The organism is Caenispirillum bisanense (genome assembly GCF_039523075.1).
In the GTDB taxonomy this organism is placed as follows: Bacteria; Pseudomonadota; Alphaproteobacteria; order Rhodospirillales; family Rhodospirillaceae; genus Caenispirillum; species Caenispirillum bisanense.
Genome location: NZ_BAAAEP010000020.1, coordinates 19,071 through 75,061, shown reverse-complemented (window position 1 = coordinate 75,061; position 55,991 = coordinate 19,071). Strand labels below are relative to the sequence as shown.

The window sequence follows — 55,991 nt, the reverse complement described above, 5'->3', positions numbered from 1 at the left end:
CGTTCGGCATCAAGGCCGGGATAGCCGACGTCCACCTGCATGAGGAAGCGGTCGAGCTGCGCTTCCGGCAGCGGATAGGTGCCTTCCTGCTCGATGGGGTTCTGGGTCGCCAGCACGTGGAAGGGACGCGGCAGCGGGTGGCTTTCGCCGGCCACCGTCACCTTCATCTCCTGCATGGCCTGCAGCAGGGCGGACTGGGTGCGCGGGCTGGCGCGGTTGATCTCGTCGGCCATCAACAGCTGGCAGAACACCGGCCCCTTCAGGAAGCGGAAGGCGCGGCGGCCGTTGTCGTCCTCCTCCAGCACCTCGCTGCCGAGGATGTCGCCCGGCATCAGGTCGGGGGTGAACTGCACCCGGCGGTCATCCAGCCCGAGCACGGTGCCGAGGGTGTGGACCAGCTTGGTCTTGGCCAGCCCCGGCACGCCGATCAGCAGCAGGTGGCCGCCGGCCAGCAGGGTGACGAGGCTGTTTTCAATCACGTCTTCCTGCCCGAAGATCACCGCGTTCATGGCGGTGCGGGCGGCGGCCAGACGCTCGGCCAGACGGTCGACGGCGGCGACCGCCTCGGGACCGGCTTCGAGGGCTGCTTCGTTGGAAGGGTTGGTCACGACGGTCTCTCCGCACTACATAGGACACGACAACCCATGGAGGAACGGATGCCCAGGACCAGCGACCAGACCCACGCGGCTGCTCCCGGACACGAGGCCCCCAAGGCCCGGCCTCGCCAGACCATTTGCGGCGACCTCGACATGCGTATCGACCGCAACGGTACCTGGTTCTATCACGGCTCGCCGATCGGCCGGAAGGAACTGGTACGGCTGTTCTCGACAGTGCTCAAGCGCGAGGACGACGGTTCCTATTGGCTTGAAACGCCTGTGGAGAAGGGGAGGATCATTGTCGAGGACGCTCCATTCCTTGCCGTCGAGATGGAGGCTGAGGGGGCCGGACGCAACCGCCGCATCCGATTCCGCACCAATGTCGACGATTGGGTGACCCTGGACGACGATCATCCGCTGCGCGTCGAGCACGATGGGGAAACCGGCGAACCGAGCCCATATGTGCTGGTGCGGCCGGGCCTTGAAGCGCGCATCAACCGTCCGGTGTTCTATGAACTGGTGGAGATGGGCGTCGAGGAAGACGCCGGCGACGAGAAAGGGGTACACTACGGCGTATGGAGCACGGGCACCTTCTTCCCCCTCGGCACCCTGACGGAGACCGACTGAGCCGCGACGCCATCGTGCGCCTGCTGGCGCGCGGTCGCCGGCATGACATGGGCGAGCGGTCCGACGTCGGCATCAACCGGCAGCTGGGCGGCGACCACGACTACGGCCCGGCCATCGATTCCGACCCGCGCGTCACCCGCCGCCCCCCCGGCGACGGCACGACGGTACCCCCCGGCGCCGCCATGGACAGCCGGCCGCAGACGCCGGCCGCCGTGCTGGTGCCGCTGGTGGCGCGGGCGGAGGGGCTGACGGTGCTGCTGACCCAGCGCACCGCCCACCTCAAGAACCACGCCGGCCAGATCAGTTTTCCCGGCGGCCGGTCGGAGGACCACGACGACGGCCCCATCGCCACCGCCCTGCGCGAAAGCCACGAGGAGATCGGGCTTGATCCCGCCCGCGTGGACGTGCTTGGCCGGCTGGACGATTACGTCACCGTCACCAATTTCCGGGTGACGCCGGTGGTCGGGCTGGTGGCGCCGCCGCTGACCCTGGCCCCCGATCCCTTCGAGGTGGCCGAGGTGTTCGAGGTGCCGCTCGGCTTCGTGCTCGACCCGGCCAACCACCAGCGGCACACCTATCAGGTCAAGGGGCGCACCCGCGCCTACTGGGCCATGCCCTACGGCGATCGCTACATCTGGGGTGCGACCGCCGGCATGCTCGTCAATCTGGCGGAGGTTCTTCGACCGTGATCATCCGGCTGCTCGTCCTGCTGCTGCTGCCGATCATCCTCTTCCTGATCTGGCGCCGGATCCGGCGCAGCGAGGACGAGACGGCGGGGCCGCTCGATTACGGCCTGCTCGGGCTGGCGGTGGTGATCCTCATCGGCCTGGGGGCGATGGCGCTGACCCAGGGCGGCGACCCCTCCGACGAATACGTGCCGCCGCGGGTGATCGACGGCCGGGTGGTGCCGGGGCACATCGCTCCCCGGCCGCAGCAGGAGGCGCAATGATCGTGCGCACGGTGGGCGGCGAGGCGACCGGGAAACGGGCCCCGGTCGGCCAGCTGTCGCCGCAGGCCTGGATGCTCGACGACCGCACCCATCGGGTGGTGGCGGCGCTGGCCGCCGGCGGCGCCGAGGTGCGCTTCGTCGGCGGCTGCGTGCGCGACGCCCTGCTGCACCGACCGGTGAAGGACATCGACATCGCCACCCCCGAGCCGCCGGAGGTGGTGATGCAGCGCCTGGCCGATGCCGGCCTGCGGGCGGTGCCGACCGGCATCGACCACGGCACCGTCACCGCCCTGGCCGACGGCATGGCGTTCGAGGTCACCACCCTGCGCCGCGACGTCGCCACCGACGGCCGACGCGCCCAGGTGGCCTTCACCGATTGCTTCCGCGAGGATGCCGGCCGCCGCGACTTCACCATGAACGCCCTGTCGGCCAGCCCCGACGGCGCCGTCTACGACTACTTCGACGGCCTTGCCGACCTGGCGGCGCGCAAGGTGCGCTTCATCGGCCGGGCGCAGCAGCGCATCGAGGAAGACTATCTGCGCATCCTGCGGTTCTTCCGCTTCCACGCCCATTACGGCGTCGGCGACCCCGACCACGATGCCCTGAAGGCCTGCAACGCCACCGCCGAGGGGCTGGTGCAGCTGTCGGGCGAGCGGGTGCGGGACGAGCTGCTGAAGATCCTGCTGGCGCCTTATCCCGCCGATGTCTTCGTCATCATGCGCGGCGAGCGGGTGCTCGACCAGGTGCTGCCGGAGGCCCACGACATCGGCCGCCTGCGGGTGCTGGCGTGGCTGGAAACCACCGGCCTGCGGCGTCCGTGGCTGGCGCCCGACCCGCTGCGGCGGCTGGCGGCGGTGCTGACGGTCAGCCGTCCGCAGGCGCAGGCGGTGGCGGAGCGGCTACGGCTGTCGAATGCCGACCGCGACCGCCTGCTCGACCTGTCCGGCCCCCGCGACGGCGAGCCCGAGCCCGATGCCGCCGCTCCGCCGGCGGTGCAGCGACAGGTGATCTACCGCCTCGGCCAGACCCGCGCCCGCGACCGCATCCTGCTGCTGTGGGCGGCGGAGCGCAGCGCCGAGGGCCACACCAACAGCGCCCGCACCGGCGCCTGGACCCGCCTGCTCGACCTCGCCGCCGAGTGGGTGCCGCCGTCGCTGCCGGTGCAGGGGCGCGATGCCGTGGCCGCCGGCATTCCCCCCGGCCCGGCGGTGGGCGAGGCGCTGCGGACGGCGGAAGCGGCCTGGCTGGCGAGCGACTTCGGCCTCGACCGCGACGCCCTGCTGACCCTGCTGCGGCAGGCGGCCGCGGACGGTGGCGATGGCGGTGGTGAGGGCGGCGATGGCGCGGGCGTGTAATTCCCACGTTGCATTGGCACCGCTGTCATTCGTGTGATAATCATCACTGTGTGGGGGACCGCTCACCGGCAAACTGGCATTCAGGTGGCGGAGTATGCGGGATAGAGACGAGTCATGGCACATCCGGCCAACAGGAACGACGCACGCAACGGCCTGCCGATGAAGAAGATCTGCTTCTTCGGCGACGGGCTGACCTTCGGCGTCGGCGACATCGAGCAGGGCGGCTGGCCCGCCCGCCTGTGCCGCCAGGAGGCCGAGCGGGTGCAGGACCTGCAGGTCTATAATCTCGCCGTCCCCACCCAGACTTCCGCCGACATCGCCGCCCGCTGGCGGGCCGAGGCGGAGCCGCGCCTGACCGGCGTCGTCCGCAGCGGCGTGGTGTTCGGCTTCGGCCTGTCCGACATGGCCGACAGCGACGACCAGGGCATCCGCGTGCCGCTGCCCGAAACCATGGCCTGGGCGGAACGCATCATCGCCGAGGCCAAGGTGTGGCGGCCGGTGCTGTGGATCGGTCCGGCGCCGGTGCTGCGCTCCGCCGAGGCGCGCGACGAGGGCGGCCACTGGGTCGCCTACAGCGCCGCCCGGCTTGCCGCCCTCAACGAAGCCTTCCGCACCCTCGCCGCCGAACTGGCGGTGCCCTACCTCGACCTCTGCGCCGCCCTCGGCGACAACAAGGCCTACCGCCGCGCCCTGGTGGCCGGCGACGGCGTCTACCCCACCCCCGCCGGCCATGCCCTGGTGGCGGAGGCGGTGGCGGCCTGGAGCGCCTGGCACGACTGGTTTCCCCGCCAGCGCACGACGGCTGCCGCCAAGCGCGACCCCAACGCCTTCCAGCCCATCGAATTCCGCCGGGTGGTGAACGAGGACAAGGTGCAGACGGCCATCCTGTGACGGCCGTCCTCCGTTTCCCTCACCCCTGATCCGGGCCTCTACGGCTGCGCCGGTTCCAGCGGCGGCAGGCCGCCCGTCTGGCGCAAGGCCTCGCCGGCGGCCATGGCGGCGGCGATGGCCACGTTCAGCGACCGCATGCCGCCCGCCAGCGGGATCGCCACCCGCAGGTCGGCGGCGGCGTGGACGTCGTCCGGCACGCCGACGCTCTCGCGCCCGAGCAGCAGGGTGTCATCCGGCCGCCACTGCATCTGCGTATGACCGACGGCCCCCCGCGTGGTGAGCAGGACCAGCCTGCCCGGCCCACCCGGACGGGTGGTTCGCGAGTCGAGGAAGCGCGCCCAGGAGGCGTGCCGTACCACCTCCACCCGGTCCAGGTAATCCATACCGGCGCGGCGCATGCGGCGGTCGTCGAACAGGAAGCCGCAGGGCTCGATGATGTCGCAGGCGAGGCCGAAACAGGCGCAGAAACGCAGGATGGTGCCGGTGTTCTGGGGGATGTCGGGCTGATAGAGGGCGATGCGCATGGCGATGAACGATTCGAAAGGTAAAGGTGGACAAGGCTGGGGAGGTGTTAGGCCCTTTTCAAGGGGCAGGTTTTCGATTATACCGCCCCGGTCGCCGGACCCCCCTTTTGCGCGGTCGGGGGCCTGTTAGCAGGGGCCGGCGCTAATCGCTAGAGGATGGCCGCGCAAAAACAACCACGGTCGGTCCGAAGTCCCCCGCGACGGGCCGTCAACGTCAAGGAAATGCGTGCCCCCCAGTGCGCAACGAGAGGGTAACTGAGCATGGCTGATACGGCACATACCGCTCATGGCTCCTCCGAGGGCGAAAGCCGCCGCGATTTTCTGCTGTATGCGACCACCGCGGTCGGCGTCGTCGGCGCCGGTCTTGCGGCGTGGCCGTTCATCCACAGCATGAATCCGGCCGCCGACGTTCTGGCGCTGTCGTCCACGGAAGTGGACCTGTCGCCCATCGAGGAGGGCCAGGCGATTACCGTCACCTGGCGCGGCAAGCCGGTGTTCGTGCGCTACCGCACGGCCGCGGAGATTGAAGAGGCCCGCAACGTCAACGCCGGCGAACTTCGTGACCCCGAGACGGACGAGCAGCGCGTCCAGAAGCCCGAATGGCTGATCGCCATCGGCATCTGCACGCACCTCGGCTGCGTCCCGCTGGGCCAGAAGCCGGGCGAGCCGCGCGGTGAGTACGGCGGTTACTTCTGCCCGTGCCACGGGTCGCACTACGACACCTCCGGTCGCATCCGCAAGGGTCCCGCTCCGCTGAACCTGCCGGTTCCGGAGTACGAGTTCATCGAGGACCTGCGGATCCGCATCGGCTAAGGGGCAGTTTCCATGAGCGAACTGAACACCAACAATCGCGCGCTGAAGTGGCTGGAGGCGCGCCTGCCGATCGTGTCGTTCGTCGACCATTCGCTCGGCACCAAGTACCCGGCTCCGAAGAACCTGTCCTACTGGTGGAACTTCGGCTCGCTGGCGGGCATCGTGCTGGTCATCATGATCCTGACCGGCCTGTTCCTGGCGATGAACTACACGGCGCACGTCGACTACGCCTTCAATTCCGTCGAGCGCATCATGCGCGACGTGAACTACGGCTGGCTGATCCGCTACATCCACATGAACGGCGCGTCGATGTTCTTCATCGTCGTGTACATCCACATCTTCCGCGGCCTCTACTACGGCTCCTACAAGCCGCCGCGCGAAGTGCTGTGGTGGCTCGGCCTCGTCATCCTGCTGCTGATGATGGCCACCGCCTTCATGGGCTACGTGCTGCCGTGGGGCCAGATGTCCTTCTGGGGCGCCACCGTGATCACCAACCTGTTCTCGGCCTTCCCGGTCGTCGGTGATTACATCGTGACCCTGCTGTGGGGCGGCTTCTCGGTCGATAACCCGACGCTGAACCGCTTCTTCGCGCTGCACTTCCTGCTGCCGTTCGTCATCGTCGGCGTGGTGATCCTGCACATCTGGGCGCTGCACCAGGCGAAGTCGAACAACCCGCTCGGCATCGACATGAAGGGCCCGAACGACGCGATCCCGTTCCACCCGTACTACACGATCAAGGATCTGTACGGCCTGGGCGTGTTCATGCTGTTCTTCATGTACTTCGTGTTCTATGCCCCGAACTACATGGGCCACCCGGACAACTACATTCCGGCCAACCCCATGGTGACCCCGCCGCACATCGTGCCGGAATGGTACTTCCTGCCGTTCTATGCCATCCTGCGTGCGGTGCCGGACAAGCTGGGCGGCGTGCTGCTCATGTTTGCGGCCATCCTGGTGCTGGCGGCCCTGCCGTGGCTTGACACCTCCAAGGTGCGTTCGGCGGCCTTCCGTCCGATCTACAAGTGGTTCTTCTGGCTGTTCGCGGTCGATGCCGTCGTGCTCGGCTACATCGGCGCCATGCCGGCCGAAGAGCCCTATGTGACCATCGGCCAGATCGCCACCGCCTACTACTTCCTGCACTGGATCGTGCTGCTGCCGCTGATCGGCTGGTTCGAGAAGCCGCGGCCGTTGCCGGAAAGCATCTCGGCCGCGGTCCGCAAGGGCACTCCGGTGAACGCCGGCGCGACGGAGAAGGTGTGATGCGCAAGATCCTGATCAACGCCGCCGCCGCCATCGGCCTGTCCGTGGTCACCGCCTCCGGTGCCATGGCGGCCGGGGGAGTGAAGGTTCCCAGCGAAAGCTGGACCTGGGACGGGCTGTTCGGCTACTACGACAAGGCGCAGCTGCAGCGCGGGTTCCAGATCTACAACGAGGTCTGTGCCAGCTGCCACTCGCTGAAGCTGGTGGCCTACCGCAACCTGATGGAAATCGGGCTGACCGAGGACCAGGTGAAGGCGATCGCCGCCGAGAAGGAGGTCGAGGACGGCCCCGACGACGAAGGCGAGATGTTCTTCCGCCCGGCCCTGCCGTCTGACCGCTTCGTGCCGCCGTTCCCGAACGAGAACGCGGCCCGCGCGGCCAACGGCGGCGCCCTGCCGCCGGACCTGTCGCTGATCACCAAGGCGCGCATGGGTGGCCCGAACTACATCTACCACCTGCTCCTCGGTTACCACGAGGAGCCGCCGGCGGGCTTCGAGCTTGGCGCGACCCAGTACTACAACGAGTACTTCCCGGGTCACGCCATCGGCATGCCGCCCCAGCTCATGGAAGGGCTGGTGGACTATGCCGACGGCACCGAAGCCTCGGAAGAGCAGCTTGCCCGCGACATCACCGCCTTCCTGAACTGGGCCGCCGAGCCCGAGCTGGAAGCGCGCAAGTCGCTCGGCATCAAGGTCATGCTCTTCCTGCTGGTGCTGACCGCCATGCTGTACGCGCTCAAGCGCAAGATCTGGGCGAACGTCGACCACTGACGCCCGGGTCGGTGATCCGCCCTCGGGCGGGCACTGGGGAAAACTTGATGGCCGCCGCTCCGCAAGGGGGGGGGGGCTTTCCCTTTTCAAGCGCGGCCGCCGCCGGTAAAACACCTGGGCGCGCAGCCCGCCGCCGCCATCGCCGCCGACCGCGACGGCAGCGGCGGCCGGCGGCGCGGCATTCCTCGGTCAGGCCCAACGGAGCTTCAGCATGGCGGACGGTCACACCAAGCCGGTTCTCGGCATCATCGGCGGCAGCGGCGTCTACGACATCGACGGCCTGACCAACACCCGCTGGGAAACGGTGGAGAGCCCCTTCGGCGCGCCGTCGGACCAGCTGCTGTTCGGCGAGCTGGACGGCCAGCCGCTGGTGTTCCTGCCGCGCCACGGCCGCGGCCACCCGCGCCCGCCGTCGGAACTGAACTACCGCGCCAACATCGACGCCCTGAAGCGGGCCGGGGTGACCGAGATCCTGTCGGTGTCCGCCGTCGGCTCGCTGAAGGAGGAACTGGCGCCGGGCACCTTCGTCATCGTCGACCAGTTCATCGACCGCACCTTCGCCCGCCAGAAGAGCTTCTTCGGCACCGGCTGCGTCGCCCACGTCTCCATGGCCCATCCGTTGTGCGGCCGCCTCGGCGACGCCTGCGAGGCGGCGCTGCAGGAGGCCGGCATTCCCTATGCCCGCGGCGGTACCTATCTGGTGATGGAAGGGCCGCAGTTCTCCACCAAGGCCGAGAGCGAGCTGTACCGTCAGTGGGGGTGCGACGTCATCGGCATGACCAACATGCCCGAGGCCAAGCTCGCCCGCGAGGCGGAGATGTGCTACGCGACCGTCGCCATGGTCACCGACTACGACTGCTGGCACCCCGACCACGACGCGGTGACGGTGGAGGCGGTGATCAAGGTGCTGCTGGCCAATGCCGACAAGGCCCGCGCCCTGGTGAAGACCGCCGCGCCCAAGCTGCGCGACCGCGCCGGCCCCTGTTCCCACGGCTGCCACACGGCGCTGGAACACGCCCTCATCACCGCGCCCGACAAGCGCGACCCCGCCGTGCTGGCGCAGCTTGACGCCGTCGCCGGCCGCCTGCTGAAGGCTTGAGGAGAGACACCGCATGAAGGTCCAGGGCACGCCCACCCGCACCATCTGGCCGAACGCCGACGGCAGTGTCGGGATCATCGACCAGACCAGGCTGCCGCACGCCTTCGTCCCCTGCACCCTGCGGTCCATGGAAGACGCGGCGGCGGCGATCAAGGACATGCTGGTGCGCGGCGCGCCGCTGATCGGCGCCACCGCCGCCTACGGCATGGCGCTGGCGATGCGGGCCGATGCCTCCGACGCGGCGCTGCAGGCGGCCCATGACACCCTCTACGCCACCCGCCCGACGGCGGTGAACCTGCGCTGGGCGCTGGCCGACATGCTGCGCACCCTGCGACCGCTGCCGCCAGCGGAGCGCGCCGCTGCCGCCTGGGCCCGCGCCGCGGCCCTGTGCGACGAGGACGTGGCCATCAACGAGGCCATCGGCGATCACGGCCTGGCGGTGTTCCAGGCGGCGTGGGAGAAGAAGGGGCGTCAGGGCCGGCTGGAGATCCTCACCCACTGCAACGCCGGCTGGCTGGCGACGGTGGACTGGGGCACGGCGCTGGCGCCGATCTACAAGGCGCACGATGCCGGCATTCCGGTGCATGTGTGGGTGGACGAAACCCGCCCGCGCAGCCAGGGCGCCAGCCTGACCGCGTGGGAGCTGAACCAGCACGGCGTGCCGCACACGGTGATCGTCGACAACGTCGGCGGCCATCTGATGCAGCATGGCATGGTCGACCTGTGCATCGTCGGCACCGACCGCACCACGGCGACGGGCGACGTCTGCAACAAGATCGGCACCTACCTGAAGGCGCTGGCCGCCCACGACAACGGCGTGCCGTTCTACGTCGCGCTGCCGAGCCCCACCATCGACTGGTCCATCCGCGACGGCCTGAAGGAAATCCCCATCGAGGAACGGGCCGGCGAGGAAGTGTCGGTCATCACCGGCCGCACCGCCGACGGCGCGGTGGTGTCGGTGACCGTCACGCCGGAAGGCAGCCCGTGCGGCAACTGGGGCTTCGACGTCACCCCGGCCCGCTACGTCACCGCCCTGATCACCGAGCGCGGCGTCTGCGCCGCGACCGAGGACGGGCTCGTCGGCCTGTTCCCCGACCTCGCCGCCGCCGCCCGGGCGGCCGAGTAGGGGGACGCGGCCGCCATGCCCTACGTCAACGTGCAGATCACCAAGGGCGCCACCCGCGATCAGAAGAAGGCGCTGGTGGAGTCCATCACCGCCGCCCTGGTGGAGCACCTCGGCAAGCAGCCGGAGCACACCCACATCGTCATCCAGGAGATCGAGGAGGACGACTGGGGCTACGCCGGCATGCTGACGTCGGACTGGAAGCGCCGGCAGGCCGCCTCCGACTCCTGATCCCTTCCCCGCCTGCGACGGAACAGCCCGTGACCCTTCTCGCCCTGCGCAACCAGCTCGTCGACCTTGCCACCGGCCTCGCCCGCAAGGGGCTCAACCGCGGCACCGCCGGCAATGCGTCGCTGCGCATCGATGCCGACCGCTTCCTCGTCACCCCGTCGGGCGTCGAGCCGCACCTGCTGAAGCCGCAGGACATGGTGGCGATGGAGATGGACGGCCGCTTCTCCGGCCCCCGCCTGCCGTCCAGCGAATGGCGCTTCCACCGCGACATCCTGGCGGCGCGGCCGGAGGTGGCTTGCGTCGTCCACACCCATGCGCCGTTCTGCACCACGCTCGCCTGCCTCCGCCTCGGCATCCCGGCCTTCCACTACATGGTGGCGGCGGCCGGCGGCGCCGACGTGCGCTGCGCCCCTTACGCCACCTTCGGCACCCAGGCCCTGTCCGACCACGCCCTGGCGGCGCTGGAGGGGCGCAAGGCCTGCCTGCTCGCCCACCACGGCATGATCGTGGTCGGCGACACCCCGGCCCGCGCCCTGAAGCTGGCGGTGGAGCTGGAGGAACTGGCGGAACAGTACTGGCGCATCCTGCAGATCACGCGCGAGCCGCCGCTGCTGGACGCCGCCGAGATGGAGCGGGTGCTGGACAAGTTCCGCACCTACGGCCAGCCGCGCAGCGCCGACGCCGAGTCGATGGCGGAGTAGGGACCTCACGCGCCGGGCGGCCGCTCCTCGCGGCCTTGGCTCACGCCGCATGAGCGGCGGCGCGCGGTCGCTTGTTACTCAGGCTGCCTTGATCTGAAGCGATCAAGGCAGCGCCCTCAAGCGCCGGGCGGCCGCTCCTCGCGGCCTTGGCTCACGCCGCTTACGCGGCGGCGCGCGGTCGCGCTTGCCAAGCTGCCATGAGGTGCCCTCATGGCAGCTTGGTATCTGTCTGCCCTAGCGCCGCCGCTTCTTGGGCGGCTTCTGCATCTTCTGCGGCATGCCGCGACGGGTGGACGGCGGATTGGGGGCGGTGGGCAGTTCCAGCTCGCTCGCCTCCAGACGCTTGATCTCGTCGCGCAGGCGGGCCGCTTCCTCGAACTCCAGGTCGGCGGCGGCGGCGATCATGCGCTTGCGCATGTCGTCGATGGTGGCCCGCAGGTTGTGGCCGACCAGATGCGGCATGTCCGGATCGCCGGTGGAGACGGTGACGTAATCGTGCTCCGACACGTCCGACAGCACGTCGGAGATGCGCGCCTTCACCGACTCGGGCGTGATGCCGTGGGCGGCGTTGTAGGCCTGCTGCTTCTCGCGCCGGCGGTTGGTTTCGTTGATGGCCCACTCCAGGCTGTCGGTCATCTTGTCGGCGTAGAGGATGACGCGGCCTTCGACGTTGCGGGCGGCGCGGCCGATGGTCTGGATGAGCGAGGTCTTGGAGCGCAGGAAGCCTTCCTTGTCGGCATCCAGGATGGCGACCAGGGCGCATTCCGGGATGTCGAGGCCCTCGCGCAGCAGGTTGATGCCGATGAGCACGTCGAAGGCGCCGAGTCGCAGGTCGCGGATGATCTCGATGCGCTCCAGCGTGTCGACGTCGGAGTGCATGTAGCGCACCCGCACCCCCTGTTCCGCCAGATACTCGGTCAGGTCTTCGGCCATGCGCTTGGTCAGGGTGGTGACCAGCACCCGCTGGCCCTTGGCGGCGCACTGGCGGGCTTCATACAGCAGGTCGTCCACCTGCTTCTCCACCGGGCGGATGTGGCAGATGGGGTCGATCAGGCCGGTCGGGCGGATGACCTGTTCGGTGAACACGCCGCCGGTCTGTTCCAGTTCCCACGGGCCGGGGGTGGCGGAGACGAACACCGTCTGCGGCCGCATGGTGTCCCATTCCTCGAACTTCAGCGGCCGGTTGTCCTTGCACGACGGCAGGCGGAAGCCGAATTCGGCCAGGGTGTGCTTGCGGGCGTAGTCGCCGCGGAACATGCCGCCGATCTGCGGCACCGTGACGTGGCTTTCGTCGACGAAGCACAGGGCGTCTTCCGGCAGGTACTCGAACAGGGTCGGCGGCGGCTCGCCCGGGGTGCGGCCGGTGAGGAAGCGGCTGTAGTTCTCGATGCCCTTGCAGTGGCCGGTGCTTTCCATCATCTCCAGGTCGAAGCGGGTGCGCTGCTCCAGCCGCTGGGCTTCCAGCAGCTTGCCGGCCGCCGTCAGTTCCTCGAGTCGCGCCGTCAGTTCCGCCTTGATGCCCTTGATGGCCTGCGACAGGGCGGGGCGCGGGGTGACGTGGTGGCTGTTGGGGTAGATGGTGGTCTGGGTCATGCTGCCGCACTTCTCGCCGGTCAGCGGGTCGAACTCGGTCAGCGCCTCGATCACGTCGCCGAACAGGGAGATGCGCCAGGCGCGGTCTTCATAGTGGGCGGGGAAGACTTCGATGACATCGCCGCGCACCCGGAAGGTGCCGCGCGAGAACGCGGCATCATTGCGCTTGTACTGCAGTTCCACCAGCTGCTTGATGAAATCGCGCCGGTCGAGCGTCTGGTCGACGGCCAGCCTGATGGTCATGCGCGAATAGCTCTCGACCGAGCCGAGGCCGTAGATGCACGACACCGAGGCAACGATGATCACGTCCCGCCGCTCCAGCACCGCGCGGGTGGCGGCGTGGCGCATGCGGTCGATCTGCTCGTTGATGCTGGCGTCCTTCTCGATGTAGGTGTCCGTCCGCGGCACATAGGCCTCGGGCTGGTAGTAGTCGTAATACGATACGAAGTATTCGACGGCGTTGTCGGGGAAGAACGCCTTCATCTCGCCATACAGCTGGGCCGCCAGGGTCTTGTTGGGGGCCAGCACCAGCGCCGGCCGCCCGGTCGCCGCGATGACCGAGGCCATGGTGAAGGTCTTGCCCGAGCCGGTGACCCCCAGCAGCACCTGGTTGCGCTCCTGCTGGCCGATGCCCTCCGTCAGTTCGGCGATGGCGGTCGGCTGGTCGCCGGCCGGGGTGTAATCCGACGCAAGGCGGAACTCGGCGCGCGGCCCGGCGGCCGGGCGCTGGTACATGGGCAGGACGACGGTCATGGCGAACGCGCACCTCTCGGTTCGATGAATGTTCACGAACCGCAAAGGTGGGCCGAACCGCCGCCGTGATCAATAGGAAGCGGTGCGCTGCGGGATCAACAGGCAGCCGAATGCGGCCGGATCAACAAGCCGCGGACCGCGGCGGGATCAATACCGCAGCGGCACGCTGATGGTCAGGGCGCCGGCGGGCGGCACCTCGAAGGCGGCGTCATCGAATCGGGCCTTGCGCGGATCGTCGGCGTTGGAGACGCCTTCGCCCTCGATGGCGAACAGGCCGAACACGCGGTCGAGGCGGCCGTTCTCGTTCTCGTCGTGCAGCACCCGCACGGCATAGCGGCGGCCCGGTTCCAGCCCGTCGAACACGGCGGTGACGCGGCCGGGGGCGGCGGGCAGTTCCTGCTCCAGCACCGGCTGGCTGGTGCGGTCGCGGCCGGCGAAGGCGGCCGGGTCTTCATAGATCGCCACCCGCACCATGCCGCGGTCGCTCTCCACATGCTCGGCCCGCACCTTCAACTGCACGCCGTCGGTGAGGGCGGCGGACTGTTCCGCGCGCGGGGCGGCAAGGGGCGCCAGAATGGCCGCCAGGGCGGCCAGGGCGAGCGGTCGGACGGGGATCCGGCAGCGGGTCATCGGGCGGGTCATCAACGGCTGGTTGGGGGATCGGGGAACGGCCCCCCTGATGCCGCGGAACCGTGGCGAGAGTATGGCAGAGGCCGCACCGCCATGCGCTCGCGCCCCTTGCACGGGACGGGCTGCGGACGTAGTGTTTCGCCGCGTTTTTCCACCGCCCGCCGTTGCGACGGCCCTTCGACAGTCAGAGGGACTATCATGTCGATCATCGCCAAGCGTCTGTCCGCCATCAAGCCGTCGCCGACCATCGCGGTGACCCAGAAGGCCGCCGAGCTGAAAGCGGCCGGGCGGGACGTCATCGGCCTGGGCGCCGGCGAGCCCGACTTCGACACCCCGGACAACGTGAAGGCCGCCGCCAAGGCCGCCATCGACCGCGGCGAGACCAAGTACACGGCCGTCGCCGGCACGCTCGCCCTGCGCAAGGCCATCTGCGCCAAGCTGGAGCGCGAGAACGGCCTGAAGTATGTGCCCGACCAGATCACCGTCGGCTGCGGCGGCAAGCAGACCATCTACAACGCCATCATGGCGACCGTGGAAGCCGGCGACGAAGTGATCATTCCGGCGCCGTACTGGGTCAGCTACCCCGACATCGTGCTGCTGGCCGGCGGCACCCCGGTGTTCGTCGCCTGCGGCGAGGAAGCCGGCTTCAAGCTGACCGCCGCCGACCTGGAAAAGGCCATCACGCCGAAGACCAAGTGGCTGGTCCTGAACTCGCCGTCCAACCCGACGGGCGCGGCCTATTCCGCCGCCGACCTGAAGGCGCTGGCCGAGGTGCTGCTGAAGCACCCGCACGTCTGGATCATGACCGACGACATGTACGAGCATCTGGTCTACGACGGCTTCCAGTTCGCCACCATCGCCCAGGTGGAGCCGAAGCTGTATGACCGCACGCTGACGCTGAACGGCGTGTCCAAGGCCTACAGCATGACCGGCTGGCGCGTCGGCTATGCCGCCGGCCCGGCCGAGCTGATCAAGGCCATGAACAAGATCCAGAGCCAGTCGTCCACTCACACCAGCTCCGTCTCGCAGGCGGCCGCCGTCGAGGCGCTGAACGGCCCGCAGGACTTCCTGGGCGAGTGGCGCACCGCCTTCGCCGCCCGCCGCGACCTGGTGGTGAAGATGCTGAACGAGGCGCCGGGCCTGACCTGCCGCACCCCGGAAGGCGCCTTCTACGTCTACCCGAGCTGCGCCGGCGTGCTGGGCAAGAAGACCCCCGACGGCCGCGTCATCGAAACCGACAGCGACTTCGCCGAAGCGCTGCTGGAGGCCGAGGGCGTGGCGGTGGTGCAGGGCGTGGCCTTCGGCCTGTCGCCGTACTTCCGCATCTCCTACGCCACCAGCGAAAAGGCGCTGACGGAAGCCTGCACGCGCATCCAGCGCTTCTGCGCCAGCCTGGCGTGATGATCCCGCTGCGGTGATCCCGGTGATCGCCGCAGCATCGCTTTCGGCCGGGCGTGCGGTGCGCGCCCGGCCTTTTGCTGCCTGAGGGCCGCCGCGGTCACGGCGGGCAGTAGCCTAGAAGATGCCGAGCAGACCTTCGCCGGCGGGGGACTGCGGCCTTGTCGGCGCGGCAGGCGCCTGGGGAATGGGCAGATCGTCCTCCGCCTCCGCCTCCGCCGCCGGTCCCTGCGCCGCCGTGCGGGCGTCGGGCACCTGCGGGCCGGCGACGCCGGGGGTGAGGCGGCGCACGCCGGCGGCATCGACGGTGGTGCGCTCGGCGGCGGCGCAGCGGAACAGCGAGCGGTGCGGCTGCAGCACCGTGCAGTGGAGCAGGTCGCTGCTCTCGTAGACGGCGACGCGGCCGGTTTCGGCGCAGACGGCATCGGCCATGGCCTGTACCTGCTCGCGCGTCGCGTTCATGGTGTTGTAGCAGATCGCCGGCCGGTCGAAGGTGGACGAGCCCCAGGTGGTCAGCGTGCCGGCTTCGCGCCGCATGTCGATGTAGGGCTCGGGCGCGCAGGCCGACAGGCCGCCGGCAAGGGCGGCGGCAAGGGCAACGGCGGCGGCGCGGGGCATGGCTGGCATCCTCGGGTGGACTCCTGCTGACGACGCTCCCTGTTGTAGGGGATCGCGCGGCAATGGGCTAGACTGCGCGTGGAGAAACGGGAAAACCCGTCGCCGGAGGATCTGCGTCCCATGAATCTGTCCACCAAGCTCGCCGCCCGAGCCGCCGAGGGGCGCCCCATCCGGGTCGGCCTGATTGGCGCCGGCAAGTTCGGCACCATGTTCCTCGCCCAGGCCCGCCGCACGCCGGGCCTGCACGTGATGGCGGTGGCCGACCTGTCGCCGCCGCGCGCCCACGCCGCCCTGCGCGCCGCCGGCTGGAGCGCCGAGCAGGCGGAGGCCGGATCGTCGGCCAAGGCCCTGCGCCACGGCTCCACCTGGATCACCGACGATGCCGAGGCGCTGATCGCGGCGGGCGGCATCGAGGTGGTGATCGAGGCCACCGGCCACCCGGAAGCCGGCCTGCGCCACGCCGCCCGCTGCCTGGAGCACGGGCGCCATGTGGTGATGGTGAACGTGGAGGCCGACGTGCTGGCCGGGCCGCTGCTGGCCCGCCGCTTCGGGGCCGCCGGGCTGGTCTATTCCATGGCCTACGGCGACCAGCCGGCGCTGATCTGCGAGCTGGTGGACTGGGCCCGCACCTGCGGCCTGGAGGTGGTGGGCGCCGGCAAGGGCACCAAGTACCTGCCGGACTACCATGCCTCCACCCCCGATACGGTGTGGGAGCATTACGGCCTGACGCCCGAACAGGCCGCCGCCGGCGGCATGAATGCCAAGATGTTCAACAGCTTCCTCGACGGCACCAAGAGCGCCATCGAGATGGCGGCGGTCGCCAATGCCACCGGCCTGGGCGTGCCGGCCGACGGTCTCGGATTCCCGCCGGTCGGCTGCGACGACCTGCCGGCGGTGCTGAAGCCGCGCGCCGACGGCGGCGTGCTGGAGCGGGCCGGGATGGTGGAAGTGGTGTCCAGCCTGCAGCGCGACGGATCGCCGGTGGCGGGCGACCTGCGCTGGGGCGTGTGGGTGACCTTCGCCGCGCCCTCCGACTACGCCGCCCGCTGCTTCGCCGAGTACGGCCTGCGGACTGACGACAGCGGCCGCTATGCGGCGCTGTGGCGGCCCTACCACCTGATCGGGCTGGAACTGGGTGTGTCGGTGGCTGCCGCCGCCCTGCGCGGCGAGCCGACCGGCCATTCCACCGCCTTCCGCGGCGACGTGGTGGCGGTGGCCAAGCGCGATCTGGCGGCCGGCGAGGTGCTGGACGGCGAGGGCGGCGCCACCGTCTGGGGCCGCCTGATGCCGGCGGAAACCTCGGTCGCCGCCCGCGCCCTGCCCATGGGGCTGGCCCAGGGGGTCACCCTGACGCGGCCGGTGGCGGCAGGGCAGGTGGTGAGCCGCGATGCCGTGCGGCTCGATCCTTCCGCCCTGGCGGTGCGGCTGCGCCACGATCTGGAGACCGCCTTCTGCGCTCTGCCACCGGAAGACGAGGGTTTGCCGACCGCCGGTTGATCGGCCGGTGCCGCCGTGCGCGCCGGCGGCGGAACCGCGCGGCGGCGGCGCCTGTCGCGTTGCGCCGGCGGCGGGAGGCGACTACTCTGCCCGGATTACGGCCTTTGACAGGATTTGGGGATCCGGAATGACCGAGGGGAAGACGTTTCGTCTGGTGACGCGCAGCGACTTCGACGGCCTGGTATGCGCCATGCTGCTGAAGGAACTCGGGATGATCGACGACATCAAGTTCGTCCACCCGAAGGACATGCAGGACGGCAAGATCGACATCTCCGACCGCGACATCACCACCAACCTGCCCTATGTGGAGGGCGTGCATCTGGCCTTCGACCATCACCTGTCGGAGACCCTGCGCGTCGGCAAGCGCGACAACCACATCATCGACCCCGATGCCCCCTCGGCGGCGCGCGTGGTCTATGACTACTTCGGCGGCAAGGCCAAGTTCCCGCGCATTTCCGACGAGATGATGGAGGCGGTGGACCGCGGCGACTCCGCCAACTTCACCAAGGACCAGGTGCTGAACCCCACCGGCTGGGACCTGATGAACTTCATCATGGACGCCCGCACCGGCCTCGGCCGTTTCCGCACCTTCCGCATCTCCAACTACCAGCTGATGATGGAGCTGATCGACTACTGCCTCGATCACGACATCACCAAGGTGCTGGAACTGCCGGACGTGCGCGAGCGCACCGACCTTTATTTCGAGCACGCCGAGAAGTTCAAGGACCAGGTCACCCGCTGCGCCACCGTCCACAAGAACCTGGTGGTGCTCGACCTGCGCAACGAGGACACCATCTGGGCCGGCAACCGGTTCATGATCTACGCCCTGCTGCCGCAGACCAACATCTCCATGCATGTCATGTGGGGCTTCCAGAAGCAGAACACCGTCTTCGCCGTCGGCAAGAGCATCTTCGACCGCTCGTCGAAGACCAACGTCGGCAAGCTGATGCTGGAATACGGCGGCGGCGGCCACATGGCGGCCGGCACCTGCCAGGTGGACAATTCCATGGCGGAAGAGGTGCTGAAGGCGCTGGTCGACAAGATCACCGCTGACGGCTGAGCCCGCGCTGCGGTCCGGTCCGGCGGCCGTCCCTCGGGCGGCCGTCGGGCTCGGTCACGGCTTGGTGTGGCGGCTCATGCGGTAGGCGTAGACGTAGATGTCGCCGGCGTTGAAGCTGGCGGCGTGGCCCTTGGTGCCGCGCGTGCGCATGAAGAACTCCACCACTTCCTGCGCCTGGATCTCGGTGTTGGCGGTGCGGATGGCGCCGACGTCGGTGCCCTGCTTGAAGTTGTGGCGGCTGACCAGGGTGGACTTCGGATCGGCGCACATGCCGACGTACCACTCGCCCCACTTGGCGCCGTTGCGGGCGATCAGGTGTTCGATGTCGTGGATGATCTCGGTCTTCGACTTGGCCATGGGCCGTTCCCCCGCAACGGTGGGCCGGTCCGCGTTCCCTCGGCGCGGCGGCCCGTCCTCCTCAACCCCTGTTATACAACGAAGTCGGCGCGGCGATACCCCTGGGCGTAGAGCAGGGCGGTAAGGTCGCCGTGGTCGATGCGAACGCGAGCCTCGGCGGCGACCACCGGCTTGGCGTGGAAGGCGACGCCCAGGCCGGCGGCGCGGATCATCGGCAGGTCGTTGGCGCCATCGCCCACCGCCACCGTGCGGGCGAGCGGCAGGTGGCGCTCGGCGGCCAGGGCGATGAGGCTGTCGAGCTTGGCGTCACGGTCGAGGATGGGTTCCTCCACCGCCCCGGCCAGCACGTCGCCGTCGAGGATGAACTCGTTGGAGCGGTCCTCGTGGAAGCCGCAGTGGGCGGCGACGCGGCGGGTAAAGAACTTGAAGCCGCCCGACACCAGCACGCAATAGGCGCCGTTGGCGGCCATGGTGCGCACCAGTTCCCAGGCGCCGGGGGTGTACTCGACGCGGTCGAAGCACTTCTCCAGCGACTCGACCGGCAGGCCCTTCAGCATGGCGACGCGCTCCCGCAGGGCGGCCTTGAAGTCCAGCTCGCCGTTCATGGCGCGGGCGGTGATGGCGGCGATCTGGTCCTTGATGCCGGCGAAGTCGGCCAGTTCGTCCAGGGTTTCGCCGGTGACGATGGTCGAGTCCATGTCGGCCACCAGCAGCATCTTGCGGCGGTCGGCGGCGGCCTGGGCCACCACGTCGGCGGCCACGCCGGCATCGGCCAGCGCCTTGCGGGCGGCGGCGTCGGCGGTGTCGGGGCTGATGTCCTCGAACGGCAGGTCGCAGGCGATGCCGGGGTCCAGCCAGTCGGGCGAGCCGACCTGTCCGCCCAGCGCCTTCAGGGCCTCGCGCACACGGCGGACCGTGCTATCGTCCAGGTCCGCGCGGGCCGGAGCGGTGATGAGCGTCAGCACATTTTCCATGGCCCGGTCCTTTTCCGTTCGGCGCGTGGGGCGTTTCTGCCGCGTCCCGTATAAAGTCGCGCCCCCTTCGCTGCAAGCGCGTGATGATGTCAGAGACCGAAGCCTCCGCCCTGCCGCCCCTCGTGGTTGTCGCCGGCCCCACCGCCAGCGGCAAGTCGGCGCTCGCCCTGGCGGCGGCGCAGGAGTTCGGCGGCACCGTCCTCAATGCCGACAGCATGCAGGTCTACCGCGAGCTGCGGGTGCTCACCGCCCGCCCTTCGGAGGCGGAGGAGGCGCTGGCGCCCCACCGCCTGTACGGCGTGCTGGCGGGCAGCGTCGTCTGCTCGCCGGTGCTGTGGCGCGACCTGGCGGTGCCGGAGATCGAAGCCGCCTGGGCCGCCGGCCGGCTGCCCATCGTCTGCGGCGGCACCGGGCTCTACCTGAAGGCGCTGCTGGAGGGCTTCGCGCCGGTGCCGGAGGTGCCGGAGGCGGTGCGGGCCGAGGCGCGGGCCGACCTCGCCCGCCTGGGGCACGAGGCCTTCCACGCCCGGCTGGCGCGGGACGACCCGGAGACGGCGGCCCGCCTCGCCCCCGGCGACACCACCCGCAACCTGCGCGCCTGGGAGGTGCTGCGGGCCTCCGGTCGCTCCATCAGCTGGTGGCAGGCGCAGCCGCCGGTGCCGCCGCCCATCCGCTTCCGCCCGCTGGTGGTGCGCATGGCGCCGCCGCGCGAGGTGCTCTACGCCCGCTGCGACGCCCGCCTGCGCGCCATGGTGATGGAGGGGCCGGCGCTGGCCGAGGTGGCGGCGCTGCTCGACTTCGGCCTGCCGCCCGACCAGCCGGTGATGAAGGCGCTCGGCGTGCCGGAACTGGCCGCCCACCTGCACGGTGACCTGGACCTGGAGTCGGCGCTGGTGCGGGCGCAGCAGCTGACCCGCAACTATGCCAAGCGCCAGGGAACATGGTTCCGCGGGCAGCTTCGTGCGGATGTGGTGCACGATGCGCAATTTTCGGAAAGCCTCGCCGCCAAAACCTTTCAATTAATTCGCGGCTTTTTGTTGACCGGCTCCGGCTGAGTCTATACCGTGCAGCTTCCCGGAATGGTCCGGGGTTGGCGCGGCGCGCCGGACGGACACCCCCCACGGATCGATGAGGCGGATGGTGAGCCGCCGACGCCGGAGCAGGTGTCGGCGGGCGGGCCGTTTGGGCCGCGCGTCCTTTACAGGAAGACAGGTGCAGACATGTCGCAGGATCGCATGAACGGTGCTCAGATCGTCCTCAAGGCCTTGGCCGAACAGGGCGTCGAGGTAATCTTCGGCTATCCCGGCGGCTCCGTACTTCCGATTTACGACGAACTCTTCAAGCAGAACCAGATTCGCCACGTCCTGGTGCGGCACGAGCAGGCGGCGGTGCACGCGGCCGAAGGCTATGCCCGCTCCACCGGCAAGGTCGGCTGCGTGCTGGTGACCTCCGGCCCCGGCGCCACCAATGCCGTCACCGGCCTGACCGATGCGCTGATGGACAGCATTCCGCTGGTCTGCCTGACCGGCCAGGTGCCGACCCACCTGATCGGCAACGACGCCTTCCAGGAAGCCGACACCACCGGCATCACCCGGCCGTGCACCAAGCACAATTACCTGGTGAAGAAGTCGGAAGACCTCGCCCGCATCCTGCACGAGGCGTTCTACGTCGCGCGCACCGGCCGGCCCGGCCCGGTGGTCATCGACCTGCCGAAGGACATCCTGATGAAGCCGGCGGAGTACATGCCCGCCAGCCGCATCAAGCACCGCACCTACAAGCCGCAGGTGAAGGGCGACCGCGCCGCCATCGAACAGGCGGTGGAGATGATCGCTGCGGCCAAGCGGCCGGTGTTCTACACCGGCGGTGGCGTCATCAACTCCGGCCCGGCGGCCAGCCAGCTGCTGACCCAGTTCGTGCGCCTGACCGGCTTCCCCATCACCCAGACGCTCATGGGCCTCGGCGCCTATCCGGCCTCCGACCCGCAGCACCTGGGCATGCTGGGCATGCATGGCACCTACGAGGCCAACCTCGCCATGCACGGCTGCGACCTGATGATCTGCGTCGGCGCCCGCTTCGACGACCGCGTCACCGGCCGCCTGAACGCCTTCTCGCCCAACTCGAAGAAGATCCACATCGACATCGACCCGTCGTCGATCAACAAGAACGTGGCGGTCGACCTGCCGATCATCGGCGACGTGGCGCACGTGCTGGAAGACCTGATCAAGGTCTACAAGGCCCGCCAGGTCCGCCCCGACGCCAAGGCCCTGAAGGGCTGGTGGAAGCAGATCGACGAATGGCGCGCGGTCAACTGCCTCGGTTACGAGCAGACCGGCAAGATCATCAAGCCGCAGTACGCCATCCAGCGCCTTTATGAACTGACCAAGGACCGCGAGACCTACATCACCACCGAGGTGGGCCAGCACCAGATGTGGGCGGCGCAGTTCTACAAGTTCGAGAAGCCGAACCAGTGGATGACCTCCGGCGGCCTCGGCACCATGGGCTACGGCTTCCCGGCCGCCATCGGCGTGCAGATGGCCCACCCCGACGCGCTGGTGGTGGACGTCTCCGGCGAGGCCAGCTTCATGATGAACATGCAGGAACTGGGCACCGCCATCCAGTACCGCCTGCCGGTGAAGGTGTTCATCCTGAACAACCAGTACATGGGCATGGTGCGCCAGTGGCAGGAACTGCTGCACGGCGGCCGCTACTCGGAAAGCTATTCGGAGGCGCTGCCGGACTTCGTGAAGCTGGCCGAGGCCTTCGGCGCCCACGGCATCGTCTGCGACGACGCCGCCCGCCTGGACGACGCCATCCGCGAGATGATCGACGTGCGCAAGCCGGTGATCTTCGACTGCCGCGTCGACCAGTCCGAGAACTGCTTCCCCATGATTCCGTCGGGCGCGCCGCACAACGAGATGCTGCTCGGCCCGCCGGATGCCGGCAAGGAAGCCATCGGCGACGAGGGCAAGGTTCTGGTGTGACGCCGCCGCGCTGCCGCGCCGTCACCGCATCCGCGACACCATCCACGACTCGCACCGCCCCGGCGCTCTCCTGGCGCCGGGGCCCTGCCGCGAGACCCTGAGGGGGAGACACGCGTCGTGTCCACGACCGATACCGAAGAGATCAAGACCCACACCATCGCCGTTCTGGTCGACAACGAGGCCGGCGTGCTGGCGCGCGTCATCGGCCTGTTCTCCGGCCGCGGCTACAACATCGAAAGCCTGACGGTGGCCGAGGTCGACCCGGCCGAGCGGCTGTCGCGCATCACGCTGGTCACCAGCGGCACCCCCATGGTGATCGAGCAGATCAAGGCCCAGCTCGGCCGTCTGGTGCCGGTGCACAAGGTGCGCGACCTCACCGTCGACGGCCCCTCCGTCGCCCGTGAACTGGCGCTGGTGAAGGTGGTGGGGACCGGCGAGAAGCGAGTCGAATCCCTTCGCATCGCCGACATCTTCCGTGCCAATGTGGTCGACAGCACGAACGAAAGCTTCGTCTTCGAAATCGTCGGCAAGACCGAGAAGCTCGATGCCTTCATCAAGCTGATGGAGCCGCTCGGCCTTATCGACGTGTCGCGGACCGGCGTGGCGGCCATCGCCCGTGGCCCCGGCGCCCTCTGAACAACCAAGACCAACACCAACGATCTGCATCAAGGACTTTGAACCATGCGCGTTTATTACGATCGCGACGCCGACGTGAACCTGATCAAGGGCAAGAAGGTGGCCATCGTGGGCTACGGCTCCCAGGGTCACGCCCACGTGCTGAACCTGCGCGATTCGGGCGTCAAGGACGTCGCGGTCGCCCTGCGGGCCGGCTCCGCCACCCGCAAGAAGGCCGAAGGTGAAGGCCTGCAGGTCATGACCCCGGCCGAGGCTGCCGCCTGGGCCGACGTGGTGATGATCCTGACGCCGGACGAGCTGCAGGCCGAACTGTACTACGCCGACCTGCATGGCAACATGAAGGAAGGCGCGGCGCTCGCCTTCGCTCACGGCCTGAACGTCCACTTCAAGCTGATCGAGCCGCGCAAGGACCTGGACGTGTTCATGGTCGCCCCCAAGGGCCCCGGCCACACCGTCCGCTCCGAATACAAGCGTGGCGGCGGCGTGCCCTGCCTGGTGGCGGTGGCGCAGGACGCTTCCGGCAATGCCATGGACCTGGCGCTGTCCTATGCCTCCGCCATCGGCGGCGGTCGCTCGGGCATCATCGAGACCAACTTCCGTGAAGAGTGCGAAACCGACCTGTTCGGCGAGCAGGCCGTGCTGTGCGGCGGCCTGACCAAGCTGATCGCCGCCGGTTTCGAGACCCTGGTGGAAGCCGGCTACGCCCCGGAGATGGCTTACTTCGAGTGCCTGCACGAAGTAAAGCTGATCGTCGACCTGATGTACGAGGGCGGCATGGCCAACATGCGCTACTCGATCTCCAACACCGCTGAATACGGCGACTACGTCACCGGCCCGCGCATCGTCACCGACGAGACCAAGGCCGAGATGAAGCGCGTGCTGGAAGACATCCAGGCCGGCCGCTTCGTCCGCGACTGGATGCTGGAGTGCAAGGCCGGTCAGCCGTCCTTCAAGGCCACCCGCCGCCTGTGGGCCGAGCACCCGATCGAGGAAGTGGGCGAGCGCCTGCGCGGCATGATGCCGTGGATCAAGGCGAACGCCCTGGTCGACAAGGCCAAGAACTGAGGCGAGGGGGCTCGGGCCGGTCGGGGGCGTCGCAGGGCGGCGTTCCCCGGCCGGTCCGGCCTTTTCTCCCTTGACGAACGCCGGCCGCGCCGCTAAACAACCGGCCTTCCGGACTTTATCCGCCAGTTTTTTTGACATCGAGAAGGACAAGGCCATGCCCCGTCGTTGTGCCATCACCGGCAAGGGCGTCATGACCGGGAACAATGTGAGCCACGCTCACAACAAGACCCGCCGCACGTGGGAGCCGAACCTGCAGGTCACGTCGATGACGTCTGACGTTCTGCAGTCCCAGGTTCGCCTGCGCCTGTCCGCCCACGGCCTTCGCACTGTCGAGCACCGGGGCGGCATTGACGCCTATCTGCTGTCCACCGCCGACACCAAGCTGTCGAGCGAGGCCCGCAAGCTGAAGAAGCGCATCCAGAAGGTCGCCGCCGCGCAGTCCGCTGCGTAACGCACCTCCGCGCTTCGTCGCACGCCATCGGGGCCGCTTCCGCAAGGAGGCGGCCCCGATCGCCTTTCCGGGCCCCCTTTCCGCTTTCGGGCCATCCTCTCCGTTCGGCGGGCTGGAAACGCCGCCCCCGGCGCCGATATGGGCATCGCCGGCGCCGTGTCGTGCGTTGGCGTTCATCGGATGCCGATGGTGCCGCAGAGGAAGAAGGAGAGGCTCGCCCATGACTGCCCGCCGTAGCCCGCTTGCCGGTTTCGCCTGCCTGATGCTGGCGGCTGCCGCCGTCGTGGCAGCGCCGCGACTCGCGCAGGCCCTGCCGCAGGGCATGGAGGCGGTGACGCTGCCCGAGGATGTCGCCGGCGGCGGCTCGCAGGCCGCCCTGGCGCTGCCGCAGGGCGGCGAGGATCTGCCGGCGGTGGTGCTGCTCTACGGGCAGACCGCCAGCGAGCAGCAGGTCGCCGAGGTGGCGCAGGAACTGGTGCGGCAGGACTTCGCCGCCCTGGCGGTGCCGGCCCCCTCCGGCGAGGCGGTCTCCGAAGAGGTGGTGCAGGCGTGGGTGGAGTGGCTGCGCCAGCGGCAGGAAACCGCCGGCCGCGTCGGCCTCATGGGCTGGGGCGAGGGCGGTGCGCTGGCGCTGCGCTCCAGCCTGGGCGCACCGGTGCAGGCGGTGGTGGTCTACTACGCCGACGTGGCGCTGGACGCCGGCCGGCTGGCCGACCTGAACGCGCCGGTGCTGGGCCACTTCGCCACCCGCGACGGCGTCATCGACGAGCCCATGGTCAGCACCTTCCAGGACGGCATGGTGCGGGCCGGACGGTCGCTGGAACTGTTCTGGTACGACGCCGACAGCGGCTTCGCCGACCCAGCCGGCGACGGTCACGATGCCGGCGCCGCGGCGCAGGCGTGGACGCGCACCCTCGGCTTCCTGGTGGAGCACCTGCGCACCGCCCGCGCCCAGGGCCGCACCGACCCGACGGAAGCGCCGACCCAGACGGAGACGCGCGCCGATCCGTCGCAGTAACCCGTCGCCCCTGCGGCGGCGGCCGACCCGGCAGCAGCAGGCTGCGGCGCACCCCGGCGCCGCGGCCCGTTCGCGCGTGCATCATTTTCCGGGTGCTGTGGGGAAATTAGGTGTTCCGCCTGCCGTGGCGAAAGTGATATACAGAGGCGGTACTTGAGTGGGGGGTCGCGGATCGCGCCGAAGACATCTCTGCACAAGTCGAAAACATCCGCATCAAGTCGAACCTCCGATCCGACGGCAGGGAGTGCCAATGCGCAACGACGCGAGGACCAGGGCCATGGCGTGCGAGCCTGGGGCTAGCCCCCGTTCCGCCGGTCCGGACTTCGCGGGCATTCTTGCGTCGGAACGGCGATCCATCGACACCGGGCGGCCGCGACGTCGGCGCCGCCGCTGACCGCACGGCCGGCCCCCGGCCCGGCAACCGGCTGGCGATCGACGGAACAGCGGCCCGGCCGCCGATGCGTGTCCCCAGTCCCGCCCTTTCCTTTCTCCCCCGCGTCCGGTTTCCGATGAGCAGCCAGTCCAACCGCGTCGTCATCTTCGACACCACCCTGCGCGACGGCGAACAGAGCCCCGGCGCCTCCATGAACCTGGAGGAGAAGTGCCGCATCGCCGCGCTGCTGGAGGACATGGGCGTCGACGTCATCGAAGCCGGTTTCCCCATCGCCTCCAACGGTGATTTCGAGGCGGTGAACGCGGTGGCGAAGCAGAGCCGCCGGGCGATCATAGCCGGCCTCGCCCGCGCCACCCGCGCCGACATCGACCGCGCCGCCGAGGCGCTGGCCCCGGCCACCCGCAAGCGCATCCACACCTTCATCTCCACCAGCCCGCTGCACATGAAGTACAAGCTGCAGATGGAGCCCGATGCGGTGCTCCAGGCGGTGAAGGACAGCGTCTCCTACGCCCGCAGCAAGGTGGACGACGTGGAATGGTCGGCCGAAGACGGCTCCCGCACCGAGCACGACTTCCTGTGCCGCTGCGTCGAGGCCGCCATCGCTGCCGGCGCCACCACCATCAACATTCCCGACACGGTCGGCTATGCCGTGCCGGATGAATACGCCGCCCTGATCGCCATGCTGATCGAGCGGGTGCCGAACGCCGACAAGGCGATCTTCTCCGTCCACTGCCACAACGACCTCGGGCTTGCCGTCGCCAACAGCCTGGCGGCCGTGAATGCCGGCGCCCGGCAGGTGGAATGCACCATCAACGGCTTGGGCGAGCGCGCCGGCAACGCGGCGATGGAAGAGATCGTCATGGCCCTGCGCACGCGGGCCGACCGCATGCCCTATGAAACGGGCATCGACACCACCCTCATCACCCGCGCCTCGCGGCTGGTGTCGACGGTGACCGGCTTCGTGGTGCAGCCCAACAAGGCGATCGTCGGCAAGAATGCCTTCGCCCACGAATCGGGCATCCACCAGGACGGCATGCTGAAGAACGCCCAGACCTACGAGATCATGACGCCGGACAGCGTCGGCCTCAACAAGTCGACCCTGGTGCTGGGCAAGCACTCCGGCCGCCATGCTTTCCGCGACAAGGTGAAGGCGCTCGGCTACGACCTCGACGATGCCCGCCTGAACGACGCCTTCAAGCGCTTCAAGGATCTGGCCGACGTCAAGAAGGAGGTGTTCGACGAGGACATCGCCGCCCTGGTCGACGACGAGATCCTGCGCGCCTACGACCGCATCCGGGTGATCGACCTGGCGGTGGTGTGCGGCACCCGCGGTCCGCAGACCGCCACCCTGACGCTGGATGTGGACGGCGACCGCAAGACCGTCACCGCCGAGGGCGACGGCCCGGTGGACGCCACCTTCAAGGCCATCAAGGCCATTGTCGAGACCACCGCCCGCCTGCAGCTCTACCAGGTCCATGCCGTCACACAGGGCACCGATGCCCAGGCCGAGGTGACCGTGCGGCTGGAGGAGAACGGCAAGACCGTCAACGGTCAGGGCGCCGATACCGATACGCTGGTGGCGTCGGCCAAGGCCTACGTCACCGCCCTCAACAAGCTGCTGGTCAAGCGCGAGAAGACCGCGCCGGCCGGGGCGGGGGCGTGATTCACGAAAAGGCCCCAGCTTTTCACTTGTTGCGGGGCCTTGGGGAAGATAGGGATAGGGGCGATGCCGGAGGGTGCCATTTCCTCCGGCATTGTCGAATCGCAGGCCATAACGTTTGGCAATTAGCTGGGCTGAGTGAGGAAGCATGTTTTCCAGGCTGACCGGTTGGCTCTCCGCCGACATGGCGATTGACCTCGGTACCGCGAACACGCTGGTGTACGTGAAGGGTCGCGGCATCGTTCTGAACGAGCCGTCGGTGGTGGCCATCGCCGAGGTCAAGGGCAAGAAGCAGGTGCTGGCCGTCGGCGACGAAGCCAAGCAGATGCTCGGCCGCACGCCCGGCAACATCCAGGCCATCCGGCCGCTTCGCGACGGCGTCATCGCCGACTTCGAAGTGGCGGAAGAGATGATCAAGCACTTCATCCGCAAGGTGCACAACCGGCGCAGCTTTGCCTCGCCGATGGTGATCATCTGCGTGCCCTCCGGCTCCACCGCCGTCGAGCGCCGCGCCATCCAGGAAAGCGCCGAGGCCGCCGGGGCCCGCCGCGTCTACCTGATCGAGGAACCCATGGCCGCCGCCATCGGCGCCGGCCTGCCGGTGACCGAGCCGACCGGCTCCATGGTCGTCGACATCGGCGGCGGCACCACCGAAGTGGCCGTGCTGTCGCTGGGCGGCATCGTCTACGCCCGCAGCGTGCGCGTCGGCGGCGACAAGATGGACGAGGCGATCATCGGCTACATCCGCCGCAACCACAACCTGCTGGTGGGTGAAGGCTCGGCGGAGCGCATCAAGAAGGAAATCGGCTGCGCCTGCACGCCGGAAGGCGGCGAAGGCCGCACCATGGAAATCAAGGGCCGCGACCTGATGAACGGCGTGCCCAAGGAACTGGTCATCTCCGAGCGCCAGATCGCCGAGAGCCTGGCCGAGCCGGTCTCGGCCATCGTCGAGGCGGTGAAGGTGGCGCTGGAGCACACCGCCCCCGAACTGGCGGCCGACATCGTCGACAAGGGCATCGTGCTCACCGGCGGCGGTGCGCTGCTGACCAACCTGGACTATGTCCTGCGCGCGGCCACCGGGCTGCCGGTCTCCATCGCCGACGATCCGCTGTCGTGCGTGGCGCTCGGCACCGGCCGCGCCCTGGAAGAGATGAAGAAGCTCAAGAACGTCCTGACCTCCATGTACTGAGATCGGGGGCGCCGCGGCGGGCTTCAGGGTCCGTCCGGCGCCGAACCGGCGGTGGATGCAGGGCGACGGGATCGAGAGAAGAGTCGAGGTTGCCGCGGCACCGGCCCCGCATGGGCCGGTCCTGCGTGATGGTGGGGGATGGTCCTCGTGAAGCAGTCGTCCGTCGCGCTGAACCGCCTGGGCGCCCTGCGGGGTGTCATGCAGCGTTTCGCCCTGCTGGCGCTGGTGGGGGCATCCTTCGCCCTCATGCTGCTGGGCAAGGCGGACACCGTGCTGGTGGAGCGGGCGCGCACCTCCATCGCCGATTCGGTGGCGCCGGTGCTGGACGTGCTGTCGCGTCCGGCGGCGTCGCTGGCGCAGGCGGTGGAAACGGTGCGCGAGTTCACCGCCCTGCACGAAGAAAACCAGCGCCTGCGCGCCGACAACGAGCGCCTGATGCGCTGGCAGATGGTGGCCCGCAAGCTGGAAGCCGAGAACGAGGCCCTGCGCGCCCTGCAGAACTTCCGCCCGGAGCCGGAGGCGTCGTTCGTCTCCGCCCGCGTGGTGGCCGACACCGGCGGCGCCTTCGCCCACAGCCTGCTCATGCTGGCCGGCGGCGGCGACGGCGTGCGAAAGGGGCAGGCGGTGATGACCGGCGAGGGGCTGGTCGGCCGGGTGGCCGAGGTGGGCCGCCGTACCTCCCGCGTGCTGCTGATCACCGACATCAACTCCCGCATTCCGGTGATGGTGGGCGAGGGCCGCCAGCGGGCCATCATGGCCGGCGAGAACACCGACCGGCCACGGCTGATCTACCTGCCGGCCAACGCCGGCGTGGTGCCGGGGGACCTGGTGGTCACCTCGGGCGCCGCCGGCGCCTTCCCGCAGGGCCTGCCGGTGGGCGTGGTGGCTTCGGTGGAGGATGGCGTCGTGCGTGTGGCACCCTATGTCCAGCGTGATCGGCTGGAGGTGGTGCAGGCTGTCGACTACGGCCTGTCCGGCATCCTGTCGGGCACTGCGCTGGAATGAGGCGCGGCACCGGCGGCGCGGCCCGCGGGCCGGCCGGCGGGTCAGTGGCACGGTAGAAACGAAGCGAAACGGCGGCAATGCGTCCCACCCTGTGGCAGCGGATGGACACGATGGCGCGGCACATGGTGCCGTTCGTCCTCACCCTTCTGCTCATCCTGCTGGCGGCGACGCCGACTCACCTGCCCGGCATGGTCCGGGTGGGCCCCATGCTGTCGCTCATCGGCGTCTACTATTGGGCCGTGTACCGGCCTGACCTGATGGGCTATGGTTCGGCCTTCACGCTTGGTCTGTTCGAGGACATCCTGACCGGGGCGCCGCTGGGCTCCGGCGCGCTGACCCTGCTGATCGCCACCGGCCTGGTCGTGAGCCAGTACAAGTTCTTCAAGAACAAGTCCTTCGCCGTCACCTGGTGGGCGTTTGCGGTGGTCGCCTTCCTGGCCACCGGGGCGCGCTGGCTGGCGGTATCGCTCATCTATGGCGTCGGCACCGACCTGCAGACGGTGGCGGTGGAGTACATGTTAACGCTGGCGCTGTATCCTGTGCTCGGCTGGGTGCTGGCCCGGGCGCAGCTGTACCTCATCAAGGACGCCTGACCATGGTGCGTTCCATCACCTCCCGCCAGGGAGACCGCGCGAAGGTGTTCTCCCGCCGGGCCATCGGGCTGGCGGCGGGCAAGACGGCGCTGGTCTCCGCCCTGGTGGCGCGCATGTACTATCTGCAGGTGCTGGAGTCCGACCGCTACAAGACGCTGGCGGAGGAAAACCGCATCAACATCCGCCTGCTGCCGCCGCCCCGCGGCCGGCTGGTGGACCGTTTCGGCGTTCCGCTGGCGGTGAACAAGCAGAACTTCCGCGTGCTGCTGGTGCGCGAGCAGACCAAGGACATCGAGGCGACCCTGGACGCCCTCGGCTCCATCATCACCCTCGGCGACCACGACCGCCAGCGGGTGCTGAAGGAAGTGGGGCGCAAGCGCGGCTTCGTGCCGGTGACGGTGCGCGAGAACCTGTCGTGGACGGAGATGGCGCGCATCCAGGTCAACGCCCCCGACCTGCCCGGCATCATCATCGACGAGGGTCTTGCCCGCTATTACCCCTGGGGCGAGGATTTCTCCCACGTCCTCGGCTATGTGGCGGCGGTGTCGGAAGAAGACCTGACCGGCGAGCCGCTGCTGGAACTGCCCGGCTTCCGCATCGGCAAGGCCGGCATCGAGCGCGAGTACGACCGCGCCCTGCGCGGCTCCGCCGGCACCAGCCAGGTGGAGGTCAACGCCGTCGGCCGCGTCATCCGCGAGCTGCGGCGGGAGGAGGGCGACCCTGGCGACGAGCTGACCCTCACCCTCGACGCCCGGCTGCAGAAGATCGCCGCCGACGTGCTGCAGGAAGAAAGCGCCTCGGTGGTGCTGATGGACGTCCATACCGGCGAGGTGCTGGCCATGGTGTCCAACCCCGGCTACGACCCCAACGCCTTCAACCGCGGCCTTTCCAATGCCGAGTGGAAGGCGCTGGTGGGCAACGACCACGCGCCGCTGACCAACAAGCCGGTGGCCGGCCAGTATGCCCCCGGCTCCACCTACAAGATGGTGGTGGCCCTGGCGGCGCTGGAAGCCGGCGTCATCAAGCCGGAGAACACCGTCTTCTGCCCCGGCCACATGGCCCTCGGCAATGCCCGCTTCCACTGCTGGAAGAAGGGCGGCCACGGCTCCATGAACCTGGTGCAGGCCATCGCCCAGTCGTGCGACGTCTATTTCTATGAGATCGCCAAGCGCGTCGGCGTCGACCGCATCGCCGAGATGTCGCAGCGCTTCGGCCTCGGCAAGGTGGTGGATGTCGGGCTGCCGCACGAGCGGCCGGGCCTCATTCCCACCACCGCCTGGAAGCGCGCCACCCTGGACCAGCCGTGGCACAAGGGCGAGACGCTGGTGGCCGGCATCGGCCAGGGCTACGTGCTGACCACGCCGCTGCAGCTGGCGGTGATGACGGCGCGGCTGGCCACCGGCCTCGCGGTGCGGCCGGTGCTGTCGCGGCAGGTCGTCGGGCCGGACGGCAACCTGATGCCGCGCCCGGCGCAGACGCCGGAGCCGCTGGGCATCACCCGCCACAACCTCGACATGGTGCGGCTGGGCATGCTGGAGGTGGTGCACGGCGCCCAGGGCACGGCTCGCAAGGCGGCGCTCGCCCATGCCGACGTGAAGATGGCCGGCAAGACCGGCACCGCCCAGGTGCGCCGCATCACCATGACCGAGCGCCAGGGCGGCGTCATCAAGAACGAAGACCTGCCGTGGCGCTTCCGCGACCACGCCCTGTTCGTCGCCTATGCCCCCTATGAAAACCCGCGCTACGCCTGCGCGGTGGTGGTGGAGCACGGGGGCGGCGGCTCGGCGGTGGCGGCGCCCATCGCCAAGGCGATCATGGACGAGTGCATCCGCCTCGACCCCGCCCGCCGCACGCCGACGGCGGAAGAGATGCTGGCGCTGCCGCCGGAAGCCGAACCCGGCCCCGACGATCCCACCGGCACCGCCGGCGGGGCCGCCGTGGCCGGCGACCTGCAGCCGGCGGTGTTCAACAACGGCCTGCCGCGGCCGCTGGCCAAGCCGGATGGAACGGGGACCTGAGGCATGTCGGAATTCCTCTCCCACCGTCGCCGCCGCGGCGACATGACGACGACGGAAAAGCTGTGGCAGGTGAGCTGGAGCCTGGTGTTCCTCATCACCCTCATCGCCTCGGTCGGCTTCCTGATGCTCTACTCGGCCGCCAACGGCAGCTGGGACCCGTGGGCCAACCGCCAGATCATGCGGTTCGCGATCGGGTTGGCGTTCATGCTCGGCATCGCCCTCATCGACGTGCGGCAGCTGATGAAGTGGTCCTATACCGCCTACGGCATCGCCTTCGTGCTGCTGGTGGCGGTGGAGGTGCGCGGCGAGATCGGCATGGGGGCGCAGCGGTGGATCGACCTCGGCATCTTCCAGCTGCAGCCGTCGGAGCTGATGAAGGTGTCGCTGGTGCTGGCGCTGGCCCGCTATTTCCATGGCGCCAGCCTGGAGGACGTGGGGCGGCCGCTGTTCCTGGTGCCGCCCATGCTGCTGGTCTTCGCCCCCGCCGCCCTGGTGCTGAAGCAGCCGGACCTCGGCACGGCGCTGATGCTGATTGCCGGGTCGGGGGTCACCTTCTTCATGGCCGGCGTGCGGCTGTGGAAGTTCGCCCTGGTGCTGGCGGCCGGCATGGCGGCGGTGCCGGTGGCGTGGAACTTCCTGCGTGACTACCAGAAGAACCGCGTGCTGACCTTCCTGAACCCGGAGAGCGACCCGCTCGGCACCGGCTATCACATCCTGCAGTCGAAGATCGCGCTGGGGTCGGGCGGGGTGTTCGGCAAGGGCTTCCTGCAGGGCACCCAGAGCCACCTGAACTTCCTGCCGGAACGGCAGACCGACTTCATCTTCACCATGATGGCGGAAGAGTTCGGCATGGCCGGCGGCATCATCCTGCTGGGGCTGTATGTGGTGGTGCTGATCTACGGCTTCGTCATCGCCCTGCGCAGCCGCCACCAGTTCGGCCGGCTGGTGGCCATCGGCGTGACGACGACGTTCTTCCTCTATGTGTTCATCAACATCGCCATGGTGATGGGGCTCATTCCGGTGGTGGGCGTGCCGCTGCCGCTGATCTCCTACGGCGGCACCGCCATGCTGACGCTGCTGATCGCCTTCGGCTGCCTGATGAGCGTTCACATCCACCGCGACGTCCAGATCGGCCGCCGCGGCGGCTATGACGAGCCGTGACGGCGGGTGGCGAGGGCATGGTGCCGGTGGCGGACATTTTTTTGAAAAAAGGTCTTGCCGGGGTGCAAGGCGTTGGGTATAAAGCGCGCCTCGGCAGGACGGACCGCCCCGAAAGACGGCGCTAAACTCCTGACGGGCCGCAGAAAAGTACCCTGAACGTACCCTGCGGGCGCATAGCTCAGTTGGTAGAGCAGCTGACTCTTAATCAGCGGGTCCAAGGTTCGAGTCCTTGTGCGCCCACCAATTCAAGGCCCCGGAAACGCTGGCGTTTCCGGGGCCTTGCTCTTTCTGCGCATCCTCTTCCGCCGGCGCGTGCTCAGGCGTACACTTGCCCGCGTGAGGTGAGGAAGGGGGCAGGCATGCGCAGAGGGGGAATGCTGCTGGCGGCTGTGCTGCTGGCGTCGGCCGGGGGTGCGGGGATGGTGTCGCTTCCGCTGTCGGCGGCGGCGGCGCAGGACGTGACCGCCTATCATCGCCAGGTCTACGCCGAGGTGAACGCCCGGCTGGATCGGTTCGAGCGGCGCGAGGTGGTGGTCGACCGCGACTGGTGGCCGGTGCCGGTCGAGGCGATCGGATGGTTCGACGGAGAGGCGATCCGCCGCATCGCGGTGCGGCACCCCGGCGACCATGGCGACACCACGCAGGACTTCTACTTCGATGACGACGGGCTGGTGTTCGTCTTCCAGGCGGTGACCACCCAGGCCGTGACCGGGGCGGGCGCCTCGACGCGGGAGGAACGCCACTACTTCCAGGCCGGCGCCATGGTGCGCTGGCTGGATGGCGACCGGCAGGCGGTGTCGCCCAAGCGCAAGGCGTTTTCGGAACGGGAGGCGGAACTGCTGTCCGATGCCGCCACGTTCACCGCCGCCCTCATCGGCGTGACAGCCGATGCCGCGCCGCAGCCGGTCGGGCCGGTGGAGGAAACCACCGGCACCTTCGACGGCTTCGAATACGGCGATTACGTCCACCTGCTGCTCACCGTCGACGGCGAGACCCGCTCCTTCTTCGTGCTGCGCACCGACGCGGCCTTGGAACGCCTGCTGGACCGGCCGGAGGCGGCGCTGGGCAAGCCCTTGCGGGTGATCTGGCAGACCAGCCGCGAACACCTGCCGGAAGCCGGCGGACCCGTGGAGGTCGACATCGTGCTGACGGTGCAGCAGCGGTAGGCGCGCTGCCGCCAAGGGTGCCGTCAAACGCCACAGGCCCCGGCAGCGGGGCCGGGGCCTGTGGCAGAAGGCGGGGGCGGGCAGGCGGGGCGGGCGGCGCCGTCAGTCGTTGGAGGCGATGTCGACGTTGGCCACCACGTTCCCCATGCGCTTGCCGTTCTTGTAGACGATGTATTCCATGGTGATTTCCTTGAACCCGATCTCGAATTCCTCGGTCAGGCTGTCGCTGCTGATGGTCACCTTGTGACTGGTGATGTGGCAGTTCTTCAGGGTGAACTTGAGGAACGGCTCCGTCCACTGGATGCCCGACGACAGCGATACGCCGTTTTCCAGCGACACGTTCAGCTGCAGGCTGCCGATGCCCAGCGGGTCGTCGCGTTCGAAGGCGCGGCACACCAGGATGCGGGCCGTCTCGCCGCCGCCCAGCTCGTCCTTGTCGGCGAACGCCAGCTGGAAGAACTTGGGCGTCGCCTTGTCGATCACGCGGGTGATGGTGATGTTGTCGATGCCCATGGCTTCGCGCGTCTCGGGCTCGTCGCCGTCCAGGGGGGCGAAGCGGTCCTTGAGCTTGGTCTCGCCCAGGGGCCCCATCTTGCAGTCCATCTCGAAGTCGGTGCAGGCCACCAGCCCGGCGAAGCCGGCCAGTGTCACTTCCCCCTTCACCCCGGGGAAATCGAGGAAGATCATCTGCATGGTCTGCTCCGTTGCGGCTCGGGGTCAGGGGCGGTCACAGCACGCGGCCGACCTGGACGTCGAAGGTGAAGCCGGCCTTGCCGCGGGCCCGCTGCTCCGACGAAAAGGCGGTGTATTCCCACTGCACGGCGGCGGCGCCCACTTCCAGCGTCTCCATGATGTCGCCGTCGTCCTCGGCGGAGATGGTCTGGTGGCGGATCAGCGCCCGGTGCAGCTTCATGGTCATGAAATGGACCGGGTGGGCGCTTTCCCCCTCCTTCACCACGCCGCCGCCGGCGGCCTTGAAGAAGTACAGCTCCCACGGGTATTTCGAGACGCGGGTGGACAGCAGCGAGCGGGTGATCTCCGCCGATCCCATGTCCATGCGGCGTTCCAGGGTCACCGACGACAGGTGCGGCGCATGCACGGTGCGGCGGCCTTCCAGGTGGAGTTCGCTCTCCACCTCCACCTCGTAGGACACCTGCTCCACCAGCAGCAGTTTCTCGAACTTGTAGAGGCGCGATTCGCCTTCCACCCAGGTGGTCTTGCCGGTGGGGATCCGCAGCAGGATGACGGCCATGGCAGGGTGTCCTCCGCTCAGACCACGCGGCCGGCCTGGAGGTCGTAGGTCACCGAGACCTGCCCTTCCAGCCGCTGCGTTTCGTCGGTCTTGTGGTAGATCCAGCGGATCTTGGTGGCGCTCACCTCCAGGTTCTCCTCGGCTTCGTCGTCGCCGATGGTGAAGCTGTACTTGGTGATGAGCGGGTTGTAGAGCTGCATGGTCATGAAGCGCACCTGCATGGGGCCGAGGTAGTCGCGCTTCGGCGCCCCGGCCGGCAGGTTGCCGATGAACTGGCCGCCGATGCCGCGCAGGAAATAGAGTTCCCACGGATAGGTGCTCACCCGCGTGGTCAGCACCCAGCGGGTCAGGCTGGCGGAGGAGATGTCCGCCCGGCGCTTGATCTTCACGGTCTCGATGCGCGGGGCATGGACGGTGCGGCGGCCGTCGCCGGGTTCCTCCGCCTCAACCTCCGATTCCCACTCCACCGTCTCGACCAGGATCATCCGGTGATAGTCGGTGAGTTCGCACTCCCCTTCCACCCAGGGAGTCTCCTCGGGACCGCCGGTGACGGACTTCACCACGTCCTTCAGCAGCTTTTCGGTAAAGTCGCGGCGGCGCGGGATCATGAGGACGATCTGAGCCAACGCAGGGGCTCCTTCCAACGGATGATCAGATACCCATTTACCCCGCCCGGATGCGCCCGGCAACCCGATAGTCGAAACTCCGGCAGGGGGAGTAAGGGTAAGTCGAACCGTTGAGTTTCCAAAAGACAGATACGACTTTGTATCGTATCGTGAGCCCATATGGGGACCGTTGGGGAAACGGTTTACTGGTATGCAATCGGCTCCGCGCCGGGTCGCGGACGGTATTGGCTTCTGGGGGGTAGTGACGAAAGTGGCCAGTGGCAGCCTGTCGCTTTTCGGCCTGCGGTTCAGCTACAAGATCACTGCGACGATATTGGTGCTGGTCATCTTTGCGTCCGCCGTGATCGCCGTTCTGGCCTGGCACAAGTATAAGTCGATCCTCGACGCCCTGGTGGTGTCGCGTCTGGAGGTGACCGCCGGCCACCTGCAGAACGGCATCCAGGCGCCGTTGCGGCTCGGCCTGTCGCTGTCCGACGTGCGCACCATGCAGGAGCAGATCGACCGCACCCTCGGCCAGGACCGCATGATCACCGCCATCCACGTGTTCGAGACGGCGCCCGAGCGGCGCATGGTCTACGGCGCCGGCCACGGCGCGGCGGGCGAGGGCGCGGTGCCGCAGCCCTGGGCCGATGCGGTGGCAGCCGGCTCCGGCGGCCGCTTCTGGCGCTCCACCGCCGAGGGTGGGCAGGTGCTGGGGGTGACCCTGGTGGACCGGCTGGAGCAGCCGGTGGGCGGCATCGCCGTGGTCTACAGCACGGCCTATGTCGATACCCGCATCGCCGCCATGACCACGTCCCTGACCGACTACGTCATCATCGCCTCCGGCGCTGCCGCCGGGCTCGGCTTCCTGGCGGTGCAGATCCTGTTCCGGCCGGTGAGCAAGCGGCTGAAGTGGCTGGCCCGGTTTGCCGGCAGCAGCGGCGATGCCGAAGCCGCCGGCCCCCGCCCGGCCGGCACCGGCGATGCCCTCAGCGCCGCCATGGAGCAGGAGTACGGCCGCTTCGATGCCGCCGTGCGGGAGGCGGAAACCGCCCTCGGCGACCTTGAAACCCTGGTGCAGACGACGGACGCGCGGAGTCGGGCTTCATGAGTGCGAAACCCAGCGAAGACATGGATTTCGGCCACGTCCGCCGCCGCATCATCCTGGTCAGCGGCGCCATGGTGGTCATTGCCGCGCTGACGGTGCTGCTGCTGACCCTGCGGGCCTTTGAGCGTGACCTGCTGCCGGAAGTGGATGCCAAGACCCAGGCGGTGGCGACGGCGCTGTCGTCGACCTTCCAGCAGGCGCTCGACCTCGGCATTCCGCTCGACCAGCTGATCGGCGTCGACCTGGTGCTGGACGAGGTGCTGGCCGGCAACCCGGAAATCGGCTACCTGGCCGTCACCACCCTGGACGGCACCGCGGTGTTCCTGCGCGGCCCCAACGCGGCCGACGTGAAGCCGACCATGGGCCTTGCCGGCGTCGACGGCGCCCGCGAGCGCAGCGTCATGCTGCAGAGCAACGGCGAGGCGGTGGGCCGCCTGCGGGTCGGCATGGCGAAGGATTTCGTCCGCCGCAGCATGACCGACATCATCCTCGACCTGGCGGTGGTGCTGATGGTGTCGCTGCTGGCGACCTTCGAGCTGCTGATGTTCTTCATCAACCGCTCGCTCAGCGGCCCGCTGACCCTGGCCATGCGCACCATGCGGCGCGGCGCGCGGGGGGATTTCAGCCACATCACCGGCATCCGCTCCGGCGACGAGGTGGGGACGCTGATCACCACCATCGACGCCCGCGTCACGGCACTGAACGAACGCTTCCGCGATGTCATGGCGCGGGTGGGGCAGGGCGCGGCGGCCGGCGGCGCGGCGGTGAGCGCCGCCATGGACCGGCTGCGCACCTATTCCTTCGCCGAGGACGACCGGCCGAAGCCGTTCCAGATGCAGGTGCTGACCGACGTGCGCATGCCGCTGCTGCTGTACGTGCTGGCCGGCGAGATGTCGCGGTCGTTCTTCCCGAACTTCGTGAAGGACCTCTACACCCCCATCCCCGGCCTCAGCTACGAGGCGGTGCTCGGCCTGCCCATTTCCGCCTTCATGTTCTTCATGGCCTCGGCGACGCCGGTCTCGGGCGGCTGGGCCGACCGCATCGGCGGCCGGCGGCTGTTCCTGCTCAGCCTGATCCCGACCCTGGTCGGGCTGCTGGGCACCGGTTTTGCGCAGACCTTCGGCCAGCTGATCACCTTCTGGTCGCTCAATGCCATCGGCTATGCCATGGCCACCATCGCCTGCCAGAGCCGCATCGCCGAAATGACCACCGGCGAGAACCGCGCCCAGGGCATGGCGGTGTTCGTGACGGCCATCATGGTTGCGGCCATCTGCGGCACCTCCTTCGGCGGCGTCATCGCCGACCGTATCGGCTTCCGCGCCACCTTCATCGTCTCGGCCGCCATGGTGCTGCTGTCGGGGCTGATCGTCGCCTATGTCTTCGTGCCCAAGCAGACCAAGGAACAGGTGGCGCGGGTGCCGCTGATGCAGGCCCTGAAGCGGGTGTCGACCAACTTCCGCTTCGGCGTGCTGATGGTGCTGGGGGCGGTGCCGGCCAAGCTGATCCTCACCGGCTTCCTGTTCTACATGATCCCGCTCTACCTGGCGGAACTGGGCAACAACCAGTCGTCCATCGGCCGCCAGATGATGGTCTACTTCGCCATCATGATCATCATGAGCCCGCTGTTCGCCAGGCTTGCCGACCAGCGCGGCTGGCGCGGCGGGCTGGTGGTGCTGGGCGGCGTGGTGGCCGGCATCGGCGCCGCCGCCATCCCGTTCCTGGGCGGCGGCGAGCTGGGCGTGCTGCTGGCGGTCATCACCCTCGGCCTCGGCCATGCCCTCGGCACCGCGCCGCTGATCGCCATGATCCCGGAAGTCTGCGCTGAGGAAGTGAAGGAACTGGGCCAGACGGCGCTGCTCGGCATCCTGCGCGTGGTGGAGCGCGTGGGCAGCGTGCTCGGCCCGCTGGCGGCGGCCTCCCTCGCCACCCTCTACGGCTACGAGACGGCGGCGCAGATCATCGGCGCCATCGTGGCCGGTTCCGCCGTGCTGCTGTGGCTGCTGCTGTTGCTCGGCCGCGCGTCCGCCAGCAAGACCCCCGTCGTCGACGAGGCCTGAGAAGATGACCGCGATGCTTCGTACTTCCCGTCGTCTGCCGGCGACGCTCGCCCTGGCCGTCTGCCTGCTGGCGGCGGCCGCCACCCTGCTGGGTGCAGCCCCGCGCGCCGCCGCCGCCCAGGAAACGGCCGCCCGCACCAGTCCCTACCGCATCGCCATGATCGTGTTCCGTGGGTGCGAGGATGCCTGCCGCGGCTTCCAGGACTTCCTGGCCAGCCGCAAGGTGCCGGTGGACCTGACCATCTACGACGCCGCCACCGAGGCCGCCCGCATCCCCGGCTTCGTCGCCGAGATCAAGCAGCAGCGGCCCGATCTGGTGGTGACCTGGGGCTCGACCACGGCGCTGACCACCTTCGGCACCTACGACGCCGCCGATCCGGCCAAGCACATCACCGACATCCCCGGCGTGTTCATGATCGTGTCGCAGCCGGTGGAGGCCAAGCTGGTGCCGTCCATGGACTCGTCGGGCCGCAACATCACCGGCACCAACTATCTGGTGCCGGAAAGCGTGCAGCTGGAAGCGGCCCGCACCTACCTGGAGTTCGACCGCGTCGGCATCATCTACACGCCCACCGAAAACAACTCGGTCATCAACATGAACCGGGTGGTGGAGGAAGGGCAGAAGATGGGGGTGGAGGTGGTGTCGCGCGCCGTCGCCCTCAACGCCGAGGGCAAGCCCGACGCCGAGAGCATCCCCGGCCTCGTGCGCGAACTGGCGGCGGCGCAAGTGGACCTGATCTACCAGGGCGCCGACACCTTCCTGAACATCAACCGCCAGACCCTCACCGGCGAGGCCGTCTCCCACGGGCTGCCGGTGTTCGCTGCCGGCGAGGCGCCGGTGCGCGACGGCAAGGCGCTGATGGGTGTGGTCAACCAGTACTACGTCGTCGGCCAGCTGACCGCGCTGAAGGCCGAACAGGTGCTGAAGGGCACGCCGCCCGCCGACATCCCCATCGAGGCGCCGCGCCGCTTTTCCTTCCTTGTAAACCTGCCGGTCGCCAAGACGCTCGGCATCTATCCCCCGATGAAGCTGATCCGGTTTGCGGAATTCATCCGCTGACCGGGCGCTTCACCAGTCAGGAGACCGCCATGACTTCCGTACTCGAAGCCGCCGCCACCGTCCCCGCCGAGACCCAGGGGCCACAGGCGGATGCCCTGGCGGGGCTGACCTTCCGGCGCGCCTCCGAGGCTGATGTCGATGCCCTGCGCGATCTCTATGCCCAGCTGATCCCCGACGAGCGGCCCGCCCCCGAGGCCATGCGGGCGACGCTGAAGGAGATCAACGCCAACCCGCGCAGCGGCATGGTGGTGGTGGGCGAAATCGACGGCCGCGTCGTCGCCACCTGCCAGCTGGTCATCTACTGCAACCTCATCCGCACCCCGCGGGTGAAGGCGCAGGTCGATTCGGTGGTGGTCGACGCCGCCTACCGCGGCCGCGGCATCGGCAAGAGCATGATGGGCTGGTGCCTCGCCAAGCTGCGGGAACGCAACTGCGCCCGCATCATCGTCGCCACCGCCTATACCCGCGAGGTGGCGCACAAGCTCTACAGCCGCCTCGGCTTCGTGCAGTCGGGCTACAGCTTCGTGCTGGACGGCGCCCCCATCGACGGCGCCGGCAGCGCCGACCAGGACATCTGACGCCGCCCGACCGAGGGTCGGCTCAGGACGCCCCGGCGCCTCAGGTGCCGGGGCTTTTTGCTGCCCTGGTGCAGGAGCGGGCGGGCGTGCTATAAAGACGTCGACAATGGTGTCGACAATCCGCGGCGGACCTTCAAGCCATGGCACGCGCACCCGCCGCGCCGGCGGCTTCCGACGGCGACCGGCCCGAGGACATGACCGAGGACGCCGTCCGCCGCCATGTGGCGGAGGCGATCATCGACCGCCGCCTGCCCCCCGGCACCAAGCTGGTGGAACAGAACCTGGCGCAGATCTTCGGCGTCAGCCGGGCGCGGGTCCGTGCCGCGCTCGCCCGCCTCGCCCACGAGAAGATGGTGACGCTGGAGCCCAACCGCGGCGCCCGCGTCAGCACGCCGTCGGTGGAGGAAGCGCGGCAGGTGTTCGAGGCGCGGCGGCTGATCGAGGACGGCATCGTCCGCGCCGCCGCCGCCCGCATCGACGCCGCCGGGCTGGAGCGGCTGCGCGCCCATGTGGCGGCCGAACACGCCGCCCGCGACCGCCGCGACCGCCAGGCCATGATCCGGCTGTCGGGCGAGTATCACCTGCTGGTGGCGGAGATGGCCGGCAACGCCGTGCTGCTCGACTTCCTGCGCGAACTGGTGTCGCGGTCGTCGCTGGTGATCGCCGTCTACGAACGCCCCGGCAGCGCCGACTGCGCCGACCACAGCCACAGCGACCTCATCGACTGCCTTGCCGCCGGCGACGGCGCGCGGGCGGCCGCCGTCATGGCCGCCCACATGGATGACATCACCCGCAGCCTCGACCTTTCCGCCCATCGGGAGGACGGCATCGACCTGCGGCGGGTGTTCGCCGACGTGGCGCGGGGGGCGGCGTGAGCCCTGCACCGCGGCTGGAGGCCGCCACCGCCGGGGAGGCCCTGCTCGCCCGCTGCGATGCCCTCGCCGCCCTGACCGAGGAGCCCGGCCGCCTCACCCGCACCTACCTGACGCCGCGCCATGCCGAGGCCAACGCCCTGGTGGCGGAGTGGATGACCGCCGCCGGCATGGCGGTGCGGGTCGATCCGCTCGGCAACCTGATCGGCCGCTACGAGGGCGCGCGGCCGGGGGCGCCGGCGGTGGTCATCGGCAGTCACCTGGATACGGTGCGCGATGCCGGCCGCTATGACGGCATGCTGGGCGTCGTCACTGGCATCGCCGTGGTGGAGGCGCTGCACCGCGCCGGCCGTCGCCTGCCGGTGGCGGTGGAGGTGACGGGCTTCGGCGACGAGGAAGGGGTGCGCTTCGGCGCCACCCTGATCGGCAGCCGGGCGCTGGCCGGCACGCTGGATGCCGCCGTGCTCGACACCCCCGACCGCGACGGCATCCCCCTGCGCGATGCTCTGGCCGCCTTCGGCTGCGACCCTGCCCGCTGGCAGCAGGCGGCGCGGCGGCCGGAGGAGCTGCGCGCCTATCTCGAAGTCCATATCGAACAGGGGCCGGAGCTGGAGCGCCTGGGCCTGCCGGTGGGGGTGGTGACCGCCATCGCCGGCGCCACCCGCCGCGCCGTCACCCTGACCGGCATGGCCGGTCATGCCGGCACCGTGCCCATGGACGGCCGCCGCGACGCCCTGGCCGGGGCGGCGGAGGCAGTGCTGGCGGTGGAGGCGGTCGGCCGCGACCATGGCGTCGTCGCCACCGTCGGCCGCATCGAGGCGCTGCCGGGGGCGGTGAACGTCATCCCCGGCGCCGCCCGCTTCACCATCGACCTGCGCGCCGCCGACGATGCCGCCCGCGCCGCCGCCCTGGCCGATCTGGACGACACCCTCGCCGCCGTCGCCGCCCGCCGTGGGCTCGGGCTGGCGCAGGAGCCGCTGCACGAGAACGCCGCCACCCCCTGCGATCCGGCGCTGATGGCGGCCTTCGCCGCCGCCGTCGCCCGCGCCGGCCTGCCGGTCCACCGGCTGATGAGCGGCGCCGGCCACGATGCCATGGCCATGGCGGCGGTGACACCCGTCGCCATGCTGTTCGTGCGCTGCGCCGGCGGCATCTCCCACAATCCCGCCGAGAGCATCACCGCCGCCGATGCCGGCACGGCCGCCGCCGTGCTGCTCGATACCCTTCTGCAGCTTGCCGAGGACACCCCCGGATGACCGACTTCGCCGCCCTCCGTTCCGCCGTCGACGGCCTGCACGCCGATCAGGTGCGCTTCCTGGCCGAGCTGGTGAAGGTGCCGTCCGACAACCCGCCGGGAGACTGCGGCCCCCACGCCGCCCGCGCCGCCGAGCTGCTGGAAGACCTGGGCTTCACGGTAGAGCGCCACCCGGTGCCGGCTGATCTGGTGGCCGCCAACGGCATGATCTCGGCGGTCAACCTGATCGTCCGCAAGCGCTTCGGCGACGGGCCGGTGGTGGCGCTCAACGCCCACGGCGACGTGGTGGCCCCCGGCGACGGCTGGAGCCACGATCCCTACGGCGCCGAGGTGGTGGACGGGGTGATGTACGGCCGCGGCGTCGCCGTCTCCAAGTCCGACTTCGCGACCTACGCCTTCGCCCTCAAGGCGCTGGAGCAGGCCGGCGCCGCCCTGCGCGGCACGGTCGAGCTGCACCTGACCTATGACGAGGAAGCCGGCGGCGCCATCGGCCCCAAGTGGCTGCTCGACAGCGGTCTCAGCCGCCCCGACTTCGCCGTTTCGGCGGGGTTCTCCTATCAGGTGGTGACCCATCACAACGGCTGCCTGCACCTGGAGGTGACCGTCGCCGGCCGTTCCGCCCACGCCGCCCGGCCGGATACCGGCCACGACGCGCTGGAGGCCGCCACCCGCCTGCTCACCGCCCTCTACGCCATGCGCGGCCGGCTGGCGGAGCGGCGCTCGGCGGTGACCGGCATCGAGTCGCCGACTCTGGTGGTGGGGCTGATCGAGGGCGGCATCAACACCAACGTGGTGCCCGACCGCATCACCTTCCGCCTCGACCGCCGCATGATCCCGGAAGAAAACCCGGCGGCGGTGGAAGCGGAGATCATCGCCGTGCTGGACGAGGCGGCGCGCGCCCTGCCGGGCATCACCGTCACCACCCGCCGCATCATGCTGGCCGAGCCCTTCGGCCCGGTTGAGGGCGCCGACCGTCTGGCTGCGGCGTTCAGCACGGCGGCGGAAACGGCCTTCGGCGAGCCGGTGCCGACGGTGGGCATCCCGCTCTACACCGATGCCCGCCACTACGCCGCTGCCGGCATCCCGACCGTGCTGTACGGCGCCGGCCCGCGCTCCATGCTCGACGCCAACGCCCACCGCGCCGACGAGAAGCTGGTGCTGGAAGACCTGCGCAAGGCAACGGCGGCGGTGGCGGCGGCGCTGGCGGCGCTGCTAGGGTAGTATGTTTGCCCTCGCCGGGCGGCGCCCCTAAGCCTCCACGACGGCGGGGGCGGGGAACCGCTCGCGCCAGTGGCGGGCGATATCGAGGCGGCGGGTGATCCATACCCGGTCGTGGGACTGCACGTGGTCGAGGAACCGCCGCAGCCCGGCCAGCCGCCCCGGCCGCCCGGCAAGGCGGCAGTGCAGGCCGACGGACATCATCTTCGGCCGCTCCGCCCCTTCCTCGTACAGCACGTCGAAAGCATCGCGCAGGTAGGTATAGAAGTCCTCGCCGGTGCCGAGCCCGTGCAGGGTGGCGAACTTCATGTCGTTGTTGTCGAGCGTGTAGGGCACGATGAGCTGCGGCGTGCCGGCCACCATCTCCCAATAGGGCAGGTCGTCGGCGTAGCTGTCGGCGTCGTAGAGGAAGCCGCCGTACTCCGCCACCAGCCGACGGGTGTTGGGGCCGACGCGGCCGGTGTACCAGCCGAGCGGGCGGGAGCCGGTGACGCGGGTGTGGATCTCGACGGCGCGGCGGATGTGCTCGCGCTCCACTTCCTCGGGCACGGTCTGGTAGTCGATCCAGCGCAGGCCGTGGCTGGCGATCTCGTGGCCGGCCTCCACCATGGCGGCGGCGGCGTCGGGGTGGCGGTCCAGGGCCATGGCGACGGCGTAGACGGTGATGGGGATGCCGTGGCGCTCGAACAGCCGCATCAGCCGCCAGAAGCCGGCGCGGCTGCCGTATTCGTACATGCTTTCCACCTGCATGTTGCGCTGGCCGACCAGCGGCGGCAGGCCCGGCACTTCCTGCAGGTAGGCTTCGGCGGCGGGGTCGCCGTGCAGGATGCAGGCCTCGCCGCCTTCCTCGTAGTTGAGCACGATCTGCAGCGCCACGCGGGCATCGCCGGGCCAGCCGGCGTGCGGCACGTCGCGGCCGTAGCCGATCAGGTCGCGGGGGTAGGGCGGCAGGGCGGCGGCGGGAGGGGTCATCGCGCGGCTCCTTGGGCGGCGGCGGGAGAGGACAGCCAGCGGCCGAGCAGGGCCCGTTCCTCCGGCTGCATGTCGGTGACGTTGCCGAGCGGCATGGCCTCGCCGGTGACCGCCTGCTCGATCACCGGGCCGGACCACTGGCGCAGGTCGGCCAGGGTTTCCAGGCGGATGCCCTTCGGCGCCTCGTCGAAGCCGTCGAAGCTGGGGGCGGCGGCGTGGCAGGCGGTGCAACGCTGCTCGACGATGCGCAGCACCACCGGGCCGAGGGTGTCGGCGGCGTCCGCGTCCGCCCCCGCCCCACCGGCGGCGACGGCCGGCGTCGGGGCAAGGGAGCGACTGGCCGCCGTCGCCACCATCACCGCCACCATGGCGGCGGCGGCGGCCGGCGGCATCCAGCCGCGCATGCGGCCGCCGTGGCGCAGCACGAAGGCATGGCGCACCAGCGCGCCCACCGCCCCCACCCCCAGCAGCACCGCCCAGGAATAGGGGTGGCCATAGAGCGCCGGGTAGTGGTTGGAGATCATCAGGAACAGCACCGGCAGCGTGAAATAGGTGTTGTGGACGCTGCGCTGCTTGCCCTTGAGGCCGAGCACCGGGTCGGGCGTCTCGCCCCGGCGCATGGCGTCCACCATGCGGCGCTGGTTGGGGATGATGACGAAGAACACGTTGCCGACCATGATGGTGCCGAGCGTCGCGCCGACGTGCAGGAATGCGGCGCGGCCGGCCAGCACCTGCGTCAGTCCCCAGGTCAGCAGGGTGACGAACACCACCACCCCCACCGCCAGCCAGCGGTCGTCGCGTCCGAGCGGGCTGCGGCACATCAGGTCATAGACGATCCAGCCGCCGGCCAGGGCGCCGAGCCCCACCGCCACCGCCCCCGCATGACCGAGGCCGCTGCCCGGCGGCAGCATGATCGCCGGCCCGGACAGGTAATAGACGATGGCCAGCAGCGCCATGCCCGACATCCAGGTGGAATAGGCCTCCCACTTGAACCAGTGCAGGTGCGCCGGCAGGTCGGGCGGCGCCACCTTGTACTTCTTCGCGTGGTAGAACCCGCCGCCGTGGACCATCCAGATCTCGCCGTGCAGCCGCTTGCGGTCGGGGTCGTCGGCGGTGGGCTCCAGGCTGTTGTCCTGCCAGACGAAGTAGAACGACGATCCGATCCAGGCGATGCCGACGATCAGGTGTATCCAGCGGCCGATCAGGTTCAGCCAGTCGAGCAGGGCGAGGTCCATGGTGGGGCGTCAGCTTCCGCGATAGGTGGAGAGCGACCACGGCGACAGCAGCAGCGGGACGTGGTAGTGGGCTTCCGGGTTGGCGATGCCGAAGCGCAGCGGCACGCGGTCCAGGAAGGGCGGCGCCGTGGTGGCATGGCCGCTGCGGGCGAAGTAGACGCCGCACTCGAACACCCATTCATAGGTGCCGGCCAGCAGGTCGGGCCCGGCCAGGGCAGGGGCGTCGAGCCGGCCGTCGTCGTTGGTGACGAAGCGGCCGAGCAGGGTGCGGTCCTCCCCCTCCAGCCGGTAGAGCGCCAGCGGCAGGCCGGCGGCGGGGCAGCCGGCGGCGGTGTCCAGCACATGGGTGGTCAGGCGGCCGGTGGGCGCGTGCTGCACCAGCCCGAGCAGCCGCAGCCAGGCGATCTTCCCCACCTCCGCCAGCGCCCGCGCCAGTTCGTCCTGGCGGGAGTTGCCGATGCGGCTTTCGAAGCCGGCCAGGATGCGCGCCTTGTCGGCACCGCGCACGGCCATGATGAAGGGGAAGCCGAAGCGCATGCCATAGGCGGTGTTGAGGTCGGTGAAACGGTCCATCTCCTCCGCCGTCAGGCTGTCGAGCCCGGCCGAGGCCTGTTCGGAGGTGGAGGCGGCGGTCAGTTCGCCGGCCAGGGCGGCGCGGCCGGCCAGGTCGGGGTGGGCGCGCAGCAGGGCCAGCTGTTCGTCCTCGCCGGCCGCTTCCACCGCGCCCATCATCATCTCGTGCATTTCGCCGACGCTGGCGAAGGGGCGGGCGCGGGCGACCCGTTCCGCCACCCACGGCGAATGCTCGAACACACCGCCGAAGGTGGCGACGAAGGTGGCTTCGTCCTGCGCCGCCACGGCGTCGAGGGTCAGTTTCTCCATCAGGACGTCTCTCCCGTTTTCAGAAGGTCGGCCGCCACCGCAATGGCGATCTCCGCCGGACGCTTGCCGCCGATGCCGGGCAGGCCGACCGGGCAGGCCACCGCCGCCACCCGGTCCGGCGGCAGCCCCGCCGCCAGCAGACGCTTGCGGAAGCGGGCCCATTTGGTGGCCGAGCCGATGAGGCCGAGCGGCCCCAGGTCGTCGCGCCGCAGCAGGGCGGCGAGGATCTCGAAATCGCGGTCGTGGCTGTGGGTCATGACCAGGGCGCGGGCGCCGGCCGGCAGGGTCGCCGCCTCCGCCGCCGGGTCGTCGGTGCGGCGGATGACGGCGCGGGCGGCGGGCGGGAAGACGTCGGGGCGTTCGTCCACCCAGATCACCCGCACGGCTGTCCCCTCCAGCACCCGCACCAGCGCCGCCGCCACATGGCCGGCGCCGAACAGGGCGACGGTGACGGCGGGGGCGGCGAAGGGCTCGAACAGCAGGGTGGCGCCGCCGCCGCAGCACTGGTTGCGGTCGGCGCCGAGCAGCACCTTCTCCACCACCGGCGCCGTGGCGCCTTCGGCCAGCAGGCGGCGGGCGGTGGCCTGGGCCTCGCTTTCCAGTTCGCCGCCGCCGATGGAGCCGCAGAAGGCATCCGCCGTCACCACCATCTTGGCGCCGGCCTCGCGCGGGGTGGAGCCGACGGTTTCAATGACGGTCACCAGCACATGCGGCTCCGCCCGGCCGTCCAGGTCGGTGAGCGCGAGGCGCCAGTCATCGGGGAGGGGCGGGGTGGTCATGGCTGCCTCGCCGCCTCCACCGCCATCAGGATGCGTTCGGGCGTCGCCGGGGCGGGCAGGTCGGGCACGCGGCCGGGCGGGGCGAGGCTCACCACCGCATCGCGCAGGGCCAGCCAGACGCTGATCGCCAGCATGAACGGCGGCTCGCCTACCGCCTTGGAGCGGAAGATGCTCGCTTCCTCGTTGGGCGCGTCGGCCAGCAGCTCCACCCGGAAGTCGGGCGGCACGTCGCGGGCGGTGGGGATCTTGTAGGTGCTGGGGGCGTGGGTGCGCAGGCGGCCGTCGCCGTCCCACACCAGCTCCTCCATGGTCAGCCAGCCGAGCCCCTGGATGAAGGCGCCCTCGATCTGTCCCTTGTCGATGGCCGGGTTCAGCGAGGCGCCGACGTCGTGCAGGATGTCGGTGCGCAGCGGCTGCCACTCGCCGGTGAGGGTGTCGACGGCCACCTCGCTCACCGCCACGCCGTGGGCGAAGTAGAAGAACGGGCGGCCGGTGTTGGTGGTGCGGTCGAAGTGGATCTTGGGTGTGCGGTAGAAGCCGGTGGACGACAGCGACACCCGCCCGACATGGCAGGCCTCCGCCAGTTCGGCGAAGCTGAGCACCCGGTTGCCGGCCCGCACCCGGCCGTCGGCGAAGATCACCTCGTCCGCCGTGGTGCCGAACAGGGTGGCGGCATGCTCGGCCATGCGGGCGCGGATGGTCTCCGCCGCCGCCTTGGCCGCCATGCCGTTGAGGTCGGTGCCCGACGAGGCGGCGGTGGGGGAGGTGTTGGGCACCTTGCCGGTGGTGGTGGCGGTCGGCTTGATGCGGGCGAGATCGACGCCGAACACTTCCGCCACCACCTGCGCCACCTTCACGAACAGGCCCTGGCCCATTTCCGTGCCGCCGTGGTTCAGGCTGATGGAGCCGTCCGTATACACATGGACGAGGGCGCCGGCCTGGTTCATCTCCGGCTTGTTGAACGACACCCCGAACTTCACCGGCGACAGGGCAAGGCCGCGCCGCACCACCGGGTTGGCGGCGTTGGCGGCGTCGATCTCCGCCCGGCGGCGGGCGTAGTCGCTGGAGGTCAGCACCGCCTCCACCATGGCCGGCAGGCGGAAATGCTCGACGGTCTGGTGGTAGGGGGTGAGGTCGCGGCCGCCGGGGCCGTAGAAGTTGCGCCGCCGCACCTCCAGCGGATCGAGCGCCAGGGCGCGGGCGATGTGGTCCATCATCGCTTCCGCCGCCATCATCCCTTGCGGCCCGCCGAAGCCGCGGAAGGCGGTGTTGGACTGGGTGTTGGTCTTGCAGTAGAGGCCGGTGAGGCGGACGTGGGGATAGAAATAGGCGTTGTCGGCATGGCTGAGCGCCCGGCTCACCACGCCCGGCGACAGGTCGACGGACCAGCCGCAATCGGCCGCCAGCCGCATGTCCACCGCCAGCACCCGCCCGTCGGCATCGACGCCCACGTCCCACTGCAGCAGGAAGGGGTGGCGCTTGCCGGTCACTTCCATGTCGGTGTCGCGGTCGAGGCGCAGCTTGCACGGCCGGCCGGTGACGCGGGCGGCGACGGCGGCGATGCCGGCGACGATGGTGGCCTGGCTTTCCTTGCCGCCGAAGCCGCCGCCCATGCGGCGCACCTCCACCGTCACCGCGTTCATGTCGACGGCCAGCAGGCGGGCGACCATGTGCTGCACCTCGGTCGGGTGCTGGGTGCCGGAGTGGACCAGCATGTCGCGGTCCTCCTGCGGGATGGCCAGCGCCGCCTGGGTCTCCAGATAGAAATGATCCTGACCGCCGACCATCACCTCGCCGCGCAGGCGGTGGGGGGCGGCGTCCAGGTGGGGGGCGGGGTCGCCGCGCCGGAACACGGTGGCGGGCAGCAGCACATGGTCGCGCGCCGCCGCCGCGCGCACATCAAGCACCGCCGGCAGCGGCTCCGCCGTCAGCGTCACCAGGGCGGCGGCGCGGCGGGCGGTCTCCAGATCGCGGGCGGCGACGGCGGCGACCGGGTGGCCGACGTACTCCACCACGCCGTCGGCCAGCAGCGGCTCGCCGGGGATGATGGCGCCGATGTCGTTGCGGCCCGGAATGTCGGCGGCGGTGATCACCGCCTCCACCCCCGGCAGCGCCAGGGCGGCGGCGGCATCCAGGCCGGTCAGGCGGGCGTGCGGCCAGCGGCTGGTGACCAGGGCGAGGTGCAGGCAGCCGCGCGGCTCCGGCATGTCGTCGATGTAGCGTGCCTCGCCGGTGGTGTGCTTGAGGGCGCTGTCGTGGGCGACGGGGGCATGGACGCCGCCGCGCCGGGCGGCGGGCCGGGAGGTGTCGACGGTCATGGCGCCTCCAGCAGGAAGCGGTCGAGCAGGTTGGCGGCGACCCGCCGGCGATAGTCGGCGCTGCCGCGGAAATCGCTGAGCGGATTGATGTCGTCGGCCACCGCCCGGCGGGCGGCGGCGATGGCCTCCGGCCCCCAGGGCGCGCCGGTGAGTGCGGCCTCCGCCCCCCGTGCCCGCAGCGGCCGCGCCGCCACCCCGCCGTAGGCGAGGCGGGCGGCGGCGACGCGCCCGTGCTCCACCCGCACGGCGAAGGCGGCCGACAGGGTGGAGATGTCCTGGTCCACCCGCTTGGCGATCTTGTAGCAGGCGAGGCGGGTGCCGGCGGCGGGGCGCGGGATGCGGATGGCGGTGATGAGATCGTCGGCGGCCAGCACGGTGGTGCGGTAGCCGGTGACGAACTCCTCCGCCACCACGCTGCGGCGGCCGCGCCGGCTGGTCAGTTCGATCTCCGCCCCCAGCGCCAGCAGCGGCGGCAGGGTATCGCCGATGGGGGAGGCGGTGCCGAGGTTGCCGCCGAGCGTGCCCATGTTGCGCACCTGGGCGGCGCCGATGCGGCGGATCAGATCGGCGAAGGCGGGCGCCACCTCGGCCACGGCCGGCAGCGCCTCGGCATAGGTCAGCCCGGCGCCGAGCACCACGGCCTCGGCCTGCCGCTCCAGCCGCCGCAGTTCCGCCACCCGGCCGAGGAACAGGATGTCGCCCGGCACCTCCAGCCGCTTGGTGATGCGCAGGCCCTGGTCGGTGCCGCCGGCCCACACCCAGGCGTCGGGATGCTCGGCCCGCAGGGCGAGCGCCTCGTCCAGCGTCCGCGGCGCCAGGAAGCGGCCCTGGCCGGCGCGGTAGGCGAGCGGGTCGGCGCTGTCGGCGTCCAGCCGGGCGGCAAGGCTTGCGTCCTGGTCTGCGGCAGCCACCTGTACCTGGGGCAGGCTGCGCGCCGCCTCGACGATGGGGCGATAGCCGGTGCAGCGGCACAGGTTGCCGGCGATGGCGTCCAGGATGGCGGTGTCGTCGCGCTCCGGCCGCTGCGCCAGCGCCGCCAGCGCCATGGCGAAGCCGGGGGAGCAATAGCCGCATTGGGTGGCATGAGCGTCCGCCAGGGCGGTCTGCGCCGGGTGCGGGGTGCCGTCGGCGGCGGCCAGTCCCTCGGCGGTGACGACGGCGCGGCCGTCCACCTGCGGCAGCAGCACCAGGCAGGCATTGACCGCCCGCCAGTCGAGCCCGTCGCCGCGCGGGGTGCCGAGGAGGACGGTGCAGGCGCCGCAATCGCCCTCGGCGCAGCCTTCCTTGGTGGCGGTGAGGCCTTGCGCCCGCAGCCACTGCAGCAGGGTGTGGTGCGGCGGCACGTCGGCCACGGCCAGCGGGCGGCCGTTGAGGGCGAAGCGCAGGGTGTCTCTCATCCGGCCTCCCGCGGCGGTGGTCGGCCTCTGCGGGCCGTGGTCGCCATTATTGCAGACATTGGACGGAAAAATCGTCGACAATTTTTATCCTGATGGTTAAAAATCGTGCATGGCTCGCAAATGAGCAAGAGATGAGCATGACCCGGTGGGAGGCCGGGCATGCCCACCCGGGCGCCAACGCACGCGCCGCCGCTTCGCCTTCTGGGAGATCCCCCGTCATGACCTTCATGCTGTTGCGCAAGACGCTCGCCGCCGCCGGCGTTGCCGCCCTCGCCCTGGCCGCGGCCGGTGCCGCCCAGGCCAAGGATCTGGTGCCGGTCAAGTTCACGCTCGACTGGAAGTTCGAAGGCCCCGCCGCCGGCTTCCTGCTGGCGAAGGAGCGCGGCTATTTCGAGGCCGAGGGGCTGAACGTCACCATCGACTCGGGCAACGGCAGCTCGGGCGCCGTCACCCGCGTGGCGTCGGGCGCCTACGACATCGCCATGGCCGACATCAACTCGATGATCGAGTTCAACGCCAGCAACCCCGGCCAGGCCATGAAGGCCATGTTCGTCATCTACAACGCGCCGCCGTTCGCCCTGTTCACCCTGAAGAAGAGCGGCATCGACAGCCCGGAGAAGATGGTCGGCCGCAAGCTCGGCGCCCCGGTGTTCGACGCCCCGCGCAAGCTGTTCCCGGCCTTCGCCCAGGCCGCCGGCATCGACAAGGAGCAGGTCACCTGGGAAAGCATGGACCCGCCGCTGCGCGAACCCATGCTGCTGCGCGGTGACGTCGACGGCATTTCCGGCTTCTACTTCACCAGCCTGCTCAACCTGCGCGGACTGGGCGTGAAGGCCGAAGACCTGAACATCTGGACCTACCGCGACCAGGGCCTGGATTTCTACGGCAACGGCCTGATCGCCTCGCCCAAGCTGATGGCGGAGAACCCGCAGGCCATCACCGGCTTCCTGCGCGCGGTGGTGAAGGGCTGGCGCGACGTCATCGCCGACCCCGAGGCCGGCATCGCCGCCGTCAAGGCCGCCGACCCGCTGATCGACCCGGCGCTGGAGATGGACCGCCTGCGCATGGCCATCGACAACAACGTGCTGACCGACGAGGTCAAGGCCAACGGCATGGGCGGCATCGACGAAGCGCGCATGGAAAAGGCCATCGAGCAGGTGACCTACGCCTTCGGCATCGCCGCCAAGCCGGCCGTCGCCGACGTGTTCACCGCCGAGTTCCTGCCGCCGCAGGCCGAGCGCATGCTGCAGTGACCGCCGCCGGCCGCCGCCTCTGCCCGTGCCGAACAGGCGGGCGGCAGCGGCGGCCGGTGCCTGCCCCTCCGGCCCGAGGATGAGCCCCATGTCCGCCGGCTTCGTCGAACTGGACCGGGTGCGCCTGCGCTATCGCGACGGCGACGACCTGGCCCTCGAACAGACCACCATGTCCATCCGCGAGGGCGAATTCGTCGCCGTCGTCGGCCCGAGCGGCTGCGGCAAGTCGTCGCTCATGAAGCTGGTCACCGGCCTGATGCCGCCGACCGAAGGCAACATCATCGTCGACGGGCACGAGGTGACGGGCCCCATCTCCATCGTCGGCATGGCGTTCCAGGCGAGCACCCTGCTGCCGTGGCGGACGACGCTGGAAAACGTCATGCTGCCGCTGGAGATCGTCCAGCCCCACCGCAGCCGCCTGCGCCGCCACCGGGCGGAATACGAAGCCCGCGCCCGCGCCCTGCTGGCCGAGGTCGGCCTGACCGGGTTCGAGGACAAGCACCCGTGGGAACTGTCCGGCGGCATGCAGCAGCGCGCCAACCTGTGCCGGGCGCTGATCCACGAGCCGCGCCTGCTGATGCTGGACGAGCCGTTCGGCGCCCTGGATGCGTTCACCCGGGAAGAGCTGTGGGACACCCTGCAGGCGCTGTGGATGGAGCACCGCTTCACCGTCATCCTGGTCACCCACGACCTGCGCGAGGCGGCGTATCTGGCCGACACCATCTACGTCATGAGCAAGCGGCCGGGGCGCATCCTGGTGCGGCGGGAGAACGACATCGCCCGCCCGCGCACCCAGGACACCAGTTTCACGCCGCCGTTCGTGGAGCTTGTCCACGAGCTGCGCGACCAGATCCGCACCGTGAGGGCCACCTGATGGATACCGCCGCCCGCACCCCCGCCGCCGATCCCGCTCCCGCCCCCGCCCCGGCCAATGAGGTCGCCGCCGCGCCGCCGCCGCCGGTACGCCGGCCGAAGCCGCTGCTGCACCGGGTCGCCCGCCATCGCGGCACCCAGAAGGCGGCACCCTGGCTCACCACCATCGGCCTGTTCCTGCTGTGGGAAGCGGCCGTGCGCGGCTTCGCCATCCCCGAATACGTGCTGCCGGCGCCGTCGGTCAGCCTGGCGGCGGTGTGGGAGTTCCGCGACGCCATCTGGATGCACGCGGTGCAGACGCTCTACACCACCCTGGTCGGCTTCGCCATGGCGGTGGCCTTCGGCGTGGTGCTGGGGGCGCTGGTGGGGTCGTCGAAGACGGTCTACGACGCCCTCAACCCGCTGCTCATCGGCTTCAACAGCGTGCCCAAGGTGGCGGTGGTGCCGATCCTGGTCATGTGGTTCGGCATCGGCACCGTGCCGGCCATCCTGACCGCCTTCCTGATCTCCTTCTTCCCCATCGTCGTCAACGTGGCAACCGGCCTCGCCACCCTGGAGCCGGAGCTGCGCGACGTGCTGCGCTCGCTCGGCGCCACCCGCCGCGACATCCTGCTGAAGGTCGGCTTCCCGCGGGCGCTGCCCTACTTCTTTGCCTCGCTGAAGATCGCCATCACGCTCGCCTTCGTCGGCTCGGTGCTGTCGGAGACGGTGGCGTCGAACAAGGGCGTCGGCTACCTGATGATGGCCGCCAGCTCCAAGTTCAACATGCCGCTGGTGTTCGCCGGCCTGCTGGTGATCGCCGTCATGGGCATCGTCATGTACGAGGTGTTCAACCGCATCGAGCGGCGCAGCACCAAGTGGGCCATGCGCGGCGGCCACAACGGCTGAGGCGGTGGCGGCCCTTGCCGTCGCCCGCCGCTCCGTCGCAGACTGGAGGCCACCCGCGACCGCCGCCGACGGAGCCGCCGTGACCGCACTGCCGCCGCCCCTCCACCGCCAGGCCGTCAGCCGCGAGGCCGCGCCGGCCGCCGCCGTGGCCGAGCTGCGGGCGCAGCTGGCGGCGGTGGCCGACCCGGCCCTGGTGGCGGTGTTCGTCCCCTCGCGCCTGGACCGCGCCGCCC

Annotated in this window: 54 protein-coding genes and 1 tRNA gene (1 of these 55 only partly in view); 39 read left to right on the top strand and 16 right to left on the bottom strand. The window is 69.9% G+C overall.

The genetic code is table 11. From position 1 onward, the window contains the following. Positions 1–608: the 5' portion of an AAA family ATPase gene (locus ABD056_RS11015; RefSeq protein WP_343866617.1), read on the bottom strand. The gene continues 406 nt to the left of window position 1, outside the view; only the first 608 of its 1,014 coding nucleotides appear in the window; its start codon is at positions 606–608; its stop codon lies beyond the left edge, outside the window. Positions 609–656: 48 nt separating this feature from the next. Here ABD056_RS11015 and ABD056_RS11010 point away from each other — a divergent pair, with 48 nt between their 5' ends. The 5 genes from ABD056_RS11010 (at position 657) to ABD056_RS10990 (ending at position 4,418) form a co-directional block, all read left to right on the top strand. Beyond that, on the top strand, positions 657–1,223 hold the full coding sequence (locus ABD056_RS11010) for a DUF1285 domain-containing protein (protein ID WP_343866616.1): 567 nt from the start codon (positions 657–659) through the stop codon (positions 1,221–1,223). A 47-nt stretch (positions 1,224–1,270) separates the two neighbouring features. After that, entirely contained in the window at positions 1,271–1,912 is a 642-nt protein-coding gene (locus ABD056_RS11005; RefSeq protein WP_343866615.1) for a CoA pyrophosphatase, read from the top strand. Then, on the top strand, positions 1,909–2,172 hold the full coding sequence (locus ABD056_RS11000; protein WP_343866614.1) for a hypothetical protein: 264 nt from the start codon (positions 1,909–1,911) through the stop codon (positions 2,170–2,172). Before ABD056_RS11005 ends, ABD056_RS11000 begins: the two co-directional genes overlap by 4 nt. Next, positions 2,169–3,527, top strand: coding sequence for a CCA tRNA nucleotidyltransferase (locus ABD056_RS10995; RefSeq protein ID WP_343866613.1), 1,359 nt, complete (start codon positions 2,169–2,171; stop codon positions 3,525–3,527). Before ABD056_RS11000 ends, ABD056_RS10995 begins: the two co-directional genes overlap by 4 nt. Positions 3,528–3,641: 114 nt before the next feature. Beyond that, the gene (locus ABD056_RS10990) at positions 3,642–4,418 is read left to right on the top strand and encodes a GDSL-type esterase/lipase family protein (RefSeq protein ID WP_343866612.1); all 777 of its coding nucleotides are present in this window, start codon (positions 3,642–3,644) and stop codon (positions 4,416–4,418) included. Between the two features lie 38 nt (positions 4,419–4,456). Here ABD056_RS10990 and ABD056_RS10985 read toward each other — a convergent pair whose 3' ends face one another. Further along, positions 4,457–4,942: a tRNA (cytidine(34)-2'-O)-methyltransferase gene (locus ABD056_RS10985; protein WP_343866611.1), complete on the bottom strand. Its 486-nt coding sequence runs from the start codon at positions 4,940–4,942 to the stop codon at positions 4,457–4,459. 261 nt (positions 4,943–5,203) lie between these two features. On the opposite strand from ABD056_RS10985, the gene petA reads away from it, so the two are divergent. The 7 genes from petA to ABD056_RS10950 all read left to right on the top strand — a co-directional run bounded on the left by petA (position 5,204) and on the right by ABD056_RS10950 (position 10,939). Next, complete coding sequence (gene petA / locus ABD056_RS10980; RefSeq protein ID WP_343866610.1) at positions 5,204–5,755, top strand: ubiquinol-cytochrome c reductase iron-sulfur subunit; 552 nt, start codon at positions 5,204–5,206, stop codon at positions 5,753–5,755. Between the two features lie 12 nt (positions 5,756–5,767). Continuing rightward, positions 5,768–7,015 carry a cytochrome b gene (locus tag ABD056_RS10975; RefSeq protein ID WP_343866609.1) on the top strand — a complete coding sequence of 416 codons (1,248 nt, stop codon included), beginning with the start codon at positions 5,768–5,770 and terminating at the stop codon, positions 7,013–7,015. Continuing rightward, a complete protein-coding gene (locus ABD056_RS10970; RefSeq protein ID WP_343866608.1) occupies positions 7,015–7,785 on the top strand; it encodes a cytochrome c1 in 771 nt (256 codons plus the stop codon). The genes ABD056_RS10975 and ABD056_RS10970 overlap by 1 nt, the downstream gene beginning before the upstream one ends. Before the next feature lie 211 nt (positions 7,786–7,996). Next, complete coding sequence (locus ABD056_RS10965; protein ID WP_343866607.1) at positions 7,997–8,884, top strand: S-methyl-5'-thioadenosine phosphorylase; 888 nt, start codon at positions 7,997–7,999, stop codon at positions 8,882–8,884. Between the two features lie 13 nt (positions 8,885–8,897). Then, positions 8,898–10,010, top strand: coding sequence for an S-methyl-5-thioribose-1-phosphate isomerase (gene mtnA, locus ABD056_RS10960; RefSeq protein ID WP_343866606.1), 1,113 nt, complete (start codon positions 8,898–8,900; stop codon positions 10,008–10,010). 15 nt (positions 10,011–10,025) lie between these two features. Then, positions 10,026–10,238, top strand: a complete 213-nt coding sequence (locus tag ABD056_RS10955; protein WP_343866605.1) for a 2-hydroxymuconate tautomerase — start codon at positions 10,026–10,028, stop codon at positions 10,236–10,238. Between the two features lie 29 nt (positions 10,239–10,267). After that, on the top strand, positions 10,268–10,939 hold the full coding sequence (locus ABD056_RS10950; RefSeq protein ID WP_343866604.1) for a class II aldolase/adducin family protein: 672 nt from the start codon (positions 10,268–10,270) through the stop codon (positions 10,937–10,939). A 234-nt stretch (positions 10,940–11,173) separates the two neighbouring features. On the opposite strand, the gene uvrB is transcribed toward ABD056_RS10950, so the two are convergent. Then, a complete protein-coding gene (gene uvrB, locus ABD056_RS10945; protein WP_343866603.1) occupies positions 11,174–13,285 on the bottom strand; it encodes an excinuclease ABC subunit UvrB in 2,112 nt (703 codons plus the stop codon). 147 nt (positions 13,286–13,432) lie between these two features. Then, positions 13,433–13,915, bottom strand: a complete 483-nt coding sequence (locus ABD056_RS10940) for a DUF2141 domain-containing protein (RefSeq protein WP_343866602.1) — start codon at positions 13,913–13,915, stop codon at positions 13,433–13,435. A gap of 198 nt (positions 13,916–14,113) precedes the next feature. Here ABD056_RS10940 and ABD056_RS10935 point away from each other — a divergent pair, with 198 nt between their 5' ends. Continuing rightward, on the top strand, positions 14,114–15,316 hold the full coding sequence (locus ABD056_RS10935; protein ID WP_343866601.1) for a pyridoxal phosphate-dependent aminotransferase: 1,203 nt from the start codon (positions 14,114–14,116) through the stop codon (positions 15,314–15,316). Between the two features lie 114 nt (positions 15,317–15,430). On the opposite strand, the gene ABD056_RS10930 is transcribed toward ABD056_RS10935, so the two are convergent. Beyond that, entirely contained in the window at positions 15,431–15,931 is a 501-nt protein-coding gene (locus ABD056_RS10930; RefSeq protein ID WP_343866600.1) for a hypothetical protein, read from the bottom strand. A gap of 120 nt (positions 15,932–16,051) precedes the next feature. Between ABD056_RS10930 and ABD056_RS10925 the strand changes: the two genes are divergently transcribed. After that, positions 16,052–17,428, top strand: coding sequence for an NAD(P)H-dependent oxidoreductase (locus ABD056_RS10925; protein WP_343866599.1), 1,377 nt, complete (start codon positions 16,052–16,054; stop codon positions 17,426–17,428). A 127-nt stretch (positions 17,429–17,555) separates the two neighbouring features. Beyond that, entirely contained in the window at positions 17,556–18,488 is a 933-nt protein-coding gene (locus ABD056_RS10920) for a DHH family phosphoesterase (protein ID WP_343866598.1), read from the top strand. A 54-nt stretch (positions 18,489–18,542) separates the two neighbouring features. On the opposite strand, the gene ABD056_RS10915 is transcribed toward ABD056_RS10920, so the two are convergent. Together ABD056_RS10915 and serB are read right to left on the bottom strand one after the other, a co-directional pair. Further along, positions 18,543–18,845: a hypothetical protein gene (locus ABD056_RS10915; protein ID WP_343866597.1), complete on the bottom strand. Its 303-nt coding sequence runs from the start codon at positions 18,843–18,845 to the stop codon at positions 18,543–18,545. Positions 18,846–18,916: 71 nt separating this feature from the next. Beyond that, entirely contained in the window at positions 18,917–19,819 is a 903-nt protein-coding gene (gene serB, locus ABD056_RS10910; RefSeq protein ID WP_343866596.1) for a phosphoserine phosphatase SerB, read from the bottom strand. Positions 19,820–19,902: 83 nt separating this feature from the next. Here serB and miaA point away from each other — a divergent pair, with 83 nt between their 5' ends. The 14 genes from miaA (at position 19,903) to ABD056_RS10840 (ending at position 35,156) form a co-directional block, all read left to right on the top strand. After that, positions 19,903–20,874 carry a tRNA (adenosine(37)-N6)-dimethylallyltransferase MiaA gene (gene miaA, locus ABD056_RS10905; protein ID WP_343866595.1) on the top strand — a complete coding sequence of 324 codons (972 nt, stop codon included), beginning with the start codon at positions 19,903–19,905 and terminating at the stop codon, positions 20,872–20,874. A gap of 165 nt (positions 20,875–21,039) precedes the next feature. After that, positions 21,040–22,800, top strand: a complete 1,761-nt coding sequence (locus tag ABD056_RS10900) for an acetolactate synthase 3 large subunit (protein ID WP_343866594.1) — start codon at positions 21,040–21,042, stop codon at positions 22,798–22,800. Positions 22,801–22,917: 117 nt separating this feature from the next. Beyond that, complete coding sequence (gene ilvN, locus ABD056_RS10895) at positions 22,918–23,436, top strand: acetolactate synthase small subunit (protein WP_343866593.1); 519 nt, start codon at positions 22,918–22,920, stop codon at positions 23,434–23,436. A gap of 45 nt (positions 23,437–23,481) precedes the next feature. Beyond that, positions 23,482–24,501: a ketol-acid reductoisomerase gene (ilvC, locus tag ABD056_RS10890; protein WP_343866592.1), complete on the top strand. Its 1,020-nt coding sequence runs from the start codon at positions 23,482–23,484 to the stop codon at positions 24,499–24,501. A 154-nt stretch (positions 24,502–24,655) separates the two neighbouring features. Beyond that, on the top strand, positions 24,656–24,952 hold the full coding sequence (gene rpmB, locus ABD056_RS10885; protein ID WP_343866621.1) for a 50S ribosomal protein L28: 297 nt from the start codon (positions 24,656–24,658) through the stop codon (positions 24,950–24,952). 220 nt (positions 24,953–25,172) lie between these two features. Then, positions 25,173–25,970 (top strand): dienelactone hydrolase family protein, encoded by a 798-nt coding sequence (locus tag ABD056_RS10880; protein ID WP_343866591.1) that lies wholly within the window; start codon positions 25,173–25,175, stop codon positions 25,968–25,970. Between the two features lie 509 nt (positions 25,971–26,479). Further along, positions 26,480–28,027, top strand: a complete 1,548-nt coding sequence (locus tag ABD056_RS10875; RefSeq protein ID WP_343866590.1) for a 2-isopropylmalate synthase — start codon at positions 26,480–26,482, stop codon at positions 28,025–28,027. A 145-nt stretch (positions 28,028–28,172) separates the two neighbouring features. Next, complete coding sequence (locus ABD056_RS10870; protein ID WP_343866589.1) at positions 28,173–29,213, top strand: rod shape-determining protein; 1,041 nt, start codon at positions 28,173–28,175, stop codon at positions 29,211–29,213. Between the two features lie 147 nt (positions 29,214–29,360). Continuing rightward, entirely contained in the window at positions 29,361–30,218 is an 858-nt protein-coding gene (mreC, locus tag ABD056_RS10865; RefSeq protein WP_343866588.1) for a rod shape-determining protein MreC, read from the top strand. 110 nt (positions 30,219–30,328) lie between these two features. Next, complete coding sequence (mreD, locus tag ABD056_RS10860) at positions 30,329–30,811, top strand: rod shape-determining protein MreD (protein WP_343866587.1); 483 nt, start codon at positions 30,329–30,331, stop codon at positions 30,809–30,811. Between the two features lie 2 nt (positions 30,812–30,813). Further along, a complete protein-coding gene (gene mrdA, locus ABD056_RS10855; RefSeq protein WP_343866586.1) occupies positions 30,814–32,829 on the top strand; it encodes a penicillin-binding protein 2 in 2,016 nt (671 codons plus the stop codon). Between the two features lie 3 nt (positions 32,830–32,832). Next, positions 32,833–33,990 carry a rod shape-determining protein RodA gene (rodA, locus tag ABD056_RS10850; RefSeq protein WP_343866585.1) on the top strand — a complete coding sequence of 386 codons (1,158 nt, stop codon included), beginning with the start codon at positions 32,833–32,835 and terminating at the stop codon, positions 33,988–33,990. A gap of 167 nt (positions 33,991–34,157) precedes the next feature. After that, positions 34,158–34,233 (top strand) — tRNA-Lys (locus ABD056_RS10845). A gap of 116 nt (positions 34,234–34,349) precedes the next feature. Further along, positions 34,350–35,156 (top strand): hypothetical protein, encoded by an 807-nt coding sequence (locus ABD056_RS10840; protein WP_343866584.1) that lies wholly within the window; start codon positions 34,350–34,352, stop codon positions 35,154–35,156. Positions 35,157–35,258: 102 nt separating this feature from the next. Here the strand turns inward: ABD056_RS10840 and ABD056_RS10835 are convergent, their stop codons facing one another. The 3 genes from ABD056_RS10835 to ABD056_RS10825 are packed head-to-tail and all read right to left on the bottom strand — an operon-like array spanning position 35,259 to position 37,034. Continuing rightward, positions 35,259–35,849, bottom strand: a complete 591-nt coding sequence (locus ABD056_RS10835; RefSeq protein ID WP_343866583.1) for a type VI secretion system tube protein Hcp — start codon at positions 35,847–35,849, stop codon at positions 35,259–35,261. A gap of 34 nt (positions 35,850–35,883) precedes the next feature. Beyond that, positions 35,884–36,408, bottom strand: coding sequence for a type VI secretion system tube protein Hcp (locus ABD056_RS10830; protein ID WP_343866582.1), 525 nt, complete (start codon positions 36,406–36,408; stop codon positions 35,884–35,886). Between the two features lie 17 nt (positions 36,409–36,425). Then, positions 36,426–37,034, bottom strand: coding sequence for an Hcp family type VI secretion system effector (locus ABD056_RS10825; RefSeq protein ID WP_343866581.1), 609 nt, complete (start codon positions 37,032–37,034; stop codon positions 36,426–36,428). A gap of 250 nt (positions 37,035–37,284) precedes the next feature. Between ABD056_RS10825 and ABD056_RS10820 the strand changes: the two genes are divergently transcribed. From ABD056_RS10820 to ABD056_RS10790, 7 genes are all read left to right on the top strand, one after another. Further along, a complete protein-coding gene (locus ABD056_RS10820; RefSeq protein ID WP_343866580.1) occupies positions 37,285–38,124 on the top strand; it encodes a hypothetical protein in 840 nt (279 codons plus the stop codon). Next, the gene (locus tag ABD056_RS10815; protein ID WP_343866579.1) at positions 38,121–40,178 is read left to right on the top strand and encodes an MFS transporter; all 2,058 of its coding nucleotides are present in this window, start codon (positions 38,121–38,123) and stop codon (positions 40,176–40,178) included. The genes ABD056_RS10820 and ABD056_RS10815 overlap by 4 nt, the downstream gene beginning before the upstream one ends. 13 nt (positions 40,179–40,191) lie before the next feature. After that, positions 40,192–41,238 (top strand): ABC transporter substrate-binding protein, encoded by a 1,047-nt coding sequence (locus ABD056_RS10810; RefSeq protein ID WP_343866578.1) that lies wholly within the window; start codon positions 40,192–40,194, stop codon positions 41,236–41,238. Positions 41,239–41,267: 29 nt separating this feature from the next. After that, positions 41,268–41,816, top strand: coding sequence for a GNAT family N-acetyltransferase (locus ABD056_RS10805; RefSeq protein WP_343866577.1), 549 nt, complete (start codon positions 41,268–41,270; stop codon positions 41,814–41,816). 140 nt (positions 41,817–41,956) lie between these two features. After that, positions 41,957–42,691, top strand: a complete 735-nt coding sequence (locus ABD056_RS10800; RefSeq protein ID WP_343866576.1) for a GntR family transcriptional regulator — start codon at positions 41,957–41,959, stop codon at positions 42,689–42,691. Then, positions 42,688–43,944 (top strand): allantoate amidohydrolase, encoded by a 1,257-nt coding sequence (locus ABD056_RS10795; RefSeq protein ID WP_343866575.1) that lies wholly within the window; start codon positions 42,688–42,690, stop codon positions 43,942–43,944. Before ABD056_RS10800 ends, ABD056_RS10795 begins: the two co-directional genes overlap by 4 nt. Continuing rightward, complete coding sequence (locus tag ABD056_RS10790; protein WP_343866574.1) at positions 43,941–45,164, top strand: M20/M25/M40 family metallo-hydrolase; 1,224 nt, start codon at positions 43,941–43,943, stop codon at positions 45,162–45,164. The genes ABD056_RS10795 and ABD056_RS10790 overlap by 4 nt, the downstream gene beginning before the upstream one ends. Positions 45,165–45,191: 27 nt before the next feature. On the opposite strand, the gene puuE is transcribed toward ABD056_RS10790, so the two are convergent. The 6 genes from puuE to xdhA are packed head-to-tail and all read right to left on the bottom strand — an operon-like array spanning position 45,192 to position 52,744. Then, on the bottom strand, positions 45,192–46,133 hold the full coding sequence (gene puuE / locus ABD056_RS10785) for an allantoinase PuuE (RefSeq protein WP_343866573.1): 942 nt from the start codon (positions 46,131–46,133) through the stop codon (positions 45,192–45,194). Continuing rightward, on the bottom strand, positions 46,130–47,368 hold the full coding sequence (locus tag ABD056_RS10780) for a urate hydroxylase PuuD (protein ID WP_343866572.1): 1,239 nt from the start codon (positions 47,366–47,368) through the stop codon (positions 46,130–46,132). The genes puuE and ABD056_RS10780 overlap by 4 nt, the downstream gene beginning before the upstream one ends. Positions 47,369–47,377: 9 nt before the next feature. Continuing rightward, complete coding sequence (gene uraD / locus ABD056_RS22915) at positions 47,378–48,250, bottom strand: 2-oxo-4-hydroxy-4-carboxy-5-ureidoimidazoline decarboxylase (RefSeq protein ID WP_425545030.1); 873 nt, start codon at positions 48,248–48,250, stop codon at positions 47,378–47,380. Then, on the bottom strand, positions 48,250–49,029 hold the full coding sequence (xdhC, locus tag ABD056_RS10765; protein ID WP_343866571.1) for a xanthine dehydrogenase accessory protein XdhC: 780 nt from the start codon (positions 49,027–49,029) through the stop codon (positions 48,250–48,252). The genes uraD and xdhC overlap by 1 nt, the downstream gene beginning before the upstream one ends. Further along, positions 49,026–51,347 carry a xanthine dehydrogenase molybdopterin binding subunit gene (gene xdhB / locus ABD056_RS10760; protein WP_343866570.1) on the bottom strand — a complete coding sequence of 774 codons (2,322 nt, stop codon included), beginning with the start codon at positions 51,345–51,347 and terminating at the stop codon, positions 49,026–49,028. Before xdhB ends, xdhC begins: the two co-directional genes overlap by 4 nt. After that, entirely contained in the window at positions 51,344–52,744 is a 1,401-nt protein-coding gene (gene xdhA, locus ABD056_RS10755; RefSeq protein WP_343866569.1) for a xanthine dehydrogenase small subunit, read from the bottom strand. The genes xdhB and xdhA overlap by 4 nt, the downstream gene beginning before the upstream one ends. 218 nt (positions 52,745–52,962) lie before the next feature. On the opposite strand from xdhA, the gene ABD056_RS10750 reads away from it, so the two are divergent. The 3 genes from ABD056_RS10750 (at position 52,963) to ABD056_RS10740 (ending at position 55,758) form a co-directional block, all read left to right on the top strand. Continuing rightward, complete coding sequence (locus tag ABD056_RS10750; protein ID WP_343866568.1) at positions 52,963–53,997, top strand: ABC transporter substrate-binding protein; 1,035 nt, start codon at positions 52,963–52,965, stop codon at positions 53,995–53,997. 88 nt (positions 53,998–54,085) lie between these two features. Further along, a complete protein-coding gene (locus ABD056_RS10745; protein WP_343866567.1) occupies positions 54,086–54,871 on the top strand; it encodes an ABC transporter ATP-binding protein in 786 nt (261 codons plus the stop codon). Then, on the top strand, positions 54,871–55,758 hold the full coding sequence (locus ABD056_RS10740; protein WP_343866566.1) for an ABC transporter permease: 888 nt from the start codon (positions 54,871–54,873) through the stop codon (positions 55,756–55,758). Before ABD056_RS10745 ends, ABD056_RS10740 begins: the two co-directional genes overlap by 1 nt. Positions 55,759–55,991: the final 233 nt, after the last annotated feature.

Coding starts and splice junctions, on each gene's coding strand:
- ABD056_RS11010 (WP_343866616.1), top strand. CDS start 657: ATGCCCAGGACCAGCGACCAGACCCACGCGGCTGCTCCCGGACACGAG.
- ABD056_RS11005 (WP_343866615.1), top strand. CDS start 1,271: ATGGGCGAGCGGTCCGACGTCGGCATCAACCGGCAGCTGGGCGGCGAC.
- ABD056_RS10995 (WP_343866613.1), top strand. CDS start 2,169: ATGATCGTGCGCACGGTGGGCGGCGAGGCGACCGGGAAACGGGCCCCG.
- ABD056_RS10990 (WP_343866612.1), top strand. CDS start 3,642: ATGGCACATCCGGCCAACAGGAACGACGCACGCAACGGCCTGCCGATG.
- ABD056_RS10985 (WP_343866611.1), bottom strand. CDS start 4,942: ATGCGCATCGCCCTCTATCAGCCCGACATCCCCCAGAACACCGGCACC.
- petA (WP_343866610.1), top strand. CDS start 5,204: ATGGCTGATACGGCACATACCGCTCATGGCTCCTCCGAGGGCGAAAGC.
- ABD056_RS10975 (WP_343866609.1), top strand. CDS start 5,768: ATGAGCGAACTGAACACCAACAATCGCGCGCTGAAGTGGCTGGAGGCG.
- ABD056_RS10970 (WP_343866608.1), top strand. CDS start 7,015: ATGCGCAAGATCCTGATCAACGCCGCCGCCGCCATCGGCCTGTCCGTG.
- ABD056_RS10965 (WP_343866607.1), top strand. CDS start 7,997: ATGGCGGACGGTCACACCAAGCCGGTTCTCGGCATCATCGGCGGCAGC.
- mtnA (WP_343866606.1), top strand. CDS start 8,898: ATGAAGGTCCAGGGCACGCCCACCCGCACCATCTGGCCGAACGCCGAC.
- ABD056_RS10955 (WP_343866605.1), top strand. CDS start 10,026: ATGCCCTACGTCAACGTGCAGATCACCAAGGGCGCCACCCGCGATCAG.
- uvrB (WP_343866603.1), bottom strand. CDS start 13,285: ATGACCGTCGTCCTGCCCATGTACCAGCGCCCGGCCGCCGGGCCGCGC.
- ABD056_RS10940 (WP_343866602.1), bottom strand. CDS start 13,915: ATGACCCGCTGCCGGATCCCCGTCCGACCGCTCGCCCTGGCCGCCCTG.
- ABD056_RS10935 (WP_343866601.1), top strand. CDS start 14,114: ATGTCGATCATCGCCAAGCGTCTGTCCGCCATCAAGCCGTCGCCGACC.
- ABD056_RS10930 (WP_343866600.1), bottom strand. CDS start 15,931: ATGCCCCGCGCCGCCGCCGTTGCCCTTGCCGCCGCCCTTGCCGGCGGC.
- ABD056_RS10925 (WP_343866599.1), top strand. CDS start 16,052: ATGAATCTGTCCACCAAGCTCGCCGCCCGAGCCGCCGAGGGGCGCCCC.
- ABD056_RS10920 (WP_343866598.1), top strand. CDS start 17,556: ATGACCGAGGGGAAGACGTTTCGTCTGGTGACGCGCAGCGACTTCGAC.
- ABD056_RS10915 (WP_343866597.1), bottom strand. CDS start 18,845: ATGGCCAAGTCGAAGACCGAGATCATCCACGACATCGAACACCTGATC.
- serB (WP_343866596.1), bottom strand. CDS start 19,819: ATGGAAAATGTGCTGACGCTCATCACCGCTCCGGCCCGCGCGGACCTG.
- miaA (WP_343866595.1), top strand. CDS start 19,903: ATGATGTCAGAGACCGAAGCCTCCGCCCTGCCGCCCCTCGTGGTTGTC.
- ABD056_RS10900 (WP_343866594.1), top strand. CDS start 21,040: ATGTCGCAGGATCGCATGAACGGTGCTCAGATCGTCCTCAAGGCCTTG.
- ilvC (WP_343866592.1), top strand. CDS start 23,482: ATGCGCGTTTATTACGATCGCGACGCCGACGTGAACCTGATCAAGGGC.
- rpmB (WP_343866621.1), top strand. CDS start 24,656: ATGCCCCGTCGTTGTGCCATCACCGGCAAGGGCGTCATGACCGGGAAC.
- ABD056_RS10880 (WP_343866591.1), top strand. CDS start 25,173: ATGACTGCCCGCCGTAGCCCGCTTGCCGGTTTCGCCTGCCTGATGCTG.
- ABD056_RS10875 (WP_343866590.1), top strand. CDS start 26,480: ATGAGCAGCCAGTCCAACCGCGTCGTCATCTTCGACACCACCCTGCGC.
- ABD056_RS10870 (WP_343866589.1), top strand. CDS start 28,173: ATGTTTTCCAGGCTGACCGGTTGGCTCTCCGCCGACATGGCGATTGAC.
- mreD (WP_343866587.1), top strand. CDS start 30,329: ATGGCGCGGCACATGGTGCCGTTCGTCCTCACCCTTCTGCTCATCCTG.
- mrdA (WP_343866586.1), top strand. CDS start 30,814: ATGGTGCGTTCCATCACCTCCCGCCAGGGAGACCGCGCGAAGGTGTTC.
- rodA (WP_343866585.1), top strand. CDS start 32,833: ATGTCGGAATTCCTCTCCCACCGTCGCCGCCGCGGCGACATGACGACG.
- ABD056_RS10840 (WP_343866584.1), top strand. CDS start 34,350: ATGCGCAGAGGGGGAATGCTGCTGGCGGCTGTGCTGCTGGCGTCGGCC.
- ABD056_RS10835 (WP_343866583.1), bottom strand. CDS start 35,849: ATGCAGATGATCTTCCTCGATTTCCCCGGGGTGAAGGGGGAAGTGACA.
- ABD056_RS10830 (WP_343866582.1), bottom strand. CDS start 36,408: ATGGCCGTCATCCTGCTGCGGATCCCCACCGGCAAGACCACCTGGGTG.
- ABD056_RS10815 (WP_343866579.1), top strand. CDS start 38,121: ATGAGTGCGAAACCCAGCGAAGACATGGATTTCGGCCACGTCCGCCGC.
- ABD056_RS10810 (WP_343866578.1), top strand. CDS start 40,192: ATGCTTCGTACTTCCCGTCGTCTGCCGGCGACGCTCGCCCTGGCCGTC.
- ABD056_RS10805 (WP_343866577.1), top strand. CDS start 41,268: ATGACTTCCGTACTCGAAGCCGCCGCCACCGTCCCCGCCGAGACCCAG.
- ABD056_RS10800 (WP_343866576.1), top strand. CDS start 41,957: ATGGCACGCGCACCCGCCGCGCCGGCGGCTTCCGACGGCGACCGGCCC.
- ABD056_RS10790 (WP_343866574.1), top strand. CDS start 43,941: ATGACCGACTTCGCCGCCCTCCGTTCCGCCGTCGACGGCCTGCACGCC.
- puuE (WP_343866573.1), bottom strand. CDS start 46,133: ATGACCCCTCCCGCCGCCGCCCTGCCGCCCTACCCCCGCGACCTGATC.
- ABD056_RS10780 (WP_343866572.1), bottom strand. CDS start 47,368: ATGGACCTCGCCCTGCTCGACTGGCTGAACCTGATCGGCCGCTGGATA.
- uraD (WP_425545030.1), bottom strand. CDS start 48,250: ATGGAGAAACTGACCCTCGACGCCGTGGCGGCGCAGGACGAAGCCACC.
- xdhC (WP_343866571.1), bottom strand. CDS start 49,029: ATGACCACCCCGCCCCTCCCCGATGACTGGCGCCTCGCGCTCACCGAC.
- xdhB (WP_343866570.1), bottom strand. CDS start 51,347: ATGACCGTCGACACCTCCCGGCCCGCCGCCCGGCGCGGCGGCGTCCAT.
- xdhA (WP_343866569.1), bottom strand. CDS start 52,744: ATGAGAGACACCCTGCGCTTCGCCCTCAACGGCCGCCCGCTGGCCGTG.
- ABD056_RS10750 (WP_343866568.1), top strand. CDS start 52,963: ATGACCTTCATGCTGTTGCGCAAGACGCTCGCCGCCGCCGGCGTTGCC.
- ABD056_RS10745 (WP_343866567.1), top strand. CDS start 54,086: ATGTCCGCCGGCTTCGTCGAACTGGACCGGGTGCGCCTGCGCTATCGC.
- ABD056_RS10740 (WP_343866566.1), top strand. CDS start 54,871: ATGGATACCGCCGCCCGCACCCCCGCCGCCGATCCCGCTCCCGCCCCC.